The sequence below is a fragment of the Teichococcus rhizosphaerae genome (assembly GCF_002631185.1).
Taxonomy (GTDB): Bacteria; Pseudomonadota; Alphaproteobacteria; order Acetobacterales; family Acetobacteraceae; genus Pseudoroseomonas; species Pseudoroseomonas rhizosphaerae.
Window position 1 is genome coordinate 1 of record NZ_PDNU01000001.1, and the last position, 55196, is coordinate 55196.

At 72.3% G+C, this 55196-nt stretch carries 53 protein-coding genes and 1 pseudogene (1 of these 54 running past the window's edge); 29 read left to right on the forward strand and 25 right to left on the reverse strand.

The genetic code is table 11. From position 1 onward, the window contains the following. From CR162_RS22260 to CR162_RS00075, 15 genes are all read left to right on the forward strand, one after another. The coding region (locus tag CR162_RS22260) for a hypothetical protein (protein ID WP_099093488.1) at window positions 1–785 on the forward strand (785 nt) is incomplete at its 5' end. Further along, entirely contained in the window at window positions 782–2176 is a 1395-nt protein-coding gene (tolB, locus tag CR162_RS00010; protein WP_099093489.1) for a Tol-Pal system beta propeller repeat protein TolB, read from the forward strand. The genes CR162_RS22260 and tolB, both read left to right, overlap by 4 nt. Before the next feature lie 142 nt (window positions 2177–2318). Continuing rightward, on the forward strand, window positions 2319–2819 hold the full coding sequence (gene pal, locus CR162_RS00015; protein WP_099093490.1) for a peptidoglycan-associated lipoprotein Pal: 501 nt from the start codon (window positions 2319–2321) through the stop codon (window positions 2817–2819). A gap of 139 nt (window positions 2820–2958) precedes the next feature. Further along, complete coding sequence (locus CR162_RS00020; RefSeq protein ID WP_099093491.1) at window positions 2959–3825, forward strand: YbgF trimerization domain-containing protein; 867 nt, start codon at window positions 2959–2961, stop codon at window positions 3823–3825. Between the two features lie 68 nt (window positions 3826–3893). Continuing rightward, the gene (gene tilS, locus CR162_RS00025; protein WP_176559654.1) at window positions 3894–5078 is read left to right on the forward strand and encodes a tRNA lysidine(34) synthetase TilS; all 1185 of its coding nucleotides are present in this window, start codon (window positions 3894–3896) and stop codon (window positions 5076–5078) included. A 116-nt stretch (window positions 5079–5194) separates the two neighbouring features. After that, entirely contained in the window at window positions 5195–7117 is a 1923-nt protein-coding gene (gene ftsH / locus CR162_RS00030) for an ATP-dependent zinc metalloprotease FtsH (protein ID WP_099093708.1), read from the forward strand. A 122-nt stretch (window positions 7118–7239) separates the two neighbouring features. Further along, window positions 7240–8289, forward strand: coding sequence for a dihydropteroate synthase (folP, locus tag CR162_RS00035; RefSeq protein ID WP_099093493.1), 1050 nt, complete (start codon window positions 7240–7242; stop codon window positions 8287–8289). 92 nt (window positions 8290–8381) lie between these two features. Continuing rightward, window positions 8382–9791, forward strand: coding sequence for a phosphoglucosamine mutase (glmM, locus tag CR162_RS00040; RefSeq protein WP_099093494.1), 1410 nt, complete (start codon window positions 8382–8384; stop codon window positions 9789–9791). Further along, complete coding sequence (gene thiD, locus CR162_RS00045; protein ID WP_099093495.1) at window positions 9791–10606, forward strand: bifunctional hydroxymethylpyrimidine kinase/phosphomethylpyrimidine kinase; 816 nt, start codon at window positions 9791–9793, stop codon at window positions 10604–10606. The genes glmM and thiD overlap by 1 nt, the downstream gene beginning before the upstream one ends. Before the next feature lie 70 nt (window positions 10607–10676). Beyond that, on the forward strand, window positions 10677–11525 hold the full coding sequence (locus tag CR162_RS00050) for a PhzF family phenazine biosynthesis protein (RefSeq protein WP_099093496.1): 849 nt from the start codon (window positions 10677–10679) through the stop codon (window positions 11523–11525). Window positions 11526–11585: 60 nt separating this feature from the next. After that, the gene (locus CR162_RS00055; protein ID WP_099093497.1) at window positions 11586–12761 is read left to right on the forward strand and encodes a phosphoserine transaminase; all 1176 of its coding nucleotides are present in this window, start codon (window positions 11586–11588) and stop codon (window positions 12759–12761) included. A 188-nt stretch (window positions 12762–12949) separates the two neighbouring features. Beyond that, window positions 12950–13903: a DMT family transporter gene (locus CR162_RS00060; RefSeq protein WP_099093498.1), complete on the forward strand. Its 954-nt coding sequence runs from the start codon at window positions 12950–12952 to the stop codon at window positions 13901–13903. Window positions 13904–13955: 52 nt separating this feature from the next. After that, the gene (locus CR162_RS00065; RefSeq protein WP_099093499.1) at window positions 13956–14345 is read left to right on the forward strand and encodes a DUF6152 family protein; all 390 of its coding nucleotides are present in this window, start codon (window positions 13956–13958) and stop codon (window positions 14343–14345) included. Between the two features lie 4 nt (window positions 14346–14349). Next, window positions 14350–14823 (forward strand): DUF6644 family protein, encoded by a 474-nt coding sequence (locus CR162_RS00070; RefSeq protein WP_099093500.1) that lies wholly within the window; start codon window positions 14350–14352, stop codon window positions 14821–14823. A 145-nt stretch (window positions 14824–14968) separates the two neighbouring features. Beyond that, window positions 14969–16453, forward strand: coding sequence for an ATP-binding protein (locus CR162_RS00075; protein WP_099093501.1), 1485 nt, complete (start codon window positions 14969–14971; stop codon window positions 16451–16453). Here the strand turns inward: CR162_RS00075 and CR162_RS00080 are convergent, their stop codons facing one another. From CR162_RS00080 to CR162_RS00090, 3 genes are all read right to left on the reverse strand, one after another. Continuing rightward, window positions 16454–17164, reverse strand: a complete 711-nt coding sequence (locus CR162_RS00080) for a phosphatase PAP2 family protein (protein ID WP_099093502.1) — start codon at window positions 17162–17164, stop codon at window positions 16454–16456. Window positions 17165–17628: 464 nt separating this feature from the next. Beyond that, window positions 17629–18330: a DUF599 domain-containing protein gene (locus CR162_RS00085; protein ID WP_099093709.1), complete on the reverse strand. Its 702-nt coding sequence runs from the start codon at window positions 18328–18330 to the stop codon at window positions 17629–17631. A 149-nt stretch (window positions 18331–18479) separates the two neighbouring features. Next, window positions 18480–19694 (reverse strand): NADP-dependent isocitrate dehydrogenase, encoded by a 1215-nt coding sequence (locus CR162_RS00090; RefSeq protein ID WP_099093503.1) that lies wholly within the window; start codon window positions 19692–19694, stop codon window positions 18480–18482. A 234-nt stretch (window positions 19695–19928) separates the two neighbouring features. On the opposite strand from CR162_RS00090, the gene CR162_RS00095 reads away from it, so the two are divergent. Continuing rightward, window positions 19929–20420, forward strand: a complete 492-nt coding sequence (locus CR162_RS00095; RefSeq protein ID WP_099093504.1) for a DUF3597 domain-containing protein — start codon at window positions 19929–19931, stop codon at window positions 20418–20420. Window positions 20421–20466: 46 nt separating this feature from the next. On the opposite strand, the gene CR162_RS00100 is transcribed toward CR162_RS00095, so the two are convergent. Further along, window positions 20467–21678, reverse strand: a complete 1212-nt coding sequence (locus CR162_RS00100; RefSeq protein WP_099093505.1) for a CaiB/BaiF CoA transferase family protein — start codon at window positions 21676–21678, stop codon at window positions 20467–20469. A 120-nt stretch (window positions 21679–21798) separates the two neighbouring features. Here CR162_RS00100 and CR162_RS00105 point away from each other — a divergent pair, with 120 nt between their 5' ends. After that, a complete protein-coding gene (locus tag CR162_RS00105; protein WP_099093506.1) occupies window positions 21799–22575 on the forward strand; it encodes a GntR family transcriptional regulator in 777 nt (258 codons plus the stop codon). Then, on the forward strand, window positions 22535–23581 hold the full coding sequence (locus CR162_RS00110; RefSeq protein ID WP_099093507.1) for a Bug family tripartite tricarboxylate transporter substrate binding protein: 1047 nt from the start codon (window positions 22535–22537) through the stop codon (window positions 23579–23581). Before CR162_RS00105 ends, CR162_RS00110 begins: the two co-directional genes overlap by 41 nt. A gap of 70 nt (window positions 23582–23651) precedes the next feature. Here the strand turns inward: CR162_RS00110 and CR162_RS00115 are convergent, their stop codons facing one another. Together CR162_RS00115 and CR162_RS00120 are read right to left on the reverse strand one after the other, a co-directional pair. Next, a complete protein-coding gene (locus tag CR162_RS00115; RefSeq protein WP_099093508.1) occupies window positions 23652–23924 on the reverse strand; it encodes a hypothetical protein in 273 nt (90 codons plus the stop codon). Window positions 23925–24062: 138 nt separating this feature from the next. Further along, on the reverse strand, window positions 24063–24317 hold the full coding sequence (locus tag CR162_RS00120) for an Lrp/AsnC ligand binding domain-containing protein (RefSeq protein WP_099093509.1): 255 nt from the start codon (window positions 24315–24317) through the stop codon (window positions 24063–24065). 260 nt (window positions 24318–24577) lie between these two features. On the opposite strand from CR162_RS00120, the gene CR162_RS00125 reads away from it, so the two are divergent. Next, complete coding sequence (locus CR162_RS00125) at window positions 24578–26272, forward strand: thiamine pyrophosphate-dependent enzyme (RefSeq protein WP_099093510.1); 1695 nt, start codon at window positions 24578–24580, stop codon at window positions 26270–26272. A gap of 48 nt (window positions 26273–26320) precedes the next feature. Here CR162_RS00125 and ggt read toward each other — a convergent pair whose 3' ends face one another. After that, the gene (gene ggt, locus CR162_RS00130) at window positions 26321–28051 is read right to left on the reverse strand and encodes a gamma-glutamyltransferase (protein WP_099093511.1); all 1731 of its coding nucleotides are present in this window, start codon (window positions 28049–28051) and stop codon (window positions 26321–26323) included. A gap of 111 nt (window positions 28052–28162) precedes the next feature. Here ggt and CR162_RS00135 point away from each other — a divergent pair, with 111 nt between their 5' ends. The 5 genes from CR162_RS00135 (at window position 28163) to CR162_RS00155 (ending at window position 32425) form a co-directional block, all read left to right on the forward strand. Then, window positions 28163–28831, forward strand: a complete 669-nt coding sequence (locus CR162_RS00135) for a sulfite oxidase-like oxidoreductase (RefSeq protein ID WP_099093512.1) — start codon at window positions 28163–28165, stop codon at window positions 28829–28831. Beyond that, complete coding sequence (locus tag CR162_RS00140; protein ID WP_099093513.1) at window positions 28824–29375, forward strand: glutathione peroxidase; 552 nt, start codon at window positions 28824–28826, stop codon at window positions 29373–29375. Before CR162_RS00135 ends, CR162_RS00140 begins: the two co-directional genes overlap by 8 nt. Continuing rightward, on the forward strand, window positions 29372–29881 hold the full coding sequence (locus tag CR162_RS00145) for a GNAT family N-acetyltransferase (RefSeq protein WP_099093514.1): 510 nt from the start codon (window positions 29372–29374) through the stop codon (window positions 29879–29881). Before CR162_RS00140 ends, CR162_RS00145 begins: the two co-directional genes overlap by 4 nt. Window positions 29882–30131: 250 nt before the next feature. Further along, a complete protein-coding gene (locus CR162_RS00150) occupies window positions 30132–31511 on the forward strand; it encodes an APC family permease (protein ID WP_099093515.1) in 1380 nt (459 codons plus the stop codon). Between the two features lie 29 nt (window positions 31512–31540). After that, the gene (locus CR162_RS00155) at window positions 31541–32425 is read left to right on the forward strand and encodes a class I SAM-dependent methyltransferase (RefSeq protein WP_099093516.1); all 885 of its coding nucleotides are present in this window, start codon (window positions 31541–31543) and stop codon (window positions 32423–32425) included. 37 nt (window positions 32426–32462) lie between these two features. Here the strand turns inward: CR162_RS00155 and parC are convergent, their stop codons facing one another. Then, window positions 32463–34697, reverse strand: a complete 2235-nt coding sequence (gene parC, locus CR162_RS00160) for a DNA topoisomerase IV subunit A (RefSeq protein WP_099093517.1) — start codon at window positions 34695–34697, stop codon at window positions 32463–32465. Between the two features lie 297 nt (window positions 34698–34994). On the opposite strand from parC, the gene CR162_RS00165 reads away from it, so the two are divergent. After that, window positions 34995–36374 (forward strand): Nramp family divalent metal transporter, encoded by a 1380-nt coding sequence (locus CR162_RS00165; protein ID WP_245870046.1) that lies wholly within the window; start codon window positions 34995–34997, stop codon window positions 36372–36374. A gap of 38 nt (window positions 36375–36412) precedes the next feature. Here the strand turns inward: CR162_RS00165 and CR162_RS00170 are convergent, their stop codons facing one another. The 8 genes and pseudogenes from CR162_RS00170 to CR162_RS00200 all read right to left on the reverse strand — a co-directional run bounded on the left by CR162_RS00170 (window position 36413) and on the right by CR162_RS00200 (window position 41917). Then, entirely contained in the window at window positions 36413–36973 is a 561-nt protein-coding gene (locus CR162_RS00170) for a DUF1003 domain-containing protein (RefSeq protein WP_099093519.1), read from the reverse strand. A gap of 29 nt (window positions 36974–37002) precedes the next feature. Then, the gene (locus CR162_RS22675) at window positions 37003–37326 is read right to left on the reverse strand and encodes a uracil-DNA glycosylase family protein (protein WP_245870047.1); all 324 of its coding nucleotides are present in this window, start codon (window positions 37324–37326) and stop codon (window positions 37003–37005) included. Between the two features lie 23 nt (window positions 37327–37349). Further along, a pseudogene (locus CR162_RS23195) lies at window positions 37350–37541 on the reverse strand (uracil-DNA glycosylase family protein); the annotation flags it as partial. Continuing rightward, the gene (gene recO / locus CR162_RS00180) at window positions 37534–38292 is read right to left on the reverse strand and encodes a DNA repair protein RecO (protein ID WP_099093520.1); all 759 of its coding nucleotides are present in this window, start codon (window positions 38290–38292) and stop codon (window positions 37534–37536) included. The gene recO and the pseudogene CR162_RS23195, both read right to left, overlap by 8 nt. 60 nt (window positions 38293–38352) lie before the next feature. Next, window positions 38353–39297 carry a GTPase Era gene (gene era / locus CR162_RS00185; protein ID WP_099093521.1) on the reverse strand — a complete coding sequence of 315 codons (945 nt, stop codon included), beginning with the start codon at window positions 39295–39297 and terminating at the stop codon, window positions 38353–38355. Then, window positions 39294–39995 carry a ribonuclease III gene (rnc, locus tag CR162_RS00190; protein WP_099093522.1) on the reverse strand — a complete coding sequence of 234 codons (702 nt, stop codon included), beginning with the start codon at window positions 39993–39995 and terminating at the stop codon, window positions 39294–39296. The genes era and rnc overlap by 4 nt, the downstream gene beginning before the upstream one ends. Window positions 39996–40008: 13 nt before the next feature. Beyond that, a complete protein-coding gene (lepB, locus tag CR162_RS00195) occupies window positions 40009–40758 on the reverse strand; it encodes a signal peptidase I (RefSeq protein WP_099093523.1) in 750 nt (249 codons plus the stop codon). A gap of 88 nt (window positions 40759–40846) precedes the next feature. After that, a complete protein-coding gene (locus CR162_RS00200; protein ID WP_099093524.1) occupies window positions 40847–41917 on the reverse strand; it encodes an LLM class flavin-dependent oxidoreductase in 1071 nt (356 codons plus the stop codon). Between the two features lie 46 nt (window positions 41918–41963). Between CR162_RS00200 and CR162_RS00205 the strand changes: the two genes are divergently transcribed. After that, the gene (locus tag CR162_RS00205) at window positions 41964–42392 is read left to right on the forward strand and encodes a MarR family winged helix-turn-helix transcriptional regulator (RefSeq protein WP_099093525.1); all 429 of its coding nucleotides are present in this window, start codon (window positions 41964–41966) and stop codon (window positions 42390–42392) included. A gap of 69 nt (window positions 42393–42461) precedes the next feature. Here the strand turns inward: CR162_RS00205 and CR162_RS00210 are convergent, their stop codons facing one another. Continuing rightward, a complete protein-coding gene (locus tag CR162_RS00210) occupies window positions 42462–43556 on the reverse strand; it encodes a lysine-2,3-aminomutase-like protein (protein WP_099093526.1) in 1095 nt (364 codons plus the stop codon). Window positions 43557–43593: 37 nt separating this feature from the next. On the opposite strand from CR162_RS00210, the gene epmA reads away from it, so the two are divergent. Together epmA and CR162_RS00220 are read left to right on the forward strand one after the other, a co-directional pair. After that, window positions 43594–44670, forward strand: a complete 1077-nt coding sequence (epmA, locus tag CR162_RS00215; protein WP_099093527.1) for an EF-P lysine aminoacylase EpmA — start codon at window positions 43594–43596, stop codon at window positions 44668–44670. A gap of 17 nt (window positions 44671–44687) precedes the next feature. After that, a complete protein-coding gene (locus tag CR162_RS00220; RefSeq protein ID WP_099093528.1) occupies window positions 44688–45605 on the forward strand; it encodes a hypothetical protein in 918 nt (305 codons plus the stop codon). Between the two features lie 99 nt (window positions 45606–45704). Here the strand turns inward: CR162_RS00220 and CR162_RS00225 are convergent, their stop codons facing one another. Then, window positions 45705–46463, reverse strand: a complete 759-nt coding sequence (locus CR162_RS00225) for an arginyltransferase (protein ID WP_099093529.1) — start codon at window positions 46461–46463, stop codon at window positions 45705–45707. A gap of 64 nt (window positions 46464–46527) precedes the next feature. Next, on the reverse strand, window positions 46528–49020 hold the full coding sequence (locus tag CR162_RS00230; RefSeq protein WP_099093530.1) for a penicillin acylase family protein: 2493 nt from the start codon (window positions 49018–49020) through the stop codon (window positions 46528–46530). A gap of 78 nt (window positions 49021–49098) precedes the next feature. Between CR162_RS00230 and CR162_RS00235 the strand changes: the two genes are divergently transcribed. Beyond that, window positions 49099–49485, forward strand: coding sequence for a YraN family protein (locus tag CR162_RS00235; RefSeq protein ID WP_099093531.1), 387 nt, complete (start codon window positions 49099–49101; stop codon window positions 49483–49485). A gap of 32 nt (window positions 49486–49517) precedes the next feature. Here the strand turns inward: CR162_RS00235 and acpS are convergent, their stop codons facing one another. The 6 genes from acpS to CR162_RS00265 all read right to left on the reverse strand — a co-directional run. Next, window positions 49518–49928: a holo-ACP synthase gene (acpS, locus tag CR162_RS00240; RefSeq protein WP_099093532.1), complete on the reverse strand. Its 411-nt coding sequence runs from the start codon at window positions 49926–49928 to the stop codon at window positions 49518–49520. Window positions 49929–49991: 63 nt separating this feature from the next. Continuing rightward, window positions 49992–50297, reverse strand: a complete 306-nt coding sequence (locus tag CR162_RS00245; RefSeq protein ID WP_099093533.1) for an alkylphosphonate utilization protein — start codon at window positions 50295–50297, stop codon at window positions 49992–49994. A gap of 60 nt (window positions 50298–50357) precedes the next feature. Then, entirely contained in the window at window positions 50358–52649 is a 2292-nt protein-coding gene (locus CR162_RS00250) for a RelA/SpoT family protein (RefSeq protein WP_408887441.1), read from the reverse strand. A 13-nt stretch (window positions 52650–52662) separates the two neighbouring features. Beyond that, window positions 52663–53064 carry a DNA-directed RNA polymerase subunit omega gene (gene rpoZ, locus CR162_RS00255; protein WP_099093534.1) on the reverse strand — a complete coding sequence of 134 codons (402 nt, stop codon included), beginning with the start codon at window positions 53062–53064 and terminating at the stop codon, window positions 52663–52665. A 159-nt stretch (window positions 53065–53223) separates the two neighbouring features. Continuing rightward, window positions 53224–53724, reverse strand: coding sequence for a 2-amino-4-hydroxy-6-hydroxymethyldihydropteridine diphosphokinase (gene folK, locus CR162_RS00260; RefSeq protein WP_099093535.1), 501 nt, complete (start codon window positions 53722–53724; stop codon window positions 53224–53226). Window positions 53725–53802: 78 nt separating this feature from the next. After that, a protein-coding gene (locus tag CR162_RS00265) for a ligand-binding sensor domain-containing diguanylate cyclase (RefSeq protein ID WP_141563049.1) crosses the window boundary here: on the reverse strand, window positions 53803–55196 show its end. 1630 nt of this gene lie beyond the right edge of the window; only the last 1394 of its 3024 coding nucleotides appear in the window; the start codon falls outside the window, past its right edge; its stop codon occupies window positions 53803–53805.

Sequence of the window (55196 nt, forward strand, 5' to 3'; positions counted from 1 at the left end):
GCCCGACGCCCGCGCCGCCGCCCGACCCGGCGGCCGCGCCATCGCCCACGCCGCCGCTGCCGACGCCGCCCCTGCCGGTGCCGCCGCCGCCCGCGCCGACACCGCCCCAGCCGCAGCAGGCGCAGCCCGAACGCCCGCAGCAGCCCGAGCGCCCGCAGCCCGCGCCGCCCCAGCCGCAACAGCAGGCGGCCGCGCAGCCCGGGCCGCCGCTGCCCCTGCCGCCGCCGCCCGCCCCACCCGCGCCGCCGACGCCCGCGTCCACCGCGCCGAGCACCGCACCTCCGGCCCGCGAGCCGGCGACGCAGCCCGGCACCGGGCAGACGCCGCCCACGCGCAACACCGCCGATCGCAGCCAGTCCGTGCTGAGCACGCTGGAGCGGCTGCGCGCCGCGCAGCAGCAGAACCAGCCGCCGCGCACCCGCCCCACCCAGGGCGGCGCCCCGGCCGCCGGCGGCGGCGCCCCCTCCGGCGCCGCGCTGCTGACGGCGGGCGAGGTGAGGGGCGTCTCGGAGCGGATCAGCGACTGCTGGTCGGTCGATGCGGGGATGCTCGGACTTGACCAGATCGTGGTCGAGCTGCGGGTGGACATCGACCCCGGCGGGGTCATACGCAATGTCCGCCCGGCGAGCAGCATTCCCTCCGAGCCGCGCGCGCGGGCCGTATACGAGAGCGCGCGCCGCGCGTTGCTCGACCAGAAATGCAGCCCGCTGCCCGTGCCACGCGAGAAGATCCCGTCCTTGAACGCCGCGACCTTCCGATTCAACCCGAGGGGCCTCGTCCGATGACCCAGCAGAACCTTTCCCTGTCCCGCCGCCTGGCCCTGATGGGTCTGGGCGGGCTGGTGGGCATGCCGATCCTCGGCGCCGCCTCGCGCGCCCGCGCGCAGGCCCCGGTCCCGGGCGGCACCGCGGCCGGCGGTCAGGTGATCGACATCACCCGCGCCCGCACCGACCCGATCCCGATCGCGCTGCCCGACTTCGCCGGCGGCTCGCCCGCCGCGCAGCAGCTCGGCCAGAACATCACCCGCGTCATCGCCAACAACCTGCGGAACTCGGGGCTGTTCCGGCCGGTGGAGCGCGCGGCCTACATCCAGACCCCCGAGGCCGCCGCCGCCGCGCCGCGCTTCCAGGACTGGCGCGTGATCGGCGCGCAGGCGCTGGTCACCGGCCGCGCCGAGCCGCAGGGAGACCGCGCGCGCATCGAGTTCCGGCTGTGGGAGGTGGGCTCCGAGCAGCAGCTCCAGGGCACCGCCTACACCGCCGCCGCCGCCAACTGGCGGCAGATCGCGCACGTCATCTCGGACGTGATCTATGAGCGGATGCTGGGTGAGAAGGGCTATTTCGACACCCGCATCGTCTACATCGCCGAAAGCGGCCCGCGCGACCGGCGCGTCCGCCGCCTCGCCATCATGGACCAGGACGGCGAGAACCACCGCTTCCTGACGGACGGCTCCTTCCAGGCCCTGACCCCGCGCTTCCACCCCAATGCGCGGCAGATCGCCTTCATGTCCTACAACAACAACCAGCCGCGGGTTTACCTGTTCAACCTGGACAGCGGCCGGCAGGAAGTGCTGGGCAACTTCCAGGGCATGACCCTCTCGCCGCGCTTCAGCCCCGATGGGCGCAACGTGGTGCTGTCCTCCGCGCGCGGCGGCGACGCCAACATCTATGTGGTGGACCTCGCCTCGCGCCGCGAGCGGCAGCTCACCTCGGGCGGCGGGCTCGACGTGTCGCCCTGCTACTCGCCCGATGGCAGCCAGATCGTCTTCAACTCCGACCGCGGCGGCGACCAGCAGCTCTACGTGATGGACGCGGGCGGCGGCGGCGCGCGGCGCATCTCCTTCGGCAATGGCCGCTACGCCACGCCGGTCTGGTCGCCGCGTGGCGACCTGATCGCTTTCACCCGCATCTCCGGCGGCCGCTTCGGCATCGGCGTGATGCGGCCCGACGGCTCGGGCGAGCGCATCCTGTCGGAGGGCTGGGGCATGGAAGGGCCGAGCTTCGCGCCGAACGGCCGCGTGCTCACCTTCTACCGCGAGAGCCCGGCGCGCGATTCCCGCGGCAGCGGCTATTCCGCCCGGCTGGCGATGATCGACATCGCGGGCTTCAACGAGCGGCAGATCATCACGCCCACGGATGCCACGGATCCGAGCTGGTCGCCCCTGCTGTCCTCGTAACCGAAGGTTGATAAACCCGTGCCAGGAGCGATGCGTTTGCCGAGGGGCAACCATTCCTGGCACGGTGGTTTGTCTGCCTTGAACACGCCTCAATCGCAGCGTAACCGCGGCCGTAATTCGATCTGACACAGGAATCGAAATTATGCAGACCAAGCTTCTTGGCGCTCTTGCCGCCGCCGCCCTTCTCACCGCCTGCGCGAGCGAGGACACCTCGGGTGCCGCCACCGGCGCCGGCGCCGCCGGCGGTGCGGGTGGCATGGGCGGCCTGGGCGCCGGCCAGATCCGCCCCGGCAGCCAGGAGGACCTGGTCGCCAATGTCGGCGACCGCGTTTTCTTCGACACCGACAGCAGCAGCGTCCGCGCCGACCAGCGCACCACGCTGGAGCGGCAGGCCGCCTGGCTGGCGCAGTACCCGCAGGTGCAGGTCGTGGTCGAGGGCCATGCCGACGAGCGCGGCACCCGCGAGTACAACCTGGCGCTCGGCCAGCGCCGCGCCAGCTCGGCGCGCGACGTGCTGGTGGCGAACGGCGTCTCCTCCGGCCGCCTGAGCGTGATCTCCTACGGCAAGGATCGCCCGGCGGCGCTCGGCTCCTCGGCCGACGCCTGGGCGCAGAACCGCCGCGCGGTGACGGTCGTCCGCTGAGGCGCGCCACCCGCTTTCCTGCCGACGCCGTGCGTTGACGCGGGAGCGGGTGGCTGAGAGAAGCGGCGGCACCCATGACAATGGGTGCCGCCGTTTTTCGTTCCGCCGACCATAGCCCTGCCACCGGAAGGACAAGGCCATGTTTCGCAAGTTCCTGCTCCTCGCCCCGCTGCTGGCCGCTCCCCTCCTGAGCGCCACGCCGGCCATGGGGCAGATGGAAAGCCGCGAGGGCATCGCGTTGCAGAACCAGATCCTGCAGCTGCGGCAGGAGCTGGACATGCTGCGCCGGAGCGGGGGAGGCGGCTATGCCGCGCCCGTGCCGGTGGCGCCGCCCGGGCGCGGCGGCGTGACCGGCGGCTCGCCCGAGCTCCTGAGCCAGCTCCTGGAGCGGGTGGGTGCGCTGGAGGAGGAGGTACGCCGGCTGCGCGGCCAGGTGCAGGAATCCGAGTATCGCGGCCGCACCACGCAGCAGGCGCTGGAGAAGCTGCAAGGCGACATGGATTACCGCCTGCAGCAGCTCGAGCAGGGCGGCGCCCGCGCGCCCGCCGCCGCGCCGCCCTCCCGCCCGGCCCAGCGCAGCGAGGCCGAGCCGGCCCCCGCGGCGCCCGCGCCCGCCGCTCCGCGTACTGCCGAGCGTGCCCTGGCCGACGGCCAGAACGCCCTCTCCCGCCGCGACTACGCCGCCGCCGAGGCCGCCGCGCGCGAGGTGATCTCCGCCCGCAACACCGCCCGCGCCCAGGACGCGCAGATCCTGCTGGGCGATGCGCTGCTGGGGAAGCGCGAGTTCCAGAACGCCGCCCTGGCCTATGACGACGCCTACCGCCGCAACCGCGCCAGCGGCCGGGCGCCGGAGGCGATGCTGGGCCTTGCCAATTCCTTCCTCGGCTTCGGCGCCAAGCGCGAGGCCTGCGCCACGCTCGACGACATGCGCAGCGAGTTCCCGCGCCTGTCCGGCAACCTGGCCGAGCGCGCCGCCGAGGCGCGCAAGCGCGGCGGCTGCCGCTGACCCTGCGCGGGGAGGCGGGGGGAGGCGGCGCCTCCCCGGACCTCTGCTCTGGCTTCGAGGCGCGGATGATGGCGCTCGGCCCCTTCGGCCCGGCGCCGCGCATGGCGGTGGGCGTTTCCGGCGGGCCGCACTCCCTGGCCCTGGCCCTGCTGGCCGCCCGCTTCTGCGCGGCGCGCGGGGGGGATGTGCTGGCGCTGGTCGTCGATCATGGCCTCCGGGCCGGAAGTGCCGGGGAAGCGGCCTGGACGGCCCGCACCCTGGCCGGGCGGGGCATTGCCTCGGAGATCCTGGAGCTGTTCCTGCCACGTGGCGCCGCGGTGCAGGAGCGGGCGCGGTCGGGCCGGCTGGCGGCGATGCTCGCGCGCTGCGCGGCGTTGGGCCGCCCCTGGCTGCTGCTCGGCCAGCACCGGATGGACCAGGCGGAGACGGTGCTGTTCCGCGCCCTGCGGGGCAGCGGGGAGGCGGGCCTCGCCGGCATGGCGCCGCTGCGGGCGGCCGAGGCTGCCATGATCCTGCGGCCCTTGCTGGATGTGCCGCCGGTGGCGCTGGAGGCGCTGCTGCGGGCGGAGGGGCTGGCACCGCTGCGCGACCCCTCCAATGCCGATCCGCGCTTCACCCGCGCGGCGCTGCGCATGTCGCTCGCCGACCCCGAGGGCACCGGCCCCCGCGTCGCGGCGCTGGCCGGGGCGGCGGCGGCCTTCGCCACCCGCCGGGCGCGGCGGCAGGCGGCGGTGGCCGGGCGCCTCGCCGCCGCGCTGGCGCCGGCACCGGAAGGCTGGGCCAAGCTGGATGGGGCGGCGCTGGGCCAGGATGCGGTGGCGCAGGCGGCGCTCTCCGCGGTGCTGCGGCTTCTCTCGGGCGAGGAGCACGCGCCGGCCGGGGCGGCGGTGCGGGCCCTGCTGGCGCGGGGCGGGGGCACGCTGCATGGCGTGCTGTGGTCGGGCGGGGTGCTGTGCCGCGAGCCTGCCGCCTGCGCGCCCCCCGTGCCGGCGGAGCCCGGCGCGCTGTGGGACGGCCGCTGGCGGCTGCGCGGCTCCTTGCCGGAGGCGGGATTGCTGCTGGGCGCCCTGGGGAGCGCGGGGGCTGCCGCCCTGCCGCGGGCGGCGAGGCGCGGCCTGCCGGCGCGCGTGCTGGCCGGGCTGCCGGCCCTGTGGCGGGGCGGGGTGGCGGTTTCGGTGCCGCCCCTCGCGCATGGGTTGCCCGCCCAGGCCGATTTTGTTCCCTCCGGCGGGCCGTTGTGCGCGTATAAATGACATCCAGGCAAGATGACGTGCGCGGCAAGGTTTCAGAATGGCGCCGGGCGCCCTATCTTGTCATGGCGCCGGGCCAGGATGCCTCCTCGGGCCGGCACACGGATGGGAACCGCACGGTGAACAATTTCGGCCGCAATCTGGCGCTTTGGGTGATTGTGGCGCTGCTGCTCGTGGCGCTGTTCAATCTTTTTCAACCTTCTTCCTCCAACCGCCAGACCGGCCAGCAGGTCGCCTACAGCGACTTCCTGAACGAGGTGAATGGCGGCCGGGTGCGGGACGTGACCATTCAGGGCCGCACCCTCACGGGCCAGCTCTCGGACGGCCGCACCTTCAGCACCTACACGCCCGAGGACCCCGCCCTGGTCAGCCGCCTGACCGACAAGGGCGTGCGGGTGGTGGCCAAGCCCGAGGAGAGCGACGTCAACCCGCTCTTCCACTACCTGCTGTCCTGGTTCCCGATGCTGCTGCTGATCGGCGTCTGGATCTTCTTCATGCGCCAGATGCAGGGCGGCGGCGGCCGCGCCATGGGCTTCGGCAAGTCCCGCGCCCGGCTGCTGACCGAGAAGCAGGGCCGCGTCACCTTCGAGGACGTGGCCGGCATCGACGAGGCCAAGGGGGAGCTCGAGGAGATCGTGGACTTCCTGCGCGACCCGCAGAAGTTCCAGCGCCTCGGCGGCAAGATCCCCAAGGGCGTGCTGCTGGTGGGCCCGCCCGGCACCGGCAAGACGCTGCTCGCCCGCGCCATCGCCGGCGAGGCCAACGTGCCCTTCTTCACCATCTCGGGCTCCGACTTCGTCGAGATGTTCGTGGGCGTCGGCGCCTCCCGCGTGCGCGACATGTTTGAGCAAGGGAAAAAGAATGCCCCTTGCATCATCTTCATCGACGAGATCGACGCGGTGGGCCGCCACCGTGGCGCCGGCCTCGGCGGCGGCAATGACGAGCGCGAGCAGACCCTCAACCAGATGCTGGTCGAGATGGACGGCTTCGAGGCGAATGAGGGCGTGATCCTGATCGCCGCCACCAACCGCCCGGACGTGCTGGACCCCGCCCTGCTGCGCCCCGGCCGCTTTGACCGCCAGGTGGTGGTGCCGAACCCCGACGTCTCGGGCCGCGAGAAGATCCTGCGCGTCCACATGCGCAAGGTGCCGCTGGCCTCCGACGTCGATCCCAAGACCATCGCGCGCGGTACGCCGGGCTTCTCGGGCGCCGACCTCGCCAACCTCGTCAACGAGGCGGCGCTGCTCGCCGCCCGCTCGGGCCGCCGCACCGTCGGCATGTACGAGTTCGAGCAGGCCAAGGACAAGGTGCTGATGGGCGCCGAGCGCCGCAGCCTCGTCATGTCGGACGACGAGAAGAAGATGACGGCCTATCACGAGGCCGGCCATGCCCTTGTCGCCCTGCACGAGCCGGAGTGCGATCCCGTCCACAAGGCCACCATCATCCCGCGCGGCCGCGCGCTGGGCCTGGTGATGTCCCTGCCGGCCGGCGACCGCTACAGCAAGCACAAGAGCAAGCTGAAGGCGGAACTCGCCATGGCGATGGGCGGCCGCGTCGCCGAGGAGCTGATCTTCGGCGCCGACAAGGTGTCCAACGGAGCCTCGGGCGACATCAAGATGGCCACCAACCAGGCCAAGATGATGGTCACCGAGTGGGGCATGAGCGAGAAGCTCGGCATGATCGCCTATGGCGACAACAGCCAGGAGGTCTTCCTCGGCCATTCCGTGACGCAGTCCAAGAACGTCTCGGAAGCCACCGCGCGCGAGATCGACAGCGAGGTCCGCGCCATCATCGACGACGCCTATGCCCGCGCCAAGCACACGCTGCAGACCAACATCGAGGAACTGCACGCCCTGGCCAAGGGCCTGCTGGAATACGAGACCCTCTCGGGCGACGAGATCCGGCAGGTGATCAAGGGCGAGCCGGTGGTGCGCAACCGCCCCGACGAGCCGACTTCCGCCGGGCGCGGCAGCGTGCCCAGCTCCGGCCGGCCCACCCGCCCGGGTGGCTTCGGCAACCCGGCGCCGCAGCCCGGCGCCTGAGGCACCGCCAGGCGCCGCCGGTTGGCGCCTGCCCCCTCTGGCTCCCTGGCGAGAAGCTGCGATAAGGAAAGGGTCCCGGAAACGGGGCCCTTTTTCTTTGGCCGCTGGTGAGGGACGGGAAGATGGTCGAACGTTGGATCGAGCCGGTCGGCCTGCTGCACGGCCCGGTGGCATTGCAGGCCGTGCGGGACGGCCATGCCCTGCCGCTGGCCGGCGGCCCGGCGGCCTTTCCGCTGGTCCGGCTGATCGAGGAGGGGCGGGAGCTCGGCATCCACCCGATCATGGAGCTGCCCCTCGCCTGGGAGGAGCTGCTGCCGTTGCTGACGCGCCGCCCGCTCCCCTTCGCCGGCCTGCCGAACGACCGCCCCCTGGTGATGGGCATCCTCAACACCACGCCGGACAGCTTCTCCAATGGCGGGCAGCATCTCGACCCGCGCGATGCCATCGCCGCCGGCCATGCCATGCTGGAGGCGGGGGCCGACATCCTCGACATCGGCGGCGAGAGCACCCGCCCCGGCGCCCCGCCCGTCACGGCGGAGGAGGAGATGGCGCGGGTGCTGCCGGTGGTGCGGGAGCTGGCCAAGGCGGCGGTGGTCAGCATCGACACCCGCCACGCCGCCACCATGCGCGCCGCCCTCGATGCGGGGGCCGAGGTCATCAACGACGTCACCGCGCTGCGGCAGGAGCCCGCCTCGGTGCGGGTGGTGCAGGAGGCACGGGCGCCGGTGGTGCTGATGCACATGCCGGTGCTGGACCCGCGCCGCATGCAGCAGGAAACCGCCTATGCCGACGTGGTGCTGGAGGTGGCCCGCTTCCTGCGCCAGCGCGTCGAGACGGCGGAGGCGCTGGGCATCCCGCGCGGGCGCGTGGCCATCGACCCCGGCCTCGGCTTCGGCAAGACGGGAGCGCAGAACCTGCTGCTGCTGCAACGCCTGCCGCTGCTGGCCGGCATCGGCTGCCGCATCCTGGTGGGCGCCTCGCGCAAGCGCTTCGTGGGCCAGGTGACGGGGGTGGAGAAGGCGGATGAGCGGCTGGCCGGCAGCCTTGCCGTGGCGCAGGCCGCGGCCGCCGCCGGCGCCAGCATCCTGCGCGTGCACGACGTGGCGGAAACGGTGCGGGCCTTGCGCATGTGGCGCGCCTGCACCGACGGCGCCTCGGCCGAGCTGGGCTGAGGATGGCGCGCGAGCCCCCTCGCTTGCCTCGCTCCTCCTCCCGCCGCTACAGCAGCGGCCGCGAGGTTTCTGGTCCAGGGGAGAAGGCCGGCATGAGTGAAGCAGTGCGCCGCCTGTTCGGCACGGATGGCATCCGGGGGGTCGCCAACCGGGCGCCGATGGACGCCTCCACGGCGCTGCGCCTGGGCCAGGCCGCCGGGCTCTTCTTCAACAGGGGCGCGCACCGGCACCGCGTCGTCATCGGCAAGGACACGCGCCTTTCGGGCTACATGCTGGAGCCGGCGCTGACGGCGGGCTTCGTCGGTGCCGGGATGGACGTGGTGCTGGTGGGGCCGCTGCCCACCCCCGCCATCGCCATGCTGACGCGCAGCCTCCGCGCCGATCTCGGCGTCATGATCTCCGCCAGCCACAACCCCTTCGAGGACAATGGCATCAAGCTGTTCGGCCCGGACGGGCTGAAGCTCTCGGATGACGAGGAGGCCGAGATCGAGGCGCTGATGGCGGGCGATCTCGGTGCCCGGCTCGTGCCGCCCTCGCGCCTCGGCCGCGCCAGCCGGCTGGAGGACGCGCCCGGCCGCTACATCGAGGCGGTGAAGGCGAGCTTCCCCAAGGGCCGCAGCCTGTCCGGCATGCGCATCGTGGTCGATTGCGCCAATGGTGCCGCCTACAGGGTGGCGCCCACCGTGCTGTGGGAGCTGGGCGCCGAGGTGGTGCCGCTGGGCGTGGCACCCGACGGCTTCAACATCAACCGCGAATGCGGCTCCACCGCGCCGGCCCGCATGGCCGAGCTGGTGCGCGAGCGCCGCGCCGACCTCGGCATCGCCCTCGACGGCGACGCCGACCGCCTCGTGCTGGCCGACGAGCAGGGCCAGATCATCGACGGCGACCAGATCCTGGCCGCGGTGGCGCAGTCCTGGGCGCGGCAGAAGCGGCTGCAGGGCGGCGCGGTGGTGGCCACCGTGATGTCCAATCTCGGGCTGGAGCGGTTCCTGAAAGGGCAGGGGCTGGAGCTGCTGCGCACCAGGGTGGGCGACCGCTACGTCTCCGAGCGGATGCGCGAGACCGGCTGCAACCTGGGCGGCGAGCAGTCCGGCCACATGATCCTCAGCGATTTCGGCACCACCGGCGACGGGCTGGTGGCCGCGCTCCAGGTGCTGGCAGTGCTGGCGGAGGAAGGACGGCCGGCCAGCGCCGTCTGCCGCAGCTTCGCGCCGCTGCCGCAGCGCCTGGTGAATGTGCGCTATGCCGGCGCGAGCCCGCTGAAGGACCCCGCCGTGCAGGAGGCCATCGCCGCCGCCGAGGCGCGCCTCGCCCAGCGCGGCCGGGTGCTGATCCGCGCCAGCGGCACCGAGCCGGTGATCCGCGTCATGGCCGAGGCGGAGGACGACGCGCTGGTGGAGGAGACGGTGCAGGGCCTGGCCGCGCTGATCCGCGCCCGCGCCGCAGCCGGCGCGGTGGCCGAGCGCCCCGCCGCCGACGCCACGGTGGAGGGCGGCGCCTGATGCGCGGCCGCGTTTTGATCATCGCCGGCTCCGATTCCGGGGGCGGCGCGGGCATCCAGGCGGACATCAAGGCCTGCACGGCGCTCGGTGCCTATGCGGCCACCGCCATCACGGCGCTGACGGCGCAGGACACGCTGGGGGTGCATGCCGTGCAGGGCGTGCCGCCCGACTTCATCAGGCTGCAGATCCGCCTCAGCCTGGAGGATATCGGCGCCGACGCGCTGAAGACCGGCATGCTGGCCGACGTGCTGACCATCGAGGCGGTGTGCGACGCGGTGGCGGCGCATGGCCGCGACATCCCGCTGGTGGCGGACCCGGTGATGGTGGCCAAGGGCGGCCACCCGCTGCTGGCGCCCGAGGCGGTGGAAACGCTGCGCCGCCGCCTGCTGCCGCTGGCCGCGCTGCTGACGCCGAACCTGCCGGAGGCCGAGATCATCGCCGGCCAGCCCGTCTCCACGGTGGAGGAGATGGTGGCGGCGGCGCGGCGGATGCTGGAGATGGGCGCGCCCGCCGTGCTGCTGAAGGGCGGCCACCTGCCGGGCGAGACGCTGGTGGACGTGCTGGCCACCACCGGCGGCATCGAGACCTTCGAGAGCGGGCGCATCGACAGCCGCCACACCCATGGCACGGGCTGCACCCTGGCCTCCGCCATTGCGGCGGGGCTGGCGCAGGGCCTTTCCATGCGGGACGCGGTGGCGCGCGGCCGGGCCTATGTCCGGGCGGCGCTGCGCGAGGCGCCGGGCCTTGGCAAAGGGCATGGCCCGCTGAACCACGCCGTGACGCTGGACCCGGCGCGGCTCGCAACCCTGGCATGACGCCGCGCGGCCTTCGCGGCCGCCTGCGGGTTCGGGCAAGCTGGGGCGGAACACGCACCGGACCCCGTCCATGAGCACGCACCCGCCCCATCCCGCCGCCCTGCCGCGCAGCGTGCCGGTGTTCCAGGTCGATGCCTTCGCCGAGCGGCCCTTCGCCGGCAACCCCGCCGCCGTGGTGCCGCTCGACGCCTGGCTGCCGGACACGCTGATGCAGGCCATGGCGGCGGAGCACAATCTCAGCGAGACCGCCTTCTTCGTGCCGGACGGGCCGGGCCAGTGGCACCTGCGCTGGTTCACCCCCACCACCGAGGTGGCGCTTTGCGGCCATGCGACACTGGCCACCGCCTTCGTGCTGGCGACGGAGCTGGGGCAGGCGGGGGAGCTGCGCTTCCGCACCGCCTCGGGCATGCTGGGCGTCAGCCGGGAAGGCGGCCGCTTCGTGCTCGACTTCCCCGCCAACCCGCCGCGCCGCGCGGGCTGCGCGCCGCAGGGGCTGGCCGCCGCGCTCGGCGCCGTGCCGCGCGAGGTGTGGAAGGCGCGGGACTGGATCTGCCTGTTCGACAAGGCCGAGACGGTGCGCGCCCTGGCGCCGGACCACAACCGCGTCGCCACCCTGCCGGACCCCGGCCATGCCGGTGCCCGCGTCATCGCCACGGCACCGGGGGATGACGGGGTGCACGACATCGTCTCGCGCTACTTCGCCGCCCGCGTCGGCATCAACGAGGACCCGGTGACGGGGGCGGCGCATGTGCAGCTCGTGCCCTTCTGGGCGGACCGGCTGGGGCGGGAGGCGCTGGTCTGCCGCCAGGCCAGCGCGCGGGGCGGCACGCTCTGGTGCGAGCGGACGGGCGGGCGCGTCCGCATGGGCGGGCACGCGGTGCTCTATGCGCGCGGCAGCGTGGCGCTGCCCCGGCCTTGATCGACGCGGCCGGCGGGCGCAAACCCGCCCGGCCTCTTGCAGCGAGTGAGTTCCACGCCCATGGCGCAGCCCCATCCGAAGCCGACCCGCCGCCCGGCCAATCCCTGCTTCTCCTCCGGCCCCTGCGCCAAGCGGCCGGGCTGGTCGCTGGCGGCGCTGGAAGGCGCGCTGCTCGGCCGCAGCCACCGGGCGAAGGACCCGAAGGCGCGGCTGGCCGAGGTCATCGCCCTGTCGTGCTCGGTGCTGCGCATGCCGGAGGGCTGGCGCCTCGGCATCGTGCCCGCCTCCGACACGGGGGCGGTGGAGATGGCGCTGTGGTCGCTGCTGGGCCCGCGCGGCGTGGACGTGCTCGCCTGGGAAAGCTTCTCGGCGGAATGGGCCAACGACATCACGAGGCAGCTTCGCCTGCCGGATGCGCGGCTGATCCAGGCGCCCTATGGCCAGCTGCCGGACCTCGCCCAGGTGGACCCGGCGCGGGACTGCGTCTTTGTCTGGAACGGCACCACCAGCGGCGTGCGCCTGCCGCATGGCGACTGGATCGCCGATGACCGCGCGGGGCTCACCATCTGCGACGCCACCTCGGCGGCCTTCGCCATGGACCTGCCCTGGCGGAAGCTCGATGTGGTCACCTGGTCCTGGCAGAAGGTGCTGGGCGGCGAGGCGGCGCACGGCATGATCGCCCTGTCGCCGCGCGCGGTGGAGCGGCTCGAATCCCACAGCCCCGCCTGGCCGCTGCCGAAGATCTTCCGCATGACCAAGGGCGGGAAGCTGATCGAGGGCATCTTCCAGGGCGACACCATCAACACTCCCTCCATGCTCTGCGTGGAGGACGCGGTGGACGGGCTGCGCTGGGCCGAGGGCATCGGCGGCCTGCCGGCCCTGGTGGCGCGCTCCGAGGCCAATCTCGCCGCGGTGGCGGAATGGGTGGCGGGGCAGGGGCGCTTCGCCTTCCTGGCCGAGCGGCCCGAGACGCGCTCCTGCACCTCGATCTGTCTGCGGCTGGTGGCGCCCTGGTTCACCGCGCTGGACGAGGCCACCCAGGCCCGCGCCACGAAATCCCTCGCCGCCCGGCTGGAAGCCGAAGGGGTGGGGCTGGATGTGGCGCCCTACCGCGACGCGCCGCCCGGCCTGCGCCTGTGGGGCGGCGCCACGGTGGAAACGGAGGACCTCCGCGCCCTGCTGCCCTGGGTGGACTGGGCCATGGATGCGGTGGAGGCCGAGTTCCGCCCGGGCTGAGGGGAGGCGGTCCCGTTCTGCGGGACATCCTGCCTCCTTTTTCCCCGAGAGAAGAAAATCCTTCCGGATTTTCCCGCTGCGCCGAAGGAGCTTCCGAAACGGGCTCCCGGTGCACGGCAGTTCGGTAAGAATGCCTGACGCATTTCGCCTAGGCTGGCGGCCACGACCGAACCGCCGAGGCCACCGCCATGCAACAGGCATCCCTTTCCGCCGAAAGCCCGTCCGGGCCGCGCTGGGTACTGGTGTTCCTGTTCCTTTGCGCGCCGCTGCTGTTTGCCAGCAACATGGTGGCGGCCCGCTGGCTCAGCGGCCTGGTGCCGCCGGTGACGCTGGGCTTCGGCCGCTGGCTGGTGGCGGCGCTGGTGCTGCTGCCGGTGGTGTGGGCGCCGCTGCGGCGGGGCGCGCTGCGCCGGGCGCCCGCCGGCATCCTGGCGCTGCTGGCGCTGCTCGGCGGCGTGGTCAGCGTGGCGCCGCAATATGGCGCGGCGGCCTATACCAGCGCCGGCAACATCGCCCTCATCGCCGCCATGTCGCCGCTGCTGGTGGCGCTGATCGAGCGGGTGGTGTGGGGCGTGCCGCTGCGCCTTTCCGTGGTGGGGGGCATCGCCTGCGCCTTTGCCGGGATCGCCATCGCCACCTTCCGGGGCGATCTCGCGGCGCTGCTGCGGCTGGAGTTCAACCCGGGCGACGCGCTGATGTTCGGCGCCATCCTGGCCTGGGCCGGCTACACGGCGCTGCTGCGGCACCGGCCGGTGGGGCTGCCGCCGCTGCTGCTGCTCTGGGTGGTGGCGGCGGGCGGCGCGCTCGGCATGGCGCCGCTGCTGCTGCTGGAATGGTCCAGCCTTGGCGTGCCGGAACTGGATGTGCGCGCGGTGTGGGGCATGCTGTTCCTCGGGCTGGTGGCGGGGATCGGGGCCTATGGCGCCTTTGCCCGGGTGGTCAGCCAGGTCGGCGCGGCGCGGGCCAGCATGTCGATGTATCTTATTCCTGCCTATGCGCTGGCGCTGGGCGCCGCGCTGCTGGGCGAGAGCCTGCACGCCTACCATGCCGTGGCCATGGCGCTGGTGCTGGGCGGTGTCGCGCTCGGCACGGTGCGCTGGCCCGCCCCGGCGCGGCTGCGCGCCCGGCCCCTGTCGACATGAGCGGCCGCCACCCCAGATCTGGTATCGTCTGGCATCGAAACGGGAGGAAGGCATGGCGGCGAGACGGCTGCTGCCCAATCTTGCGGGCGGCTTGGCGATGACGGTGCTCGGCGCTTCCGGAGCGGCCGCGCATCATGGCTGGTCCTGGGCGGAATCGGAGCAGATGGAACTGCGCGGCACCGTCCGCGAGGTGTTCATCGGCCCGCCGCACCCGACGCTGCGGGTGGAGGCGGCGGATGGCGTTCTCTGGGTGGTGGAACTCGGCAACCCCTCGCAGACGCGGCGGGCCGGCTTCACCGAAGGCTCGGTCCGGGTGGGAGACGGCGTCACCGCCCTCGGCAACCGCGCGCGCGAAGGCGATGAGAAGCGGATGAAGGCCGTGCGCCTGCGCACCGCCAGCCGCAGCTACGACATCTATCCCGAGCGCATCCGCGGCGACTGAGGGCGTGGGGCTGGAATGGATCGAGGCCCTGGCGGCCTGGCCGGGCGGCGCGCTGCGCCGTTCGGCCATCGCCTATCCGCTGGCCAACGCGGCGCACATCCTGGCGATCGGGCTGCTGCTGGGTGCCATCGCCACGCTGGATATGCGGCTGCTGGGAGCGTTCCGCGCCGTGCCGCTGGCGCATCTGGCGGGTCCGCTTTCCCGCGTGGCGGGGTGGGGGCTGGCGCTGGCTCTGGCCACGGGGCTGCTGCTGTTCAGCGTCTCGCCCGGCGCCTATCTCGGCAATCCGGCCTTCCAGATCAAGCTGGCCCTGGTGCTGGCCGGCACGCTGAACGCCCTGGCGCTGCACCGCGGCGCGCCCTGGCGGCGTGCCCTGGCCGGCGGACATGCCGGCGCCGCCCTGCGCGTGGCGGCGCTGCTGTCCCTGCTGCTCTGGAGCGCGGCCGTGCTGGCCGGGCGCTGGATCGGCTTTCTCTGAGGCAGCGCCGCCGGCGCCTCCGCCCAGGCTTGGGGAAGAACCGATCTTGGGGAAGAACCGATCCTGGGAAAAACCGGCCATGGGCTCCGTGCCCTGTTCTGCCCGATCCGCTATAGCTCCGCGCCCTGAACAGGCGGAGTGCGGGATGACGGTCGGCATCGACATGGGCAGGACAACGACGGGGCAGGCGGGCCTTCTCGACCTGGAGGAGCTGCTCGCCACCCGGCTGCTGGTGCAGGGCAATTCCGGTTCCGGCAAGTCGCACCTGCTGCGCCGGCTGATGGAGCAGTCGGCCCCCTGGGTGCAGCAGGCGGTGATCGACCCGGAAGGCGATTTCGTGACGCTCGCCGACCGCTTCGGCCATCTGGTGATCGACGCCTCGCAGCACACGGAGGCGGCGTTGCAGCGCGCCGCCGACCGGGTGCGCGCGCACCGCGTCTCGGTGGTGCTGAACCTGGAGGGGCTGGACGCGGACGGGCAGATGCGCCACGCCGCCGCCTTCCTCGGCGGGCTGTTCGATGCCGAGCGCGACCACTGGTCGCCCATGCTGGTGGTGGTGGACGAGGCGCAGCTCTTCGCCCCTGCCGCCGCGGGCGAGGTGTCGGACGAGGCGCGCCGCGCCTCGCTCGGCGCCATGGCCAACCTGATGTCGCGCGGCCGCAAGCGGGGGCTGGCCGGCATCATCGCCACCCAGCGCCTGGCCAAGCTGGCCAAGAACGTCGCCGCCGAGGCCTCCAACTTCCTGATGGGCCGCACCTTCCTCGACATCGACATGGCGCGCGCCGCCGACCTGCTGGGCATGGAGCGGCGCCAGGCGGAGATGTTCCGCGACCTGCCGCGCGGCAGCTTCGTGGCGCTGGGCCCGGCGCTCTCCCGCCGCCCGGTGGCGATCCAGATCGGGGCGGTGGAGACGGAGTCGCGCGGCAGCAATCCCGGCCTGATCCCGCTGCCGCAGACGGCGCCGGAGGAGGCGCGCGAGCTGATCCTGGCCGCGGCGGCGGAGCCCGAGGCGCCGCGCCCGCCGCCGCGCCGGATCCCCGCGCCGCCGCCGCCCGACATCCTGACCCAGCTCGCCCAGGCCCGCCCCACCATGCCCGCCCCCCGCGCCGAGCCGGAGCCGACGCCGGAGGAGCGCGCCGCGCGCAAGCGGAAGCTGGAGGAGGTTCTGCGCCAGGTGCTGGCCGAGCCGGAGGCGGCCTTCCGCACCACCTCCGTGCTCTACCAGGACTTCCTGGTGCGGCTGCGCATCCACGCCGTGCCCGGCAGGCCGCCCGAGATCCCGGCCTTCCGCCGCATGCTGGCGGTGGCGCGCGCCGGCATCAGCGCCGAGGCGGCGGAGAGCGAGGAATGGCGGCAGGCGGAAGCCCGCGCCGCCGCCCTGCCGGAGGACATGCAGGGCGTGTTCCTGATGCTGGCCCGCGCGGCGCTGGAGCGGCTGCCCTGCCCATCGGATGCCACCATCGCCCAGGCCTATGGCACCCGCTCGGCGGGGCGGGCGCGGCGGGTGCTGGCCTATATGGAGGAGCAGGGCGCCATCGTGCTGCGCCCCGACGCGCAGGGGCGGCGCATCCTCGCCCTGGTGGGGCTTGGCTGGGAAACGGCGCCGGGCGACCCCGGCGCCGCCGGCTGATCAGAGCAGGATCTCCATCAGCGAGGTGAATTTCTGCCCCAGTTCCCGCGTGGCGTCGAAGAAGGTGACCACCTGGTAGGTGGCGATGAAGCCGGCGGCGTAGAACAGGCCGGGGGAAAGGCGCTGGAAGCCGAGCGCCATGCCGAACAGGCGCTGCGTCAGGCCGGAGCGCACCACCAGCACCACCACCGCCAGCCCCAGCAGCGCACCGCCCAGGATGTCGCTCGGGTAATGGAAGCCGGCATAGACGCGCGGGATGCAGGCCACCACCAGCGCCCACAGGAAGGCCAGCACGCCGAGCCGGCGCGAGGCCATGAAGATGGCCAGCGCCATGGCGAAGGTCATCGCCGCGTTGTCGCTGGGAAAGGAGCTGTAGTTGGCGAGGTAGCCCTCCTCCAGCCCCAGCAGCGTGTTGATCTCCAGGTCGAGGTTGTGGATGGGGCGCGGGCGCTCCCACATCAGGTTCTGCACCCCGCGGGAAAGCGCGGCCGCCAGGATGGCGCCGCCCAGCCCGGCGAAGGCCAGGTAGCGCCCGTCCCGCCGGTTGGGGCTGAGATCGGTGAACCACATCCACCAGAAGGCGGCGACGAAGGGTGCCGTCTTGAACAGGTGGTTGTTGGTCAGGGTGAAGATGATGCGGTCAAGAGCGAAGCTCTCGCCGGCAAAGCCGTTGAAGAAATGCAGGACCGAGAGGTCCAACGCCTGCAGCATTGCCGTTTTGTCCTTTGGCCCGCCTTCAGGCTGTTCATCGCGCCGCCATGACCGGGCTCCGGCTTGTTCCGGCCCCGATTTCCTGTCGCCCAGGCCATGTCCTGAGACGCTGCCACTGGTCTGCAACAATTTTGACACAATAGGGTTCCGCAAGCAGAGCTTGGCAAGGCGCTCTGGCCGGCATGGCGGTCACAGACTGGTCAGCGGAACAGCGGGCAAACCCGCGAGAAGGCAGGCAGATTGCTTCCTCCGGTTGTGCGGGTCAGGATTGTCCTCCCCGCAAACCGTTTGGGCTGCTTCAGGAACATCCTCCAGGTAGGTGGAGGCGGCAGCTCCCATGGCTTCGGGAGTGGCGGTCCCGCTCGCGGCGGCAACCCGCCGCGGCGCCTCCCTGCGCCGATCACGTTCTGGAGCGGTCGAGCCTCAGCTCAGGAGCCGGTGGCCAGGCGCCGTGGCGGGGCGGCTCAATCCGGCCTGGCGGGCTGGCCGGGCGGCTGGGTCAGGGCATCGCGCACCACCGAGCGGAACTCCCGCCGGTGCAGCTCGCGCAGCACCAGAAGGCTGCTGATGATCAGCGCCACCGGATGGAGGATCCAGGCCAGGGCGGCGAGGCCGAAGTAATAGGCCCGCAGCCCGGTGTTGAAGTGGCGCGCCGCGCGGTTGGCCACCTCGGCCGCGACCAGGGCCTGCGGCAGGGCCTCCTCCGTCTCTCCCAGCCCGCCCACGCAGATGCTGGTGTAGTTGAACTGCCGCAGCGCCCAGGTCAGCTCGAAGAAGGCGCGCACGAAGATGAAGATGAGCAGGAAGACGCGGATCTCCCAGGCCGCGTCCTCCGGCGGCACCTCCGCGAAGGGCACGGCGCCGAAGACGCGGCGGCCGAGATCCGGCGTGCCCAGCATGGCCACCAGCGCGCCCAGGATGAAGATGCTGGTGTTGGCCAGGAAGGAGGTGGACGTCATCAGGTTGCCGATGATGCTGATGTCGCTGATGCGGTTGTCCCGGGTGAGGGCGGAGCGCATCCAGCGCCGCCGGTGCTCGTCCATCGCGGCGATGACGCTGCGGGAGCGGATGCTGGGCACCCGGTCCACCACGGCGGAATAGCCGATCCAGCAGGCGGTGAAGACGGCGAGGGCGAGCCAGTCGAGCGGCGTGAGCGGAAGGAGCATGGCGGGCTGCATAGCATCGCCGCGGCCATTGCCGCAGCCCGCCGCATGCGGGGCTGGTGCGGGCCCCGCGCCCGTGGAGCCCGGAGCCCATGAAAAAAGCGGGCGCCCTGGAGCGCCCGCTTCCTGATCCTCCGGAGAAGAGGGGAGCCTTACAGGCCCATCTTCTTCTTCAGGTTCTCGTCCAGCTTGGCGAGGAAGTTCTGGGTGTTCAGCCAGGGCTGGTCCTTGCCGATCAGCACGGCGAGGTCCTTGGTCATGTAGCCGCTCTCGACGGTCTCGATGCAGACCTGCTCGAGCGCGTTGGCGAAGTCCACCACGTCCTGCGTGCCGTCGAACTTGCCGCGATAGGCCAGGCCACGGGTCCAGGCGAAGATCGAGGCGATCGGGTTCGTGCTGGTCTCGCGGCCCTTCTGGTGCTCGCGGTAGTGGCGCGTCACCGTGCCATGCGCCGCCTCGGACTCGACCGTGTTGCCGTCGGGCGAGAGCAGCACGGAGGTCATCAGGCCGAGGCTGCCGAAGCCCTGCGCCACGATGTCGGACTGCACGTCGCCATCGTAGTTCTTGCAGGCCCAGATGTAGCCGCCTTCCCACTTCAGGGCGGAGGCCACCATGTCGTCGATCAGGCGGTCCTCATAGGTCAGGCCGCGCTTCTCGAACTCCGCCTTGAACTCGGCGTCGTAGATGGCGCGGAAGATGTCCTTGAAGTTGCCGTCATAGGCCTTGAGGATGGTGTTCTTGTGGCTGAAGTACACCGAGTAGTTGCGCGCCAGGCCGTAGTTGAAGGAGGCGCGGGCGAAGCCCTCGATCGACTTGTTCAGGTTGTGCTGCATCATCGCGGCACCGGCGCCCTTGAAGTCGAACTGGCCGATCTCCTGCGCCTCGCCGTTCTCGGCGATGTAGGTCATCTTGACGGTGCCGGGACCGGGCACCTTCATCTCGACGGCGCGGTAGATGTCGCCATAGGCATGGCGGCCAACGACAATGGGCTTCGACCAGTGCGGCACCAGGCGGGGCACGTTCTGGCAGATGATGGGCTCGCGGAAGATGGTGCCGTCGAGGATGTTGCGGATCGTGCCGTTGGGCGACTTCCACATCTTCTTCAGGCCGAACTCCTTCACCCGCGCCTCGTCCGGGGTGATGGTGGCGCACTTCACGCCGACGCCGTACTGCTTGATGGCGTTGGCGGCATCGACCGTCACCTGGTCGTCGGTCTGGTCGCGGTACTCGATGCCGAGGTCGTAGTACTTCAGGTCCACATCCAGGTAGGGGACAATCAGCTTGTCCTTGATGAACCCCCAGATGATGCGGGTCATCTCATCGCCGTCGAGCTCGACGACGGGGTTCTTCACCTTGATCTTGGCCATGCTGATCCTCGTCTGGACGCCTGTGTTCGCCGCCAGGGCCGCCTGGGAGCGCGGCCGGGACATTCTGGCGACAGGTGGCGCGGACAATCGCACCGGGCGCTGCAAGGGGCAAGGGTGCCCTGGGGCGTTCCGGCGCGCCCGCGCGGTGGCGGGGAGGGCGCAAACCGCCACCGGCCGGCACGCGTTACCTGGTCCCGGGCGCAATCCTGTGCCGGCAAGAAGGACACCCCGCCCATGAGCATCTTCGGCTCGATCCTTTCCAAGATCATGGGACGCAAGGCCGAGGCTTCGCAGCCCGGCGCCACCGCCCCGGTGGCCGACGAGCAGGTGAAGCCCACCGCCTCCGAGATCCCCGCCGGTTCCGCCGCCGCGCCGAACCCGGCGCCCACCACCCCGCCCGCACCGGGCGGCGCCATGGCGAGCGGCGCCGCGGCCGCCACGTCCGACGCGGCTCCGATCTCCGCCGAGCCGGTGGACGTGGAGGCCGTGCTGAGCGAGATGGCGTCGAAGAACGGGCAGTCGCTCAACTGGCGCCAGTCCATCGTCGACCTGATGAAGCTGCTCGAGCTCGACAGCAGCCTGCAGAACCGCAAGGAGCTGGCGAAGGAGCTGGGCTATTCCGGCAACATGGACGACAGCGCCAGCATGAACATCTGGCTGCACAAGCAGGTCATGCGCAAGCTGGCCGAGAATGGCGGCAAGGTGCCGGCCGACCTCAAGGACTGAGAAAAGCGGCCGCCCCGCGCCGGAAGGCACGGGGCGGCGCGGCTGGTCACACCACCTGGCGGCCGCGCAGCGCGGTGATCTCGTCGGCCGAGAGGCCAAGCTCGGCCAGGATGGCGTCCGTGTGCTCGCCCAGGGCGGGCGGATGGGCCACCACCTCGCTCGGCGTCCGGCTGAGGCGGAAGGGCTGGCCCACATAGTCCTGCGCCGCGTTGCCGCCGTTCAGGTGGCGGGCGATGCCGAGATGCTTCACCTGCGGGTCGCCGAACATCTGGTCGATGGTGTAGATCGGGCCGCAGGGCACGCCGGCGGCGTTCATCTTCTCGACCCAGGCCGTCATGTCGTCGGTGACGGTGACGGCCTCGATCTCGGCGTTCAGCGCATCGCGGTTCTGGCTGCGGGCGCTGCCGGTGGCAAAGCGCGGGTCCTTGGTCCATTCCGGCTTGCCCAGCACCTGGCAGAGCCGCTCCCAGATGCGCTGGCCGGAGGCGGCGATGTTCATGTGCCCGTCGCGGGTCTTGAACACGCCGGTGGGGATGCTGGTGGGATGGTTGTTGCCCGCCTGCTTCGGCACGTCCTGCGCCTGCAGCCACCGCGCCGCCTGGAAGTCCAGCATGAAGATCTGCGCCTCCAGCAGCGAGGTCTGCACCCACTGCCCCTTGCCGCTCACCTCGCGCTCCAGCAGCGCCACCATGATGCCCTGCGCGGCGAAGAGGCCGGAGCAGAGATCGGCGATGGGGATGCCGACGCGCACCGGACCCTGGCCGGGCAGGCCCGTGATCGACATCAGCCCGCCCATGCCCTGGGCGATCTGGTCGAAGCCGGGGCGGTTGGCATAGGGCCCGTCCTGCCCGAAGCCCGAGATGGAGGCCAGGATGATGCGCGGGTTGACGGCGGCGAGCGCCTCATAGTCGATGCCGAGGCGGGACTTCACGTCGGGGCGGAAGTTCTCCACCACCACATCCGCCTTCTCCACCATGCGCTTGAACAGGGCGACGCCGTCCGGGTCCTTCAGGTTCAGCGTCATGCCGCGCTTGTTGCGGTGCAGGTTCTGGAAGTCCGGGCCCTGGCGCGGGCCGCCCATCGGATCCCCGGCGTCGATGCCCTCGGGCATCTCGATCTTGATGACCTGCGCGCCCCAGTCGGCCAGCTGGCGGACGCAGGTGGGGCCGGAGCGGACCCGCGTCAGATCCAGCACGGTGAAGCGCGAAAGGGCCGTGGAGGCCTTGGGGAAAGCCTTGGGGTTGGCGTGCGTCATCATGTGTTCTCCCTCGGGCCGAGGCTAGCATCCCGCCCGCATTCTGCAAACTGTTTACAGAGGACATTTTGTGGCTTCTGCTGACAGTAGACAAAGGGGCGGGGGATTTGGCAGTTTGGCCGCATGGCCGACAGCCCCGTCTCCCCGCTTCACATCGTCCGCACCCAGTCCCTCGCCTCGCTCGTCGCCGACGAGCTGGAGCGCATGATCCTGTCAGGGGAGATACCACCGGGCACGCGCCTGAACGAGCAGGCGCTGGCGGCGCGGCTTGGCGTCAGCCGCGGGCCGGTGCGCGAGGCGGTGCGCGGGCTGGACCGCTCCGGCCTGGTGGTGACGGTGGTCAACCAGGGCTCCTTCGTGCGCCAGCTCAGCGCCGAGGAGGCGATGGACGTCTATGACCTGCGCGTGGCCCTCACTGGCTATGCCTGCGAGCGGCTGGCCGGCCGCGCCACGCCCGAGCAGCTCGGCACGCTGGAGGACATGGTGCAGGGCATGGAGAGCGCGGCCGACAGCGACGACGCCGCGCGCTACTACGCGCTGAACCTCGACTTCCATTCGGCACTGATGAGCATGGGCGGCAGCAGCCGCGCCGTCCGCCTTTACGACGATCTCGGCAAGGAGCTGACGCTGTTCCGCCGCCGCGCCCTGGTGGCGCCGGAGAACATGCGCGAGTCGAACGCCGAGCACGCCGCGATCCTGCACGCCCTGGCCGCCGGCGACGCCGCTGCGGCGCGCATGGCGGGCGAGGCGCACATCCGGGGTGGCAAGCGGCGCTTCGCCACGTCCACCCCACCCGCGGGCACCGAGCCCGCCGGCAAGAAGCGGCCCGGCAAAGCGGCCGCGCGAGGAGAGGAAGAGCATGTTCAAGATCGTGATGCCCCAGGCGAACCCACGCGGTGAGGCAACCCCGCGCGACGAGATGGCGCCCGCGCTCTGGAGCCGCCGGCGGGCGCTGACCGGCCTTGGCGCGCTGGGGGCGGGGATGCTCGCCGCGCCTGCCCTGCTGCGCGCCCAGCCGGCGCTGGGCAGCCGCCCGATCGAGGTGGTGACGCATGCCGGCGTCGGCGGCGGCACGGACATCACCGCGCGCATGATGACGGCCCAGGCCCCCGCCGTGCTGGGCATGGACTTCACCGTGGTGAACAAGACCGGCGGCAGCGGCGCCGCCGCCCTGGCCTATGCGGCCAGCCGGCCGAAGGACGGCCACACCCTGCTGCTGATCACCCAGACGCACCTCATCACCATGCTGCGCAGCAAGACGCCGCCAGTGCAGATCGAGGACATCGTCGGCATCGCCCGCGCCACCGAGGATCCGCAATTCGTCATGGTGCGCGCCGACAGCCCGCTGCGCTCGGCCGACGAGCTGGCCTCGGCCGGGCAGAAGCGGCCGCTGCGCTTCGGCATCACCCATGCCGGCAGCGTGGACCACGTGGCGGTGGCGGGCTTCTCCAGGGCGGCCAAGGTGCAGCACGCGGCCGTGCCCTTCCGCGGCGGCGGCGACATCGTGGTGAACGTGGTCGGCGGCAACATCGACATCGGCCTGCTGAACTACGCGGAAGCGGAGGCGCAGATCCGCGCGGGCGAGGTGAAGCCGCTGATGGTGCTGGCCGAGAGCCGCGTCTCCTCCGCCCCCGACGTGCCGACGGCCAAGGAGCTCGGCATCAACTTCACCGCCGCCACCACGCGCGGCTTCTGCGTGCTCAGGGGCACGCCGGAGGACCGCGTCGCGAAGCTGGAGGAGGGGCTGGTGAAGGCGATGCGGACGCCCGTCTATCAGAGCTACCTCACCAGTTCCGGCCAGTCGGCCGAGAGCGTGGCGGGCCGCAAGGTGTGGCAGGCGCAGATCGAGGAGTTCTGGAGCCAGGGCAAGGACGCGCTGGCATCGCTGGGCATCTCCGCGAGCTGAGGCGCCAGATCGCCGCTGCCAGATCGCTGGCGCTGGCGGGGGCGGCGTTCCAGACGGCGGAAAGGCCGCCCTACCAGCGGCGGCCGTGATAGCCGTGGCGGCCATGGCCGTAATAGCCATGGCCGTAGCCAGGGCGGCCGTAGCCGCGCCCATAGCCGTGGGAGCGGCGATGGTAGCGGCGGTCGTCATTGTCGGACAGGGAGCCGGCGATCAGGCCGGCGGCGAGGCCGGCGCCGGCGCCAAGGGCCAGGGTGCTTCCCCAGTCGGTCGAGCCGTCCGGGTTCTGGCAGCCCGCCAGGACCAGCGTGCCTGCCAAAGCCAGGGGAGCCAGGATGCGCCGCATGGTGGGATCTCCTCCGATGCGACATAGGCTGGCACCCTCCTGGGGCAAGGCCGCAGCAGAACCGCGGCGCTCCTGTGGCCCAACAAGGCAATCATGGCAGGGCGCCGCCCTCGCGCCCCTTCCGCCCTGGCGGGAAGACTAGCCCCGCGCGCCGGAGAAGGCGTTGAAGGTCTGCAGCGTGTAGGTGTCCTTCACGCCCTCCACGGACTGCACCTTCTCCACCACGAACAGCCCGATATCCTGGTCGTTCTCCAGGTAGAACTTGCCCAGCAGGTCGTACTGGCCGGAGATGGAATGCATCTCGGACAGCTCCTCGATGCTGTCGGCCATCTCGCGGGCCACCTGGTAGGCCTTGCCCATCTCACATTTCAGCATCACGAAAATGGCGCGCATCGCGTTTCAACCCTTGCCTGGAGTGCTCCGGCCCGCCGCGCGGGCGGCGGGAAGGCAGCATCGCCCGTTCCCCGCCGCGCGCACAGAGGGGCGCGTGACGCGGCCGCTTGTGCCCCATGCCGGGCGATGGAGGAAACCCCCGGCCCAGGGGGGACGGCGTGCGCCGCGGGTGAATCGCCTTCCGGCCGGGTAGCCCTGCCGCGCGCCCTCCGCTAGCTTGCCGCCCTGGTTGCCAGACAACTGGCTGAGGGAACGGGACCATGGACGGGATGAGCACAACGGGCCGCACGGGCGGCCAGCTTCTGGCCGATGCGCTGGTGGCGCAGGGCGTGACACAGGCCTTCTGCGTGCCCGGCGAATCCTATCTCGACCTGCTCGACGGCCTCTACGCCAACAGCGACAAGATCGCGCTGACCACCTGCCGCTTCGAGGCGGGCGCGGTGAACATGGCCGAGGCCTATGGCAAGCTGACCGGCCGCCCGGGCGTGGCGCTCGTCACCCGCGGCCCCGGCGCCTGCCACGCCGCCATCGGCGTGCATGTGGCGATGCAGGACAGCACGCCGCTGGTGCTGATCGTCGGCCAGATCCCCTTCGCCGAGACCGACCGCGAGAGCTTCCAGGAGGTGGACTACCGCCGCATGTTCGGCTCGGTGGCCAAGTGGGTGACGCAGATCGACGACGCGGCCCGCATCCCCGAGCTGATGGCGCACGCCTTCGACGTGGCGACGAGCGGCCGCCCCGGCCCGGTGGTGATCGCCATCTCGGAGGAGATGCAGAAGGTGCGGGTGCAGGTGCCGGACATCGGCCCTGCCGAGGTGGCGCCGGCCCATCCCTCGCCGGCGGCGCTGGAGAAGATGCTGGCCCTGCTGGACGCGGCCGAGCGCCCGCTGGTGGTGCTGGGCGGCTCCCGCTGGAGCGCCGAGACGCGCCGCATCGTGCGCGAGTTCTGCGTGGCGCGCGACCTGCCCGTGGCTGTCGGCTTCCGCCGGCAGAGCCTGTATGACTGCACCCTGCCCAACTACGCGGGCGACCTCGGCGTCGGCGCCGATGCCGGGCTGGTCGCCAAGGCGAAGCAGGCCGACCTGATCCTGGCGCTTGGCACCCGCATCGGCGAGCCGGTGAGCCAGGGCTACACGCTGTTCGACATGGCCGGGCAGGGCGGCCAGAAGATCGTCCATGTCTATCCGGACCAGGCCGAGATCGGCCGCGTCTACCGCCCGGCGCTCGGCATCACCGCCGAGATCAACGCCTTCGCCGAGGCGCTGGCGAAGCTGCCGGCCCCCACCGGCCCGGCCCGCTGGTCCGCCTGGACGAAGGAGGTGCACGCCGCCCGCCTGAAGCAGGCCGAGGCGCCGGACTATGCCGGGCCGCTGAACCTCGCCCGCGAGCTGCAGGCGCTGGAGAAGGTTCTGCCGCCCGACACCATCTTCACCTGCGATGCCGGCAACTTCGCCACCTGGCCGAACCGCTTCATGCACCTGACGGCGGAGCAGGAGTTCCTGGGCCCGACCAATGGCGCCATGGGCTATGCCGTGCCGGCCGCCATCGGCGCCAAGGTCAGCTTCCCGCAGCGCACCGTCATCGGCCTCGTCGGCGATGGCGGCTTCCTGATGACGGGCCAGGAGATCGCCACCGCCTTCCAGGCGGGGGTCGCGCCGATCGTGCTGGTGTTCAACAACGGCATGTACGGCACCATCCGCATGTACCAGGAGCGCGCCTATCCCGGCCGCGTTTCCGGCACCAAGCTGACCAACCCGGACTTCGCCAAGTTCATCGAGAGCTTCGGCGGCCATGGCGAGACGGTGGAGAAGGATGGCGAGCTGGTGCCGGCCTTCCAGCGTGCCGTGGCCAGCGGCAAGCCGGCCGTGATCGAGGTGCGGGTCAATCCGGAGCAGGTGACGCACCGGGCGACCATCTCGGACCTGCGGGCGCAGGGGAACGTGAAGAAGCACTGACGGGCCGGGGGAGGCGAACTCCCCCGAACTCCTTTCCTGCCCGGCGGGTCAGTCGCCGAGCGCCGTGCCCTCGCGGCGCGGGTCGGCGCCGCCCAGCAGGCCCCGCGGCGTCACGAGGATGGCCTGGAGGCCCGAGGGCTGCGGGCGGATGTCCGTCCTGTGGCCGCGCGCCTGGAGCTCGCCCGCCAGCGCGGCGGCGGGGCTGTCGGCTTCCAGCTCCACCGCGCCGCCCAGGCTGTTGACGCGCGGCAGCGAGACCGCCGCCTGCGGGTCCAGCTTCCAGTCCAGCAGCCCCAGCAGCGTCTGCGCCACATAGCCGATGATGCGCGCGCCGCCCGGCGAGCCGAGGCTGGCCAGCAGCTTCCCCTCCGCGTCGAACACCAGCGTCGGCGCCATGGAGGAGCGCGGGCGCTTGCCGCCCTCCACCCGGTTCGCCACGGGGCGGCCCTCGATCTCCGGCCGGAAGGAGAAGTCGGTCAGCTCGTTGTTCAGCACGAAGCCGCGCACCATCAGCCGGGCGCCGAAGGCATCCTCCACCGTGGTGGTCATGGAAAGGGCGTTGCCGCTGGCATCCACCACCGAGACATGGCTGGTGCCGTGCTCGGGCTGCGCGGGCATCGGCGCCAGCCCGGCCTGCCGCCAGCGCGGGTTGCCCGGGCGCGCGGCGGCGGCGGCGCGGGCCGCGTCGATGAGCTGGGCGCGGAGGGTGAGGTAGGAATCCTCCGTCAGCCCGCGCACCGGCACGCGGACGAAGTCGGCATCCGCCAGATAGAGCTCGCGGTCGGCATAGGCGAGGCGGCTGGCCTCCGCCAGCAGATGCGCCGCCTGCGGCCCGCGCGGGTCGAGCCGCGCCATGTCGAAATGCTCCAGCAGGCCCAGGATCTGCGCCACCGCCACGCCGCCCGAGGAGGGAGGCGGGAAGCCGCAGACGCGCCAGGCGCGGTAGGGCGTGCACAGCGCCTCGCGCCGCTGCGGGCGGTAGGCGGCGAGGTCGGCCTCCGTCATGCCGTTGCCGGCACCGCCATGCCGGGCCACGGCGGCCACGATGTCCCGCGCCACAGGCCCCTCGGTGAGTGCCCTGCTGCCCTCCGCCGCCACGGCGCGCAGCGTTTCCGCCAGGGCCGGGTTGCGCAGGGTGTGGCCGGCGGGGAGGGGGCTGCCATCAGGCGCCAGGAAATAGGCGGCCGCGCCGGGGTCCTGCCGCAGCCGCCCGGCATTGGCGGCGATGGTGCCGGCCAGCCGCGGCGAGATGGGGAAGCCCTGCTCGGCCAGCCGGATGGCGGGGGCGAAGAGATCGGCCCAGGGGAGCCTTCCCTCCGCCTTGTGGGCCGCCTCCAGCATCGGCATCACCCCCGGCACGCCGACGCTGCGGCCGGACAGCACCGCCTCGTAGAAGGTGAGCGGCGTGCCGTCGGCGCGCAGGAACAGGGAAGGGGTGGCGGCGGCGGGCGCCGTCTCGCGTCCGTCCCAGGCGGAAAGCGCTCGGCGGTCGGCATTCCAGTGCAGCAGCAGCGCCCCGCCGCCGATGCCGGAGGATTGCGGCTCCACCAGCGTCAGCACCGCCTGGATCGCGATCGCCGCATCCACCGCCGCGCCACCCCGGCGCAGCATGGCGAGCCCCGCCTCGGCCGCCAGCGGGTGGGCGGCGGCCACCATCTGCCGCTCGGCGCGGGCGGGCGGGCGGGCGCCTTCCAGCGCGCCGGGCATGGATTGCGTGTCCTGCGCCCGCGCGGGCAGGGCGATGAGCAGCACGCCGAGGAACAGGAAAAGGCGCGGCATTGTCGATTCCTCCACGGGGCCGTGGCAGAGTAGCGGGGTTGCGGCCGGGCTTGCATCCGGCGGCGCGTGCGTCACCTATGGGGCGAACCCCCGGGCGACGGAAAAGGCACGATGGATCAGGACGAAACGGGCGCTGGCGGCCGCATCCGCCAGAAGCTGGTGGAGACGAAGCAGGCCTGGGCCAGGGCCGGCCGCCTGCTGACGGGCGAGACCGCCCGGCCGGAGGAGCAGCGCCTGCCGCCCGGCCAGCGGCTGGTGCAGGACTTCCCCGTGCTCGACCTCGGCATCCAGCCGGAGGTGCCGGAGGGCGCCTTCCGCCTGCGTCTGGACGGGCTGGTGGAGAACCCGGTGACGCTGGACTGGGCCTGGCTGAGCGAGCTGCCGCAGGAGGATCGCGTCAACGACATCCACTGCGTCACGCAATGGTCGCGCTACGACAACACCTGGACCGGCGTGCCGGTGCAGGCGTTGCTGGACCTGGCGCGGCTGAAGCCGGGAGCGAGGTTCGTGAGCTTCGAGGCGCATGACGGCTACACCACCAACCTGGCGCTCGAGGATTTCGCGCGGCCCGAGAACCTGCTCGCCCATTCCTGGCAGGGTGAGCGGCTGACACGCCAGCATGGCGGCCCGCTGCGCATGGTGGTGCCGCATCTCTACTTCTGGAAAAGCACGAAGTGGGTGAAGCGCATCACCTTCATGGCCGAGAACCAGCCCGGCTTCTGGGAGGTGCGTGGCTATCACGACCGGGGCGACCCCTGGATGGAGGAGCGCTATGGCTGACCTTCCGCGCCGCACGGTGCTGCGTGCGGCGCCCCTGATGGCGGCGCCGCTGCGCGCCGCGCGCGCGGCGGACGAGGCTGCCCGGGGCCATGACTTCCTGTTCGAATCCATCGAGGGCGGCGAGATCGACCTCGGCGACTTCCGCGGCAGGCCGCTGCTGGTGGCCAACACCGCCAGCTTCTGCGGCTTCTCCCGCCAGTTCGAGGGATTGCAGGCGCTGCACGACGTCTACGGGCCGCGCGGCCTGCTGGTGCTCGGCGTCCCTTCCAACGACTTCAACCAGGAAGCGGCGGACCGCAAGTCCATCAAGGATTTCTGCGAGGCCACCTTCGGCGTGGCCTTTCCCATGGCCGCGCCCTGCCATGTGAAGGGGCCGCAGGCGCATCCCTTCTTCGCCTGGACCGCCGCGCGCAGCACCCCGCCGCGCTGGAACTTCTTCAAGTACCTCGTGGCGAGGGACAGCCGGCTGTTGCAGGCCTTCCCCAGCAATGCCGAGCCGGACGCGCCGGCCTTCCGCAGGGCCGTCGAGGCCGCGCTGGCATGAGGGCGGGCTGGCGCCCCATGGGGTGCGCCGACCTGCCGGCCGTGGAGCGCATCGCCGCCGCCGTGCATCCGGGCTACCCCGAGGACGCGGCGGTACTGGCCGAGCGGCTGGCGCTGCACCCGGGCGGCTGCTGGATGCTGGAAGGGGCGGAGGAGCCGGTGGGCTACGCCATCAGCCATCCCTGGCACCGGCGGCGGCCACCCGCGCTGAACACCCCCCTCGGCGCGCTGCCCGACGCGCCCGGCACCTACTATGTGCACGATGTCGCGCTGCTGCCCGCCGCGCGGGGCCAGGGGGCCGCCGGCCGGCTGATGCCGCTGCTGCTGGCCGCCGCCCGGGGCCTGCCCGAGCTTTCCCTGGTGGCGGTCGGCGGCTCGGTCCCCTTCTGGGAGCGACAGGGCTTCCGCGTGGTGGACGACCCGGTGCTGGCCGACAAGCTGCGGAGCTACGATGCCGAGGCACGTTTCATGCGCCGCGCGCTGCGCGGCGACACGGCCGATTTGTGAGCGTGCGCGGGTCAGCCCTTTCGCCTCTGCGATAAACTCTTGGCCAGCATGGCTTGATGTTTATCTGCCGGAAATGATCTGCAGGTGCGTGCCGCCTCAATTGCCCCGCCAACGCCAGGGGATGCTTGCAGCTCATGCATGCTGTCGATGCGCCTCGCCACTACCGGCGAATGTTCCGCCCTGGGGTGCCCGGTTGTGGCCCCGATCCGCGCCTCCGTAACACCGACCGCCCGCGCCGGGGCCGGTTTCTGTGAGCGGCTCTCCACCGGCGGCAGGCCCGAGATCGTCCCTGTCCGTCTTCGATGCGGTGGTGATCCTGGTCGGCATCGTCGTCGGGATCGGCATCTTCCGGACACCATCCCTGATCGCGGCCCATGTGAGCAGCGAGGCGGCCTTCATCGGCGTCTGGCTGGTGGGCGGCCTCGTCACCCTGATCGGCGCGCTCTGCTACGCGGAACTGGCCGCCGCGCACCCGAACAGCGGCGGCGAGTATCACTTCCTCTCCCGCGCCTATGGCAGGCCGGTGGCCATGCTGTTCGGCTGGGCACGCGGCACGGTGATCCAGACCGGGGCCATCGCCGGCGTGGCCTTCGTGCTGGGCGACTACGCGGCGCAGCTTCTGCCCCTCGGCCCGCACGGCCCGGCGATCTACGCGGCGCTGTCTGTTCTGCTGCTCACCGGGGTCAACGTCGTGGGGACCGTGCAGGGCAAGTCCTTCCAGATCGCCGTGACGCTGATCGAGATCGGCGCCATTCTCGCCATCATCGGCTTCGGGCTGCTTGGCGCCACCGGGGCGGCGCCGGCGTTGGAAACCTCGCCCGCCCAGACGGCCGGCATAGGCATGGCGATGATCTTCGTGCTGCTGACCTATGGCGGCTGGAACGAGGCTGCCTATCTCACCGGCGAGCTGAAGGATGCGCCGCGAAACGTGCCGCGTGTGCTGCTGGCCGGCACGGCGGTGATCGTGCTGCTCTACGTGCTGGTGAACCTGGCCCTGCTTGCAATCCTGGGGCTTGAGGGGCTGCGCGGCTCCCAGGCGGTGGCGGCGGACATGATGCGCGCGGTGGCCGGCCCTTCCGGCGCCAACCTGGTCAGCGCCGCTATTCTTCTTGCCGCCCTCTCGACGCTGAACGCGACGATCTTCACCGGCGCGCGGACCTGCGCCGCGATGGCGCGGGACATCACCTTCCTGTCCCGCGTCGGCAACTGGAGCGGGCGCGGCAGCACGCCGGCCAACGGCCTGCTCCTGCAGGCGGCGATCGCGCTGGCGCTGGTGGGTTTCGGCGCGGTGACGCAGGACGGCTTCCGCGCCATGGTGGACTACGCCGCGCCGGTCTTCTGGGGGTTCCTGCTGCTGGTCGGCGTCGCGCTGTTCGTGCTGCGGCGCCGGGAGCCGCATCGCGCGCTGCCCTACCGGGTGCCGCTCTACCCTGTGACGCCGGTCCTGTTCTGCCTCAGCTGCCTCTACATGCTGCATGCCAGCATCGCCTACACCGGCCTGGGCGCGCTCGTCGGGCTCGCCGTTGTCGCCGCCGGCGCGCCGCTCCTGCTCTTCCGGCGCCACGAGCAGGAGCCGGCACGCTCCATTGCCCCGGAGAACGCCGCATCGCAGCCCGCCAGTCCCCTTTGACCAGATCCTAGACCGTGGAGATCCCCGTCATGAACCGCATGACCCTTCTCGCCTCGGCCTGCCTCGTTTTCCTGTGGGGCTGGCAGAGCACACAAGCCCAGCCTGCACAAGCCCAGCCTGCACAAGCCCAGCCTGCACAAGCCCAGCCTGCACCGGTCGCGCCCACCCCGGCGGCACCCGACACCTACAAGCCCACGGTCGGCCAGATGGGCAAGGACGTGGTCTGGGTGCCGACGCACCAGGCGCTGGTCGACCGCATGCTCGACATGGCCAAGGTCACCCCGCAGGACTACCTCGTGGACCTCGGCTCGGGCGACGGGCGGACGGTGATCACGGCCGCCAAGCGCGGCGTCCGGGCCCATGGCATCGAGTACAACCCCGATCTGGTGGCGGTCTCGCGCCGGGCCGCGCAGGCCGAAGGGGTGGCGGAGCGCGCCACCTTCGCGCAGGCCGATATCTTTCAGTCAGACTTCTCCGATGCCACCGTGGTCACGCTGTTCCTGCTGCACACGCTGAACGAGCGCCTGCGCCCGACCCTGCTGGCCATGCGGCCCGGCACCCGGGTGGTCTCCAACACCTTCACCATGGGCGACTGGGAGGCCGACCAGCAGTACGAGCATAAGGGCGAGTGCTCCAGCTTCTGCCGCGCCTATCTCTGGATCATTCCCGCCGACGCCGCGGGGGAGTGGCGGCTCGGCGAGGACCGGCTGGTGCTGCGCCAGACCTACCAGATGCTGAGCGGCACCCTGACCCGTGATGGTCAGGAGCTGCCCATCACCGAGGCGAAGATGGACGGCAACCGCATCGCCTTCACGGCGGGCAACCGCCGCTACACCGGCGAGCTGGCGGAGGGCCGCATCACCGGCCGGACCGAGGACGGCGCCGAGTGGAGCGCGACGCGCGCGCCGGGTTGAGCGCGCGGCGGCGGGGAAGCTTCCTTCCCCGCCGCGCTCATCCGAACCGGTTGTTCCGCGGGAAGCCGTTCGGCGGCTGCCGGCCCGCGCCCGCGCGGTTGCCCCGCCAGGTGGTGAGGTCCGTCTCCAGCCGCACCCGCTCGCCGATGCGCCAGCTCAAGCCAGCCGTGCCCTGGAACACCTTCACATCCGAGAGCCGGCCGTCGCGGTAGCCCTGCAGGGCCACGCCGCGTCCGCGCGTCATCTCCGGCACCTGTTCCAGCGGGAAGACCAGCAGCTTGCGGTTGGTGCCGATGATGGCCACGGTGTCGCCCTCCACCGGCACGCAGGCTGCCGCCTCGTTGGGCGCCTCCAGCGTCAGCACCTGCTTGCCGGTCCGCTTCTCCGCCACCAGGTCCTCGGACCTGACGACGAAGCCGCGCCCGTCATCGGCGGCGACCAGGTATTTCCGGCCCTCCCTCCAGACGAACAGCTCCACCACCTCGTCCTCGTTGGTGAGCTCCACCATCAGGCGCACGGGCTGGCCGTCGCCCCGGCCGCGCGGCAGGGCCTCGGCCTTGATGGTGAAGCTCTTGCCGTTGGTGGCGAAGAGGCAGATGCGGTCGGTCGTCTCGGCGTGCAGCGCGAAGCGCAGCCGGTCGCCCTCCTTGAACTTGTGCTCCGTTTCCAGCGGCACATGGCCCTTGAGCGCGCGGATCCAGCCCTTCTCGGACAGGATGACGGTGATCGGCTCGCGCTCGATGAAGGCGCGCTCGTCGATCACCACGGCGGCGGGGGCGGCGTCGATGGCGGTGCGGCGGCGGCCGATCCCCGTTTCCTCGCCGAACTTCTCGCGCGTGGCGGCGATCTGCCCGGCCAGCGTCTTCCAGCGCAGCTTCTCGCTGCCGAGCAGCGCCTGGAGCGACTTCTGCTCCGCGCTGAGCTTCTTGTGCTCGCGGCGGATCTCCATCTCCTCCAGCTTGCGCAGGCTGCGCAGCCGCATGTTCAGGATCGCCTCGGCCTGCACCTCGGTCAGCGAGAAGGTGCTGACCAGCACGGGCTTCGGATGGTCCTCCTCGCGGATGATGCGGATCACCTCGTCGAGGTTCAGGTAGGCGACCAGGTAGCCGTCGAGGATCTCCAGCCGGCGGGCGATGGCGTCCAGCCGGTGTTGGCTGCGGCGCACCAGCACCTCGTGCCGGTGGTCGAGCCAGGCGCGCAGCACCTCCTTGAGGCCCATCACGCGCGGGGTGCGGCTCGCGTCCAGCACGTTCATGTTGAGCGAGACGCGGGATTCCAGCGGCGTCGCGCGGAACAGCGTCTCCATCAGCACGGCCGGATCGACGGTCCGGCTCTTGGGCTCCAGCACCACGCGGACGACGTCGGTGCTCTCGTCCCGGATGTCGGCCAGGAGGGGAAGCTTCTTCTCCTCCATGAGCTGCGCGATCTGCTCGATCAGCCGCGACTTGGCGACCTGGTAGGGGATCTCGGTGACGACGACCTGCCAGGTGCCGTTCTTCAGCTGCTCCTTTTCCCAGCGCGCCCGGATGCGGAAGCCGCCGCGGCCGGTGGCATAGGCCTCGCGCACCGCCTCCGGGCTCTCGATCATCACGCCGCCGGTGGGGAAGTCGGGGCCGGGGACATGCCGCAGCAGCTCGTCGATCCCGGCCTTGGGGTTCTCGATCAGCGCCAGGGCGGCGGCGCAAAGCTCGCCCGCATTGTGCGGCGGGATGGAGGTGGCCATGCCCACCGCGATGCCGTTGGCGCCATTGGCCAGCAGGTTGGGGAAGGCTGCGGGCAGGACGATCGGCTCCTGCTCCTCGCCGTCATAGGTGGCGCGGAAATCGACCGCGTTCTCCTCGATGCCTTCCAGCATCGCGCTCGCGATGGCGGTCAGCCGCGCCTCGGTGTAGCGCATGGCCGCGGCGTTATCGCCGTCGATGTTGCCGAAATTGCCCTGGCCCTCGACCAGCGGGTAGCGGGCGGCGAATTCCTGCGCCAGCCGCACCATGGCCTCGTAGATCGAGGCGTCGCCATGCGGGTGGTACTTGCCCATCACGTCGCCCACGATGCGGGCGCATTTCTTGAAGCCCGCCGCCGGGTCCAGCTTCAGCTGGTGCATGGCCCAGAGCAGCCGGCGGTGCACCGGCTTCAGCCCGTCCCGCACATCCGGCAGGGAGCGCGCCGTGATGGTGGACATGGCATAGGCCAGGTACCGCTCCGACAGCGCGGCGGAGAGGTTGGTCGGCTTCACGGCCCCGCCTTCGGGCAACGCGGTCAGGTCATCGGGCATGGCGGCACTCCAGGCAGTCTCGGTACACGCATCGGTCACGCAGTCTGTCACGTAAGCGGTGTGGGCGGGCTAGCGCAGCGCGGCGCTTCGCGCCAGGGGCTTCGCGGCAAAACGGAACAAAAAACGAACGGATAGGCGAGGCTCACAATGCCGTACACCATTGCCCCGGAGGGGCTGACGCTGCCGGAAGCGGGTGGCCATAGTGGGGCCGGCCATCAATCCAGGAAAAACAACAATCAATCCGGGAGAAGTTCAGGAATGAGTGCAAGCGCCGAAACCATTGCGAAAAACCGGGTCATGGCGGAGAACGATCCCTACCGCCTCACCCGGGCGGGCATCATGGAGCCGCCCACGGGCTGGAAGCACTCGCTGAGGCATCTCGGGCCGGGGCTGATCCTCAGCGCCTCCATCGTGGGCTCGGGCGAGCTGATCGTCACCACCACGCTTGGCGCCACGGTGGGGTTCGCGCTGCTGTGGATGGTCATCTTCAGCACCTTCGTGAAGGTGGCGGTGCAGATCGAGCTGGCGCGCTGGTGCATCTCCACCGGCCAGCCGGCGCTCACCGGCTACAACAAGGTGGGCCCGCATGTCGGGCGGCTGAGCTGGATCAACCTGCTCTGGGCGCTGATGGCGCTGTCCAAGGTGCTGCAGATGGGCGGCGTGGTGGGCGGCACGGCGCTGGCGCTCAGCATCATGCTTCCGATCGGCGGGGAGCCGCTGGGCGGCACCTCGCTCGGCGCCTGGACGGCGATCGTCGTGCTGGGCAGCATCGCGCTGCTCTACAGCAACAGGTACAGCCGCATCGAGCGGGGCGCCGGCATCCTGGTGGTGCTGTTCTCCTTCATCACCATCGGCATCGCCCTCGGCCTGCCCTTCACGCCCTTCGCCTATTCGATGGACGACATCGCGGGCGGCCTGTCCTTCGCCATCCCGGCGGGAGCGGTGGGCGCCGCCATCGCCATGTTCGGCATCACCGGCGTGGGCGCGGACGAGCTGACCTTCTACACCTACTGGTGCATCGAGAAGGGCTATGCCCGCTATGTCGGCCCGAACGATGGCAGCGAGGCCTGGCAGCGCCGCGCCAGGGGCTGGATCGGCGTCATGTACAAGGACGCCTTCCTGTCCTGGGTCATCTACACCTTCGGCACCATCGCCTTCTTCATCATGGGCGCCGCGGTGCTGAACCCGCAGGGCGTGGTGCCGCAGGGCAACGAGATGATCACCGCCCTCTCGCGCATGTACACCGACACGCTGGGCCAGTGGGCCGGCACGGTGTTCCTGCTGGGCGCGGTGGTGGTGCTGGGCTCCACCCTGTGGGCGGCGGTGCCGAGCTGGTCGCGCATGTATGTCAACCTGCTGGCCGAGATGGGCGTGCTGGACTGGCGCGACACGGCGGCCCGGCTGCGCTGGATCCGCATCTTCACCATCGCCCTGCCGCTGATCTGGGGCACGGCCTATCTGTTCATGCGCTCGCCGGTGCTGATGGTGCAGATCGGCGGCATCGCCACCGGCATCTTCCTGCTCGCGGTGGTGGTGGCGGTGTGGCACCTCCGCCGCACCGAGACCGATCCCCGCCTCTACGGCAGCGGCGCGTTCAACGCGCTGCTGGTGGTCAGCAGCATCGCCATCGTGCTGCTTGGCCTCTACACCGGTCTGAGCGCCCTCAAGCTGGTCTGAGGCAGCCAGGGGGCACCGCCCCCTGGACCCCCCCCTCGTCAGGGAGTGGCGCGCCTCTCCTCCAGCAGGCGGGTCAGCATCTCGATCTGCCGCTCCTGCCGCTCCAGCAGCGCCGTCATCTGCTCGGCACGCATCCGGTCCAGCTTCTCGTGCAGGGCCATGATCTCGATCTCGGCCTTCAGGTTCACCTCGTAGTCATGCGCCGCCACCAGCCGGTCCTTCGCCGACTGCCGGTTCTGGCTCATCATGATGATCGGCGCCTGCAACGCCGCCACCATCGAGAGGATCAGGTTCAGGAAGACGAAGGGGTAGGGGTCGAAGGGCTGCCGCAGCAGCCAGAGATTGGCGCCCGCCCAGAGCACCAGCATCAGCAGGCTGAGCAGGATGAAGCTCCAGGAGCCGCCGAAGCTGGCCACCTTGTCCGCCACCCGGTCGCCGAAGCTCAGCTTCTCGGAGAAGGCCTCGTTGGTGTCGTGGCTGAGCGGGCGGCGCTCCAGCGCGCGGCTCAGCGCGCGTTGCTCGGCCTCGCCAAGAGCCTCGCCGGCGCCGAACCAGCGCTCGGCGGCCTCACGGAATTCCGGCTTCGGGGAAGGGGGCATGGCGGCGGCTCCGGGGCGCGGGGAAGCTTTCAGGGGCGGGCGTGGAACCACTGGCCCAGTGCCAGCCAGGGCCGCGCATCCCAGAAGCGGCTGGCCTGGCCGGAGGTGGAGGGCATCACCCAGACGGGCGGAAAATCCGCCGGGCCCTCGACCCGGCCATAGGCCACGGCGCCGGTGCGGCGGCGGAGGAAGGCGGCGGCGGGCGCCTTGGCGGTGAAGGCCACCGCCTCCGGGCGCACGGCACGGATGCGGGCGGCGAAGCCCGCTGGGTCGTAGGCATCGGGGGGGAGCTGGTCGTCATTGCCGGCGGCGTGCTTGGCCATGTCGGTGAGGCCGATGCGGTGGCGCAGCAATTCGGGGTATTCGGCGGGCGCCAGGCGGCGCGGCGTGATCCCCGCCTGGTGCAGATGCCCCAGAAGCGGTTGCCAGGATGCGCGTAGTAGGCGCCCCGCGCCGCCGAGACGAGGCCCGGCGCCGAGCCGCAGAACACCAGCCGCAGCCCAGGCGCCAGCAGGTCGGGCAGTACCGGGTCAGGCAGTACCGGGTCAGGCAGGGCGGGCTCAGGCATGGGCGGGGGCCCCGGGCGGCGGCGGCAGCAGGGCCTCGATGCGCGTCTCCAGCCACGCCCGCGCCACCGGCACGGGGCGGTGGCGGCTGCCGAAGGCGTCGCGCGCCAGGAAATGCCTGGTCAGCCGCAGCCCGGCGAGCCATTCGGCCGGGTCCGCCTCGGCCTGCCCGCCCTGCAGGAACAGCGGCAGCGGCAGCAGCCGCCCGGCATAGGGGGCGGCGGCCTCGGCGCTCACCGCCCGGCCGCTGCGTGGCGAGACATGGGTGAGGTGCTCGGCCGTGCCGGTCACGGCGCAGGCGGACAGGTCGAGCCCATAGCCCAGCGCCTCCAGCAGCAGCGCCTCCCAGCGGATGTAGTCGGCCATCATGGCGGGGGCGCCGCGGCCCAGATTGGCCATCAGCGCGAGCAGGCCGGAAAAGACGCGCGGCTGCGCCTCGCGCTCCGGCAGCGCGTCGGCGGCGAGCGCGCAGGCGGAGCGGAGGAGAGCGAGGGACAGCGGCTCGTCCAGCGCCAGGGCGGCGGTGGGATGCACCATCTCGCCGCTGAAGGCGCCGAGCTGGTCGGAAAGCCGCGCCACCCAGCGCACCTCGACCAGGTTGCCCGGCTGCCACAGCCCCGCCTGGGCGCGCGAGCCGCCACCCTTGGCCAGGCCCAGATGCCGCCCGTGCGCCTCGGTCAGCACGGCGACGACGGCGCCACCCTCGCCATGCGGGCGGGCCTCCAGCACGATGGCGGGGGCCTGCCACTCCATCAGCTCAGGCCACGGCCGCCGGAGGCAGACCTGCCGGAGGAGCGAAGCGCCGGCCCATGATCAGCCGGCGTCATCCAGCCCGATGGCGCGCAGCCGGGCACGTTCCTCGTCCCAGCCCTGGCGCTCCTTGACGTTGAGGAACAGGTGGACGCGGCGCTCCAGCAGCTTCTCCAGCTCGGAGCGCGCCCGGCGGCCGATCTCCTTCACGCGGCTGCCGCCATCGCCGATCAGGATGGCCTTCTGCGTGGCGCGGCCGACATAGATGGTGCAGTCGATCCGTACCGAGCCGTCGCGCCGCTCCTGCCACTGCTCGGTTTCCACCGTGGTGTGGTGCGGCACCTCCTCATGCGTCTGGCGCAGGATCTGCTCGCGCACGATCTCGGCCGCCAGCATCCGCTCCGGCAGGTCGGAAAGCTCGTCCTCCGGGAACAGCCAGGGGCCGTAGGGCAGGCGGGCGGCCAGGGCGGTCATCAGCCGGTCGAGGCCATCGCCTTTCTCCGCGCTGATCATGAAGGTCTCCTCGAAGGAGAGCTGCTCGTTCAGCGTGGCGGTCAGCGGCAGCAGGCGCTTGGTGTCGATCAGGTCCGACTTGTTCAGCACCAGCCAGATCGGCACCTTGGAGCGCTTGAGCACGGAGATGATGGACTGCACCGCCTCCGTCATGCCCGCGCGGGCATCGACGATCAGCAGTGCCACGTCCGCGTCCTGCGCGCCTTCCCAGGCGGCGGCGACCATGGCGCGGTCCAGCCGGCGGCGGGGCGCGAAGATGCCGGGCGTGTCGGTCAGCACGATCTGCGTCCGGCCCTGCATCACCACGGCGCGGATGCGGAAGCGGGTGGTCTGCGGCTTGGGCGAGACGATGCTCACCTTGCTGCCGGCCAGCCGGTTCACCAGGGTGGACTTGCCCGCATTGGGCGCGCCCACCACGGCGACGAGGCCGCAGCGCGTGGGCTCCTCCCCCTCGGCGGGGGTGGCGGGAGCGGGTTCGGGGGAGATCTCGGTCATGTCTTGTCGCGTCCTGCCAGCCAGGCCTCGGCCGCCGCCTGTTCGGCCGCGCGCTTGGATTCGCCACGGCCCTCCGCCTCGCGCCCGCCAGCGCGGACGGCCACGACGAAGACCGGCATATGGGAAGGCCCCGTGGTCGAGACCAGCCGGTATTCCGGCAATCCCTCGGCGCGGCCCAGCGTGTGTTCCTGCAGGCGGCTCTTGGCGGACATGGGCGGCGTCGGGTCCGCCTCCATGAAGGCGGCCCATTCGCGGCGGACGAAGCCGCGCGCCACCTCCAGCCCGGCATCGAGGTAGAGCGCGCCGATCAGCGCCTCGGTCGCGTCGGCGATGACGGTGCCGCGGCCGCGCAGGCCCGTGCGCCCCTCGGCAGGCGGGATGCGCAGCGCGGCGGGCAGGCCGATCGCCTCGCCCACCTTGGCCAGCGTGTCGGCCGCCACCAGCACGGAAAGGCGCTTGCCCAGCGCGCCCTCGCGCTCGTTCGGGAAGCGCTCGGCCAGCCACTCGGCCATCACCAGGGCCAGCACGCGGTCGCCCAGGAACTCCAGCCGCTCGTTGGAATCGAGCATGCCGCGCTTGGGGTCGGCCGCGGAGCGGTGCGTCATCGCCTGCGACAGCAGCGCCGGGTCGGTGAAGCGGTGGCCGATGCGGGACAGGAAGACCGCCCCGTCCGGCAGGGCGGGACCGGCCTTGCTCATGCCTGCCGCTCCCTCACCGCACGCCCGAGAAGAGGCGGTCCCAGCGCACCGCGAAGGGCCAGGCCCACACCTCCCACCACGCGGCCGAGCCATCGACCGAGAAGAAGATCATCTCGGCGCGGCCCACCAGGTTCTCCACCGGCACGAAGCCCACCGCGTTCATCTCGCGGCTGTCGAGGCTGTTGTCGCGGTTGTCGCCCATGGCGAAGACATGGCCGGGCGGCACCACGAACTCGGCCGTGTTGTCGTAGTGCCCGTCATCCGAGGCTTCCAGGATCTCGTGCCGCACAGGCGCGGCGCCGGCCGAGGCGGGCAGGGTCTCGCGGTAGCGGCGCACCGTCATGCGCGGGCCATCGCCTTCCACCGTGTAGGGGCCGAGCCCCTCGCGCGGCACTTCCTGGCCGTTGAGAAAGAGCTTGCCGCCGCGCATCTGGATGCGGTCGCCGGGCAGGCCCACGATGCGCTTGATGTAGTCCGTGCTGTTGTCGCGCGGGAACTTGAACACCGCCACGTCGCCGCGCGCCGGCATCGAGCCGAAGATCCGGCCCTGGAACAGCTCCGGGCTGAAGGGCATGGAGTGCCGCGAATAGCCATAGGCGTATTTCGAGACGAACAGGTAGTCCCCCACCAGCAGGGTGGGGATCATGCTGCCCGAAGGGATGTTGAAGGGCTCGAAGGCAACGGTCCGGATGCCGACGGCGATAAGCCCGGCATAGACCACGGTCTTGATGCTTTCGAGCCAGCCACCGGTTTTCTTGGTCATCGGATGGTGTGCGCGAGGCCCTGCTTCGGTACGCCGCGCCAGCCGCCGCGACCCAGGAGGGGGGTAGAGCGCGGGGCGGGGTGTGCTGTCAAGGAAGGGCAGCCGCCGGCAGGGGCGCCGCGCCCGCCCCGGCGGCGCCCGGAAGGCCGAAGGCGCCGGCCAGCAGGCGCAGCGATGCCCGCCGCGCCGCCGGGTCGTGCACCGGGGTCAGGACCGCCACCTCGGCGGCGCCCAGCTCGGCCGCCAGCGCCTCCAGCCGCTCCCGCACCTGCGGCGCCGTGCCGATGATGGCGCGCGCCTGCATCCGCGCCAGCTTCTCCCGCTCCGCCTCGGTGCAGGGATGGGCCTCGGCCTCTTCGGGGCTCGGCAGGGGCGGGTAGATGCCGCGGTCGCGCGAGAGGCGCCACAGGGCGCGGGAGGAGAAGAGCCGCGCCGCCTCCGCCTCCGTGTCCGCGCAAAGGGCGAAGACGGCGATCGCCGCGTGCGGCGCCGGCAGCCGTCCCGCCTCGGGGCGGAAGCCCTGGCGGTAGAGCGCCATCGCCTGCCCGGCGCCCGCGCCATCGGTGATGAAGTGCGCGAAGCAGTAGGGCAGGCCGAAATAGGCGGCGAGCTGCGCGCCATAGTCGGAGCTGCCGAGCATCCACAGCTCCGGCCGCGTCGGCACCTCGGGCTGGGCGCGGATGTCGCGGAAGGGGTGGCTCGCCGGCAGCCCCTCGCCGAGCCAGCCCAGCAGCTCCTGCACCTGCGCGGGGAAGCGGTCGCCCTGGCCGAGCAGGCCCTGCGCGGCGGCGGGGTTCAGCGCATAGGCGGTGCGCCCGTCGCTGCCCGGCGCCCGGCCGACGCCGAGATCGATCCGCCCCGGCGCGATCGCTTCCAGCACGCGGAACTGCTCGGCCACCTTCAGGGCGGCGTAGTGCGGCAGCATCACCCCCGCCGAGCCCACGCGGATGCGCCGCGTGGTGGCGGCGATGGCCGCGATCAGGATCTCGGGTGCGGCGCCGGCATGGCTCTGGCTGTTGTGGTGCTCCGCCAGCCAGTAGCGGGCATAGCCCAGCGCATCGGCGTATTGCGCCGCCGCCAGGGTTTCGCGGATCGCCGCGCCGGCATCGCGGCCGGAGGCGATGGTGGACTGGTCAAGGATGGAGAGGACGAGGGCCATGGCGTCAGGGTAGCGTCTCGCCGTCGCACGAAAAGGAAAAGCTGTGATGGAGGAGGATCGGGCCAGTCGCGCCGTCGCCGCGGCGCATACATCCGTGATGCGCCAGCAATTCGCGCTGCTGCGTGCCGCCCGCTGCCCGGCGGTGCGGGGGCCGGAGCGGATCTGGTGCTTCCTGGAGGCGGTGCGGGCTGCCCATGGCGGCGTGCGGCTGACGCAGAAGGATCTCTACGCGATGAGCTCCGGCATGCTGAGCATGGCCACGCTTTCCCGCGCCGTGGCGGATGGGGTGGAGCATGGCTATCTGGTGCAGCGCCCGGCGCCGGAGGACAACCGGGTGCGGCTGATCGAGCCCACGCCCCTCGGCCTGCGCCGGCTGGCGCAGATGGCGCCCGGCGCGCTGGAGGAACTGCGCGACGCCCTCGCCGAAGCCGACGGCGCGAGGGGCGCCCCCCAGGGCGAGCCGCCGGGCGGGTGAGGCCGGCGGGTGGCGCCATCCGGGGCGAGGGCGCTCCGGATGGCGGGATGCCGGAGCGGCTTCCGCCGCTCAGCCGGCGGCGCGCGGCGGGGCGGAAGGGTGGGCGCGCGCGGGGTGGCGGTGCGGCTCGTGGTCCAGCGGGCCTTCCACCAGCCAGTCCGCTCCCTCGGCGGTGGCGAAGTCCGGCCCGAGAGGCGCCTTGCCGGCGCCGCCGGGCAGGTCCAGCACATAGGCAGGCCAGGCCAGGCCGGTGAGCCGCCCGCGCAAGGCGCGCAGGATGCGGCGCCCTTCCGCGATGGGCACCTCGAAGCGCGCCGTGCCGGGGGCGCGGTCGAGCTGGTGCAGGTAGTAGGGCTTCACCTGCGCGGCCAGCATGGCGCGGAACAGCGCCTCCAGCGCCTCTGCGCTGTCGTTCACGCCCCGCAGCAGCACGCTCTGGCCGAGCAGCGCGACGCCCGCGCGGCGCAGGCGGCGCAGCGCATCGAGGGCGGGTGCCGCGAACTCGCGCGCATGGTTGGTATGGACGCACAGGAACAGCGCCTTCTCGCTGTCCAGCGCCTCGGCCAGCGCGGCCGTCACGCGCCCCGGCGCCGAGACCGGCACGCGCGAATGCAGCCGGATGATGTCGAGATGCGGGCTGGCCGAGAGGCGCGCCAGGATGTGCCGGAGGCGGCGGGGCGAGAGCATCAGCGGGTCGCCGCCGGTCAGGATCGCCTCGCGCACCGTAGGCGTGGCGGCGAACCAGTCCAGCGCCGCCTCCAGCTCCGCCTCGGACAGCAGACCGCCATCCGGCCCCACCACCTCGCGCCGGAAGCAGAAGCGGCAATAGACGGGGCAGGCCAGCAGCGGCTTGAGCAGGGCGCGGTCGGGGTAGCGGTGCACCACGCCCTTCACGGGGGTGAAGGGAGCGTCGCTGGTCGGGTCGCTGCGCTCCTCGGGGAGCGTTTCCAGCTCGGCGATGTCCGGCACGTATTGCCGGGCGATGGGGTCGGCCGGGTCGGCGGGGTCGATCAGCGCCCGCACCACGGGGGTGATGGCGATGGCATAGGTGGCCGACAGCCGCTCCAGCCCCGGCGCGGCCTCGGGCGGCACAAGGCCCGCCTCCACCAGTCCGGCGGCGTCGCGCAGGGTGCGGGGCTTCAAAGGAGCGGAACCATCAGGCATGGTCGCGCGCCTTACGCCCGGAGGCCGCGCCGCCGCAATGCCCGATCCCGCATCCCAGCCCCACCGCCCGGCATGGCACCCCGAAAGCCTGGCGCGCCGCCTGCCGGTGCTGCGCCGCCGCGCCGGCCTGATGGCGCAAACGCGCGCCTTCTTCGCGGCGCGCGGCTACACGGAGGTGGAAACCCCGGCCCTGGTGCCGGCGCCGGGCATGGAGGTGCACCTCGCCGCCTTTCGCAGCGAGTTCCGCCCCATGCTGGGGGAGGGCGGCTTTCCGCTCTGGCTGCGCACCTCGCCGGAACTGGCCATCAAGCGGCTGCTGGTGGCGGGGTGCGGGCCGGTGTTCGAGCTGGCGCGGGTGTGGCGCAACGGTGAGGTCTCGCCCCGCCACTCGCCCGAGTTCACCATGCTGGAATGGTACCGCCCCGGCGCCACCCTGGACGCGCTGATGGACGAGACGGAGGATTTCTGCCGCGCCGTGCTGCCGCCGCGCATCGCCTGGGAAGGGGTGGAGACCGACCTCGGCCAGCCCTTCGAGCGGCTGACCGTGGCCGAGGCGTTCCGCCGCCACGCCGGCGGGCTCGACATCCTGTCCACCCTGGATGCGGCGGGCGAGGGCGACGCCGCCGCGCTGCACGCGGCCGCGCGCGGGGCCGGCATCTCCCCGCGCGAAGGCGAGAACTGGGAGGATCTGTTCTTCCGCATCCTGCTGGAACGGGTGGAGCCCGCGATCGGGCGCGGGCGCGCCACTTTTCTGACCCACTGGCCGGCCCCGCAGGCCGCCCTGGCCCGGCGCGACCCGGCCGACCCCCGCGCGGCGCTGCGCTTCGAGCTGTTCATGGCCGGCATCGAGCTGGCCAACGCCTTCGACGAGCTGACCGACGCGGAGGAGCAGGCCGCCCGCTTCGCCCGCGACCTGGCCGAGCGGCAGCGCCTGTACGGCGAGGGCTGGCCGGTGGACGCCGATTTCCTCGCCGCCCTGGCGCGGGGCATGCCGCCCACCGCCGGCATCGCGCTCGGCTTCGACCGGCTGGCCATGCTGGCGGCGGGCGCGGACAGCGTCGCGGACACGCTGTGGCTGGGCGGCTGGCCCTATCCGCCCGGGCCACGATCCTGAGCGCGGGCGGCGCTGGCATGGGCAACGGGGACGAGACGCAGGAGAGGGCAGGCGCCGCTTCCTGGCCCACCGCCCATGAGGGCGGGCCGCGCTACCGGCCGCTGCTGGGTCCGGAGCAGCTTCGTGTCGCGCGCTGGCGGCGGCTGGGCGATGCCTGGGCCCGGCTGGCGGCGCCCCTCCGGGGCCACGCCCTGCTGTTTCCCCGCCGCCTCGACGCTGCCCTGGCCGCGCTGCGGCGGGGTGCCTCCGCCGTGCCGCCCCGGCTGGAGGAGGCGGAGCACTATTTCGGCGCCGGGCTTCTGGTGTGGGTGCCGCCGCGCCGCCTGTGCTGGCAACTGCTCGACGTGGTGACCGATGGGCGGCGGAGCTTCCGGCTGGCGCACCGCTTCCTGGATGCGGGCGACTGGTCCGGCGCCGCCGAACCGCTGGCGAGCAGCGTGGTGCATCTGGAGATGGCCGCCCTGTGCCAGCCGGGCACGGCCTACCGGAACAGCGGCGTGTACCGCTATATGCTGGAGCGCGCGGCGGCGGGGCAGCCCGAGCGGCGCAACGGGGTGGCGCTCGCCACGCCGGCGCTGGTGGAGGCGTACTTCACCCACTACGCCGCGCTGCGCGACGGGATGCGGCGGGAAGGCTACCGCCCGCGCCATGCCCTGCCGCCGGCGCCCGCCCATGCGCTGCGCGGTGTCGGTGCCGAGCGGCGGGAAGGGGAGGCGGGGCTGGCCATCGGACCGCGCGGGGAGGTCCTGCGCCTGCTGGGCGGCCGCCACCGCACGGCCCTGGCGCAGCTGCTGGACCTGCCGGCCATGCCGGGACGGGTGCGGCTGGTGCATGCCGCCTGGCTCGCGGCGGAGGCGGAGCGGCTCGGCCTGCCCCCGCACCGGGCGCTGCCGGAGGCCCTCGCCGCGTTGCAGGCGCGGCTGCGGGAAGGCTGATGGAAGGGGCGGCTTAGAGCATCTTCTGATCGGGTGAGGATGCTCCTGAAGACAATGTGCTAGAGCAATTGCCGCGAGCCAGGGCGAACGGAAACTGCTCTAGCCGCCCGGCACCAGCACGGAGCGCGCGGCGGCGTATTCCTCCAGCGGGCGCCAGGCGCCGCCGGTCAGCACCTCGCTCGGATGGAAGCGGGCCTTGTAGGCCATCTTGCGGCTCTGCGGCACCCAGTAGCCCAGATAGACATAAGGCAGCCCCAGCTCCACCGCCCGCCGCACCAGCCACATGACGATGAAGGTGCCGAGCGAGCGCTTCTCCATCTCCGGGTCGTAGAAGGAATACACGGCGGAAAGGCCGTCGCTCAGCCAGTCGGTCAGGCAGCCGCCGAGCAGCCGGCCATCGGCGTCGCGAAACTCCACCAGCCCGGTGGTGATGGGCGTGTCCTCCACCATGGCGCGGTAGTCGTAGAAGCCCATCGCCGCCATGTCGCCGTCCTGGTGGCGGCCGCGCTGGTAGCGCTGGAACAGCGAGAACTGCTCGGCCGTGGCGCGCGCCGGGGCGGGGTTGCCCTGCACCTCCGCATTGGCGCGGGCGACCCGGCGCTGGGTGCGGTCCGGCAGGAAGCCCGCGGCATCGATGCGGATGGGGATGCAGGCCTGGCAGCCCGGGCAGACCGGCGAATAGGCGATGTTGTGGCTGCGGCGGAAGCCCGCCCGCGAAAGGCGGTCATGCAGCGGCTCGGCATCGGGGCCGGTCAGCTCGGTCACGATCTTCCGTTCCAGGCGGCCGGCCAGGTAGGGGCATGGCAGCGGCGCGGTGGTGTAGAAGAATTGCGGGCGGCGGGTGGAGCGGTGCAGCATCTGTTCCCCTACTTTCCCCGCCGGCGCGGCAGGATGCAACGGTGGATGCGCGCCCACCGCCCTGTCATTCCCGCCCCGCATCGGTTTGCAAGCCAGAGGGAGAGCCAGAGGGAGAGCCAGCGGAAGAGTCGGCGGGGGCGAGGGTGAGCTGGCCGCCGGCCTGCTCCGGCACCGCGCCGAGGCGCAGCAGCCTCGCCCCATCCGCCGCCCGCCCCGCCCATAGCGCCGCCTGATCCCCCCAGTGGCGGGACAGCGGATGGCCCGACTGGCCGGTGGCGATGACGGCCCAGGCCCCGTCCGGCGAGGCGAGGTCGAACACGGCGCGCAGGCCCGGACCATGCACATGGCGGAAGCTGCGGTCCGTCCCGCCGCGGTTGACCGTCTCGCCATCGCCGGGGGTGGGCAGGCTGAGGCTGCTCCAGCGCCCGAGCAGCGGCACGAAGCGCAGCAGCGGGTGTTCGAGCTGCGCCGCATGCGCGTCGCCCCACCGCCAGGCGGCGGGGTCGGGGCCGAAGCGGGCCACCAGCTCCTCCACCGCCTCGGTCAGCGCGGCGGCGGCCAGCGCGGCGCAGGCGCCGCCGGGGGCGAAGGCCGAGGCGGGGCGCGGTGTGCCGGCCTCGGCGGCGGGGCGGCACCAATGGGCGCCCCGCCCGTCCGGATGCAGCACGAAGCGCAGGAACTCCGAGGTGGCGGGCCAGCCGCCTTCCGGCACGCCGCCATGCGCCAGCGCCATGCGGGCGGCGAGCTTCCACCACGCATTGAAGATCAGCGGCTGCGGCCGGTCCGGCGCCATCTCGCCTTCCCAGCCCAGCAGCAGGTCGCGCGCCGCGCCGGCATGGCCGGCGGGGCGGGGCAGGGACAGCAGCACCGGCAGCACCTCCCGCGCGAAAAGGCTGACGGCATCCTGCTGGATCACCGCCTGGTCCTGGGGCGTGTGGCGCCCGCGCTGCGCCAGCAGCGCGTGGATGCGGCGGAAGCGCCAGTCGCCGTGCCAGTCCCGCCCGAGATAGGGGCCATCCCCTTCCGGCTGCACGCGGTTGTTGGCGTTCACCAGCACGCCGCTGGCGGGCGCTTCGGCGTGCGGCAGCGCATCGAAGGGGACGAAGCCGTCCCAGTCGTGGCTGCCGTCCCAGCCGGGGGCAGGCTGGCCGCCATCGCCCGCGCGGCGCAGCGGCACGCGGCCGGTGAGATACATGCCGATGCCGCCTGCCGCATCCGCCACCATCAGGTTCTGCGGCGGCGCGGTGATGCGTGCTGCCGCCGCCCGCGCCATGGCGAGGCTCGTGGCGCGGTTCAGCGCGTGCAGCCCCGCGGCGGCGCTGTCGCCCGGCTCCAGATTGGCCATGCGCACGGCGAGCACCGTGCCGGGGGGCAGGTCTCCCTCCAGGCCAGGCCCCTCCAGGTCGGAAACCACGGGGCCGTGCCGCGTCTCGCGCACGCGCAGGCGCTGCGGCTCCTCCCCGCGTATGGCGATGCTCTCCTCCCGCAGTGTGAAGGGGCGGGGCCCCTCGGGCGTCTCGTAGCCATCGGCGCCGGACAGGCGCTCGACGAACACGTCCTGGGTGTCGGAATGGGTGGTGGTGAAGCCCCAGGCCAGCCGCTCGTTGCGGCCGATCACCATGAAGGGCACGCCCGGCGCGGTGGCGCCGGCCAGGAAGCGGCCCCCCGGCAGCTCGATGCGCGCCAGGTACCACAGGATCGGCGCCTGGAAGCCCAGATGCGGGTCGGAGGCCAGCAGCGCGCCGCCGCTCGCGGAGCGGTCCGGCGCCAGCGCCCAGGCGTTGGAGGCGATGCTGGGCAGCGGCGCGTCCTGCGGGAAGCGCGGCAGGGCGGCGGCGAGGCGCGCCATCCGCTCCGGCTCCAGCGCCGCGCGCCGGTCGGGCTGGCCATCGGGGCGGCCCGGCGTCTCGTCGGCCGGCCACAGTTCCGCCAGCCGCTCCGGCGGCAGCAGGCCGGCGAGCCGGGCGCGGTCGATCTCGGTGCGCCAGTTGTTGGAAAGCCACAGCCCCATGGTCTTGGCCCAGAGCAGGGAATCCGCCGGCTGCCACGGCTCCGGCACGCCGAGCGCGATGAACTCGGGCGCGGCGAGGCGGCCGCGCGCCGCGATCCAGGCGTTCACGCCCTCCGCATAGGCTTCCAGCATGGCCCGCGTCCCGGGCGGCAGGGCGGCGAGGTCGGCCTCGGCGCGCTGGCGCAGGCCGAGGGTGCGGTGGAAGCGGTCCAGCCGCAGCGCCACGCGGCCGGCGATCTCGGCCAGGCGGCCGCTGGCGTTGCGGCGCATCAGCTCCATCTGGAACATCCGGTCCCGCGCGTGCAGCCAGCCCAGCGCGCGCGCCGCATCCAGCTCGGTCTGGGCGGTGATGCGGGGAATGCCGTGGGCGTCCTCCACCACCTCCACCGCAGCGGAAAGGCCCGGCAGGCCGATGCGCCCCTCGCGCGGGGGCAGGCTGGCCCAGAGCAGCCCGCCCGCGCCGAGGCCGGCGAGGACGAGGATCAGGGCGGCGGCGATCAGGCCGCGGCGGAAGAAGCGGCGCAGCCGGCCGGGGCGTCTCTGCATGGCTTCCGATGTAGGGCAGGACGCGGCGCCGCCACAGCCCGGCTTGCGCCCCTTCGCGGCTGCGTGAAGAGTGGCGCCATGCGCCGAACCCCCGAGAACCGCGCCGCCGCCACGGCGCGCGGCCAGCAGGCCGAGGAGGCCGTGGCGGCCCGGCTGGAAGCGTCGGGATGGGTGGTGCTGGCGCGCCGCCACCGCGGCCCGCGCGGCCGGGAGGCGGGGGAGATCGACCTGATCGCCGAGCGGGAAGGGCTGCTGGCCTTCATCGAGGTGAAGGCGCGGGCCGAGCTGGCCGGCGCGGCGCTGGCCCTCGGCCCGCGCCAGCGCGCCCGGCTGATGGCGGCGGCGGAGGGCTGGATGGCCGCCCATCCCGGCCATGGCGCGGCCGGGGTGCGGTTCGACGTGGTGCTGGTGGACGGCGCCGGGCGGATGCGGCGCATCATGGATGCCTTCCGCCTGGAAGGCTGAGGCCCGGCTCCCGCCCGGCCCGTCGCTTTGGCTCAGGGAACCAGCCGCACCGCCGCGATGATGACGACGGCCTGCGCGTAGGGGTACTCGTCCGTCATGGTCAGGCTGATCTGCGCGCCGAAGCCCTGCGGCGTGATGGCGTCGAGCCGCTTGGCCGCGCCGCCGGTGAGGCGCAGCGAGGGCTGGCCGCTCGACAGGTTCACCACGCCGAGGTCGCGCCAGAACACGCCCTGGCGGAAGCCGGTGCCGAGCGCCTTGGAAACCGCCTCCTTGGCGGCGAAGCGCTTGGCGTAGGTGGCGGCGCGCAGCTTGGGGGTGCGCGATTCCGCCTTCTTCCGCTCCAGCGGCGTGAAGACGCGCTCCAGGAAGCGTTCGCCATATCGCTCGATGGAACGCTCGATGCGGCGGATGTCGACGATGTCGTTGCCGAGGCCGATGATCATGCGGAGGCTTTAGGACAGATTCCCCCCCCGCAAAATCACTTCGGCAAAATCATCCGCTTCGCGTCACCGCTTGCGCACGAACTCGGTGCGCAGCACCAGCCCCTTGATGCTCTCATGCCGGCAGTCGATCTCCTCCGGGTCGTCGGTGAGGCGGATCGAGCGGATCACGGTGCCCTGCTTCAGGGTCTGGTTGGCGCCCTTCACCTTCAGGTCCTTGATGAGGGTGACGGAATCGCCGTCGGCCAGCGGGGTGCCGGCGGCGTCGCGGGCCTGGGGCCGCGCGGCTTCCGCCGCGGCGGCCACCTCGCTGGCCGGGCGCCATTCGCCGGCGGCCTCGTCATAGACATAGTCTTCGCTGTTGTCGGCCATCTCCGGCTCCTCGCAAGAATGGCGGGGGTTCTCCCCGCGGGGGGAGCCGGCGGCAAGGGCTCAGCCCTTGCTGCGCTCCACCTGGATGATGCCGGGGCAGGCACGCAGCGCCGCCACCACGTTGGACAGGTGGCGCAGGTCGCTCACCTCCAGGTCCACCACCACCTCGGCATAGTCGGCGGCGCGGTGGGCGAAGCGGAGGTTGTGCAGCTTGCCGTTCTGCTTGGCGATGACCACGGCCATGGCGGCGACGGCCGCGTCCTCGTTCGCCGTCACCACGTCGAGCCGGCCGAGATGGGCGCCGCCGGAGCCGGCCTCGTAGTCCCAGTCGATGTCGAGGAAGCGCTCGGGCGTGGCGGAGAAGGCCTCGAGGTTGTTGCAATCATGCTTGTGCACCGTCACCCCCTTGCCGGTGGAGACGATGCCGACGATGCGGTCCCCCGGCACGGGGTGGCAGCAGCCGGCGAACTGCACCGCCATGCCGGCGACGAGGCCGGTGATGCCGGAGCTGGCCTCCCGCCGCCGTTCCGGGCGCATGACGGTGGCGCCGGGCTTGCCACGGGCACGGGCCAGCGGCAGGTGGTCCATCGGCCGCGGCGGGCCGCGCAGCTCGGGGATGGCGGCGTGCAGCACCTCGCGCGCCGAGAGGTTGCCATTGCCGACGGCGACGCACAGCTCCTCGAAGCCCGGCTGCTTGAAGGCCTTGATGGCGGTTTCCAGCAGCTTCTCGGAGAATTCCAGCCCCTCCTGCCGGAAGGCCTTGGCGATGGCGCTGCGCCCCTGCTCCTGGAATTCCGTGCGCTGCCGCGCCATGACGAAGCGCTTGATGCGCGCCTTCGCCTTGCCGGTGACGACGAAGCGCTCCCAGGCCGGGTTCGGCGTGCCGCCGCGCGCGGTGATGATCTCGACCTGGTCGCCATTCTCTAGCTGGTGGCGGAGCGGGACGATGCGGCCGTTGATCTTGGCGCCGACGCAGGCATCGCCCACCTGGCTGTGCACCTGGTAGGCGAAGTCGATCGGCGTGGCGCCGCGCGGCAGGGCGATCAGGTCGCCCTTCGGCGTGAAGCAGAAGACCTGGTCCTGGTGCAGGGCGAGCTTGGTGTGCTCCAGGAACTCGCCCGGCTCGGCGGCCGATTCCAGGATCTCCAGCAGCTCCCGCACCCAGGGATAGCGGCGCTGCTTCGGCACCTCGGCGGCGGGGCTGCCGCCCTGCTTGTACATCCAGTGCGCGGCGACGCCGTATTGGGCGATCTCGTGCATCTCCGGCGTGCGGATCTGCACCTCGATCTTGGCGTTGCGCCGCTCGGGCACGGTGACGCCGGTGTGCAGCGACTGGTAGCCGTTGGGCTTGGGCGTCGAGATGTAGTCCTTGAAGCGGCCCGGGACCACGCGATAGGCCGAGTGGATGGCGCCCAGCGCCGCGTAGCAGTTCGCCTTGTCGGTGGTGACGACGCGGAAGGCCATGATGTCCGAGAGCTGCTCGAACTCGACCTTCTTCTCGTGCATCTTCATCCAGATCGAGTAGGGCGACTTCTCGCGCCCCGTCACCTCGATCACCGGCACCTCGGCGGCCTTCAGCTTGGCCTTCAGGTCGGTGGCCACATCGTCGATCAGGTCGGCGCCCTGGCCGCGCAGGAAGGCGAGGCGGGCGGTGATGGTCTGGTAGGCGTCGGGCTGCAGCTCGCGGAAGGAGAGGGATTGCAGCTCCGTCTTCACCGCGTCCATGCCGATGCGCTCGGCCAGCGGCGCGTAGATCTCCATCGTCTCGCGGGCGATGCGGGCGCGGCTTTCGGGCTTCGGCTTGAAGTGCAGCGTCCGCATGTTGTGCAGACGGTCCGCGAGCTTGACCAGCAGCACGCGGATGTCCTCGCTCATGGCGAGGACCAGCTTGCGGAAGTTCTCCGCCTGCTTGGTGCGTTCTGACTGCAGCTCCAGCCGGGTCAGCTTGGTCACGCCATCGACCAGCCGGGCGATGTCGGCGCCGAAGCGCTTCTCCAGCTCCGCCAGGCTGAAGGCGGTGTCCTCCACCACGTCGTGCAGCAGGGCGGTGGCGATGGTCGCGGTATCGAGCCTGTAGCCGGCGAGGATGCCGGCCACCGCGAGCGGGTGGGTGATGTAGGGCTCGCCATTCTCGCGCGCCTGCGAGGCATGGGCGGTGGCGGCGATGTTGTAGGCGGATTCCAGCAGCGCCACATCGGCGCGCGGGTCATAGGCCGCGACGCGGCGGGCCAGTTCCGTGCCTGGGGTTTCCACCGGCGGCGGCGGCGCGGGCACGGCGATGGCGGGGCCGGCCGGCAGCCCCTCGGGCGCGCGCGGCGCCGGGTGGATCTTCTGCCCGACGCCCGGTTTCAAGCGCGCCCCCGGCTCAGCGGCGGCCGCCGCCGCCGAGCTCGGCGGCGATCGCCGCCTCGATGTCGTCGGGCGACAGGTCCTCGAGGCCGCCGGCCTCGGGCGCGTTGTCCTCGCTGACATCCATGACGCCGAAGATGTTCTCGTCGGTGGCGATGAGGTCGATCACCTCCTCCTCCACCGGCTCCGGCTCCGGCGCGCGCAGCAGGGACTTGATCAGGTCCTCCTGCAGCGCGTCCAGCTCCACCGTCTCGTCGGCGATCTCGCGCAGGGCGACGACGGGGTTCTTGTCGTTGTCGCGATCGACCGTCAGCTCCTCGCCCCGGCTGATGTTGCGGGCGCGCTGCGCGGCGATCAGAACCAGCTCGAAGCGGTTCGGGATCTTCAGGATGCAGTCTTCGACCGTGACGCGGGCCATGGGCGGCCTCCAACTCAAATTCTGTGCTGAACGCCTGAAATAGCCATCGCAACTGCGAATAGCAAGCTGTTGGCGCCTTTGTGCGGCCCCTGGACAGGCTCCGCCACCCCTTGCGGCCGGCGCCCCGGACCGGCCCCGTCCTGGCGCATCTGCATTGCTTCAGATCGGGCGCATCTGCGCCGGGGGCAGCGCCTCCAGCAATTCCTCCACGCCGCGGCCCAGGCGCGGATGCACCCAGCCCGGCGCCACCTCGGCCAGCGGCTGGAGCACGAAGCGGCGCAGATGCGCGCGCGGGTGGGGCAGCACCGGGTCCGGCGCCTCGCGCAGCAGCGCGCCGCCATCGCCCATGGCGATGATGTCGAGATCCAGCGTGCGCGGCGCGTTGGGATAGGGGCGCTGCCGGCCGGCCGCCCGCTCCAGCGCCTGCAAGGCCGCGAGCAGGGCCTCGGGGCCGATGCCGCCCGAGCAGCGCGCCACGCCGTTCACATACCAGGGCGAGCCGGGCAGGGGCGGCTCCGGCGCCGTTTCCCACCAGCGCGAGACCCCTTCCAGCCGCAGGCCGGGAATGGCGTCCAGCGCGGCCGCGGCGGCCTCGCAGCTGGCGCGGGGCGCGCGGCCATCCGTGCCGGGCAGGTTGGCACCGAGCGCGATCAGGATCATGCGGAAGGCTCCGGCTGGGCGTTGCCGCCCCCGCATGCCACGGAAGCGCGGGGCGGCGGAAGGGCAGGGGTGGCGGCCTCAGGCCGCCCGCACCTGGTCGCGGCCGCCATGCTTGGCGGCATAGAGCGCCGCGTCGGCCCGGTGGATCAGGGCTTCCAGCGATTCGCCGCGCTGCCAAGCCGCCACGCCGCCGCTTACCGTCACCGCCAGCGGGCGGCCCTGCCAGGTGATCGGGCTTTCCGCCTGGGCGGCGCGGATGCGCTCGGCGATGGCGCGGCCCTCCACCACGTCGCAGCCGGGCACCAGCAGCATGATCTCCTCGCCGCCATGCCGGCCCAGCAGGCCCTGCGGCCGGCACAGGCGGGTGGCCAGGCGGCAGAAGCTGACCAGCGCCGCATCGCCGGCATTGTGGCCATGCGTGTCGTTGAGCTGCTTGAAGCGGTCGAGGTCGAACAGCACCAGCGCGAAGCCGGGGCCGCCATGCTCGGCCCGGGCCAGCACCTGCGCCGCGCGCTCGGCGAAGCGGCGGCGGTTGAGCAGGCCGGTCAGCGGGTCGGTGCCGGCCAGACGGTCCAGCCGGTGGTTGGCGGCGCGCAGCTCCCGCGTGCGCTCGTCCACCAGCCGGGTCAGCTCCCGCTGGCGGTGCCGCAGATAGGCGGTGCGGCCCTGCACCAGCCCCATCACCGCCATGCCGCACGCCATGAGCGCCAGGAGGCCGAACCAGGAGCTCTCGAACCAGCGCGGCGGGATGGCCAGGACCAGCGAGGTCTCGGCCGCCGGGCCGGCGCTCACCGGCCCGGTCCAGGCACGCACCTGCAGGCGGTGCAGCCCGGGCGGCAGGCGCTCGAAATTGGCCGCCGGGTCCTCCGGGTTGGCCTCGGTCCACTCCTGGTCCAGCTCGGCCAGGCGGTAGGCGTAGCGGGTGCCGGCGGGCGCGCGGAAGTCCATCAGCGCGAACTCCACACGCAGCCGGCGCAGGCCGGAGGGCAGGTCGAGCCGCGCCCCGGTGGTGGGCGCGAGGCCGGGCGGCATGGCGCGTCCCTCCAGCGCCATGCCGGTGAAGCCGATGCGGGGCGCCGGCCGCGCCTGCTCCGCCCGCCAGGGCAGCACGATGGAAAGCCCGCCCAGCCCGCCGAACAGCAGCTCGCCCCCCGGCAGCCGCGCGGCGGCGCGTTGCACATAGGTGCGCACCCGCTCCCCGTCGCGCATGGTCAGTACGCGGGCGGGGCCGCCATCGGCCGGGATCATGCTCAGCCCGCGCGCGGTGGAGGCCCAGATCCGGCCCTTCGCATCGGCCAGCAGCGCGGCCACGCTGTTGTCGCTGAGGCCATGGCGGGTCGTCAGGGCGCGGAAGCGCGGCGCCTCGCCCGGTGGCGGCGGCCAGCCGGACACCACGCCGATGCCGCCGCCGAAGGTGCCCACCCAGATCCGCCCGCGCGTGTCGAGCAGCACAGGCCCCACATTGTCGTGCG

Excerpts from the sequence above, each read along its gene's own strand:
- tolB (WP_099093489.1), top strand. The coding sequence starts at position 782 with ATGACCCAGCAGAACCTTTCCCTGTCCCGCCGCCTGGCCCTGATGGGT.
- pal (WP_099093490.1), top strand. The coding sequence starts at position 2,319 with ATGCAGACCAAGCTTCTTGGCGCTCTTGCCGCCGCCGCCCTTCTCACC.
- CR162_RS00020 (WP_099093491.1), top strand. The coding sequence starts at position 2,959 with ATGTTTCGCAAGTTCCTGCTCCTCGCCCCGCTGCTGGCCGCTCCCCTC.
- tilS (WP_176559654.1), top strand. The coding sequence starts at position 3,894 with ATGGCGCTCGGCCCCTTCGGCCCGGCGCCGCGCATGGCGGTGGGCGTT.
- folP (WP_099093493.1), top strand. The coding sequence starts at position 7,240 with ATGGTCGAACGTTGGATCGAGCCGGTCGGCCTGCTGCACGGCCCGGTG.
- glmM (WP_099093494.1), top strand. The coding sequence starts at position 8,382 with ATGAGTGAAGCAGTGCGCCGCCTGTTCGGCACGGATGGCATCCGGGGG.
- thiD (WP_099093495.1), top strand. The coding sequence starts at position 9,791 with ATGCGCGGCCGCGTTTTGATCATCGCCGGCTCCGATTCCGGGGGCGGC.
- CR162_RS00050 (WP_099093496.1), top strand. The coding sequence starts at position 10,677 with ATGAGCACGCACCCGCCCCATCCCGCCGCCCTGCCGCGCAGCGTGCCG.
- CR162_RS00055 (WP_099093497.1), top strand. The coding sequence starts at position 11,586 with ATGGCGCAGCCCCATCCGAAGCCGACCCGCCGCCCGGCCAATCCCTGC.
- CR162_RS00060 (WP_099093498.1), top strand. The coding sequence starts at position 12,950 with ATGCAACAGGCATCCCTTTCCGCCGAAAGCCCGTCCGGGCCGCGCTGG.
- CR162_RS00065 (WP_099093499.1), top strand. The coding sequence starts at position 13,956 with ATGGCGGCGAGACGGCTGCTGCCCAATCTTGCGGGCGGCTTGGCGATG.
- CR162_RS00075 (WP_099093501.1), top strand. The coding sequence starts at position 14,969 with ATGACGGTCGGCATCGACATGGGCAGGACAACGACGGGGCAGGCGGGC.
- CR162_RS00080 (WP_099093502.1), bottom strand. The coding sequence starts at position 17,164 with ATGCTGCAGGCGTTGGACCTCTCGGTCCTGCATTTCTTCAACGGCTTT.
- CR162_RS00085 (WP_099093709.1), bottom strand. The coding sequence starts at position 18,330 with ATGCTCCTTCCGCTCACGCCGCTCGACTGGCTCGCCCTCGCCGTCTTC.
- CR162_RS00090 (WP_099093503.1), bottom strand. The coding sequence starts at position 19,694 with ATGGCCAAGATCAAGGTGAAGAACCCCGTCGTCGAGCTCGACGGCGAT.
- CR162_RS00095 (WP_099093504.1), top strand. The coding sequence starts at position 19,929 with ATGAGCATCTTCGGCTCGATCCTTTCCAAGATCATGGGACGCAAGGCC.
- CR162_RS00100 (WP_099093505.1), bottom strand. The coding sequence starts at position 21,678 with ATGATGACGCACGCCAACCCCAAGGCTTTCCCCAAGGCCTCCACGGCC.
- CR162_RS00105 (WP_099093506.1), top strand. The coding sequence starts at position 21,799 with ATGGCCGACAGCCCCGTCTCCCCGCTTCACATCGTCCGCACCCAGTCC.
- CR162_RS00110 (WP_099093507.1), top strand. The coding sequence starts at position 22,535 with ATGTTCAAGATCGTGATGCCCCAGGCGAACCCACGCGGTGAGGCAACC.
- CR162_RS00115 (WP_099093508.1), bottom strand. The coding sequence starts at position 23,924 with ATGCGGCGCATCCTGGCTCCCCTGGCTTTGGCAGGCACGCTGGTCCTG.
- CR162_RS00120 (WP_099093509.1), bottom strand. The coding sequence starts at position 24,317 with ATGCGCGCCATTTTCGTGATGCTGAAATGTGAGATGGGCAAGGCCTAC.
- CR162_RS00125 (WP_099093510.1), top strand. The coding sequence starts at position 24,578 with ATGGACGGGATGAGCACAACGGGCCGCACGGGCGGCCAGCTTCTGGCC.
- ggt (WP_099093511.1), bottom strand. The coding sequence starts at position 28,051 with ATGCCGCGCCTTTTCCTGTTCCTCGGCGTGCTGCTCATCGCCCTGCCC.
- CR162_RS00135 (WP_099093512.1), top strand. The coding sequence starts at position 28,163 with ATGGATCAGGACGAAACGGGCGCTGGCGGCCGCATCCGCCAGAAGCTG.
- CR162_RS00140 (WP_099093513.1), top strand. The coding sequence starts at position 28,824 with ATGGCTGACCTTCCGCGCCGCACGGTGCTGCGTGCGGCGCCCCTGATG.
- CR162_RS00145 (WP_099093514.1), top strand. The coding sequence starts at position 29,372 with ATGAGGGCGGGCTGGCGCCCCATGGGGTGCGCCGACCTGCCGGCCGTG.
- CR162_RS00155 (WP_099093516.1), top strand. The coding sequence starts at position 31,541 with ATGAACCGCATGACCCTTCTCGCCTCGGCCTGCCTCGTTTTCCTGTGG.
- parC (WP_099093517.1), bottom strand. The coding sequence starts at position 34,697 with ATGCCCGATGACCTGACCGCGTTGCCCGAAGGCGGGGCCGTGAAGCCG.
- CR162_RS00165 (WP_245870046.1), top strand. The coding sequence starts at position 34,995 with ATGGCGGAGAACGATCCCTACCGCCTCACCCGGGCGGGCATCATGGAG.
- CR162_RS00170 (WP_099093519.1), bottom strand. The coding sequence starts at position 36,973 with ATGCCCCCTTCCCCGAAGCCGGAATTCCGTGAGGCCGCCGAGCGCTGG.
- recO (WP_099093520.1), bottom strand. The coding sequence starts at position 38,292 with ATGGAGTGGCAGGCCCCCGCCATCGTGCTGGAGGCCCGCCCGCATGGC.
- era (WP_099093521.1), bottom strand. The coding sequence starts at position 39,297 with ATGACCGAGATCTCCCCCGAACCCGCTCCCGCCACCCCCGCCGAGGGG.
- rnc (WP_099093522.1), bottom strand. The coding sequence starts at position 39,995 with ATGAGCAAGGCCGGTCCCGCCCTGCCGGACGGGGCGGTCTTCCTGTCC.
- lepB (WP_099093523.1), bottom strand. The coding sequence starts at position 40,758 with ATGACCAAGAAAACCGGTGGCTGGCTCGAAAGCATCAAGACCGTGGTC.
- CR162_RS00200 (WP_099093524.1), bottom strand. The coding sequence starts at position 41,917 with ATGGCCCTCGTCCTCTCCATCCTTGACCAGTCCACCATCGCCTCCGGC.
- CR162_RS00205 (WP_099093525.1), top strand. The coding sequence starts at position 41,964 with ATGGAGGAGGATCGGGCCAGTCGCGCCGTCGCCGCGGCGCATACATCC.
- CR162_RS00210 (WP_099093526.1), bottom strand. The coding sequence starts at position 43,556 with ATGCCTGATGGTTCCGCTCCTTTGAAGCCCCGCACCCTGCGCGACGCC.
- epmA (WP_099093527.1), top strand. The coding sequence starts at position 43,594 with ATGCCCGATCCCGCATCCCAGCCCCACCGCCCGGCATGGCACCCCGAA.
- CR162_RS00220 (WP_099093528.1), top strand. The coding sequence starts at position 44,688 with ATGGGCAACGGGGACGAGACGCAGGAGAGGGCAGGCGCCGCTTCCTGG.
- CR162_RS00225 (WP_099093529.1), bottom strand. The coding sequence starts at position 46,463 with ATGCTGCACCGCTCCACCCGCCGCCCGCAATTCTTCTACACCACCGCG.
- CR162_RS00230 (WP_099093530.1), bottom strand. The coding sequence starts at position 49,020 with ATGCAGAGACGCCCCGGCCGGCTGCGCCGCTTCTTCCGCCGCGGCCTG.
- CR162_RS00235 (WP_099093531.1), top strand. The coding sequence starts at position 49,099 with ATGCGCCGAACCCCCGAGAACCGCGCCGCCGCCACGGCGCGCGGCCAG.
- acpS (WP_099093532.1), bottom strand. The coding sequence starts at position 49,928 with ATGATCATCGGCCTCGGCAACGACATCGTCGACATCCGCCGCATCGAG.
- CR162_RS00245 (WP_099093533.1), bottom strand. The coding sequence starts at position 50,297 with ATGGCCGACAACAGCGAAGACTATGTCTATGACGAGGCCGCCGGCGAA.
- rpoZ (WP_099093534.1), bottom strand. The coding sequence starts at position 53,064 with ATGGCCCGCGTCACGGTCGAAGACTGCATCCTGAAGATCCCGAACCGC.
- folK (WP_099093535.1), bottom strand. The coding sequence starts at position 53,724 with ATGATCCTGATCGCGCTCGGTGCCAACCTGCCCGGCACGGATGGCCGC.